The organism is Pseudomonas sp. Colony2, assembly GCF_019382755.1.
GTDB lineage: Bacteria > Pseudomonadota > Gammaproteobacteria > Pseudomonadales > Pseudomonadaceae > Aquipseudomonas.
The window spans coordinates 5,768,349-5,824,191 of sequence record NZ_CP080030.1; the positions used below are offsets into that span (position 1 = coordinate 5,768,349).

A 55,843-nucleotide genomic window follows, 5' to 3' on the forward strand; every position below is an offset into this window, starting at 1 on the left:
TGATCGCCGGCTACAGCGGCGAGCCGGCCAAAGTCGGCAAAAACCTGGTGGACACCCTCGGTGCCGAAGGCAAAGAGATCGTGCAACTGCTGGCCAGCGATACCCGCAAGATCCGCGAGGAAGACGGCACGATTCGCGCCGTGTACCCGGTCAAACCGATTGCCGACGCCAAATCCTGGGGCGTGGTGATCAAACTGCCCAAACAAGTGCTGCTGGCAGACTCGCTCAAACTCCAGGCGGTGCTCGACAAGGCCCAGGCCAGTGGCACCGTCAAGGCGTTGCTGGTAGGCGCAGCCGCCGGGCTGCTGGGCCTGTTGCTGATCTGGCTGACCGCCACCGGCGTGACCCGGCCGATCAACAGCGTGGCCGCCATGCTCAAGGAAATCGCCAGCGGCGACGGCGACCTCACCCAGCGCCTGGCCTACGGTAAAAAAGATGAACTGGGGGAACTGGTGAACTGGTTCAACCGCTTCCTCGACAAGCTGCAGCCGACCATCGCGCAGATCAAGCAAAGCATCACCGAAGCCCGTGGCACCGCCGACCAGTCCTCGGCAATCGCGCGCCAGACCAGCGAAGGCATGCAGGTGCAGTTCCGCGAGATCGACCAGGTGGCCACCGCCTCGAATGAAATGAGCGCCACCGCCCACGACGTGGCCAACAGCGCCTCCAACGCCGCCAGCGCGGCCCGCGGCGCCGACCAGTCAGCCCGCGAAGGCATGCAGATCATTGAACGCAGCACCCGCGACATCACCACCCTGGCCGAAGAAGTCAGCAAGGCCGTGACCGAAGTCGAAGCCCTGGCAGTGAACAGCGAGCAGATCGGCTCGGTACTGGAAGTGATCCGCAGCATTGCCGAACAGACCAACCTGCTGGCCCTGAACGCTGCGATTGAAGCGGCGCGAGCCGGGGAAAGCGGGCGCGGTTTTGCGGTGGTGGCCGACGAGGTGCGCAACCTGGCCAAGCGTACCCAGGACTCGGTGGAGGAGATTCGCCTGGTGATCGAGCGCATCCAGACCGGCACCCGTGGAGTGGTAGCGACCATGCATTCGAGCCAGACCCAGGCGCAGAACAACGCCGGGCAGATTCATCAGGCGGTGCAGGCCCTGGGCAAGATCAGCGATGCGGTAACGGTGATCAGCGACATGAACCTGCAAATCGCCAGCGCCGCCGAGCAGCAAAGTGCGGTGGCCGAGGAGGTCAACCGCAACGTCTCGGCAATCCGCACAGTGACCGAAACCCTGACTGGCCAGGCCACCGAATCGGCGGCCATCAGCAGCCAGCTCAATGCCCTGGCCAGCCAGCAGATGAAGCTGATGGATCAGTTTCGGGTTTGACCCGGGCTTGAAGCCAGTAAGCACCCAATGTGGGAGCGGGCTTGCCCGCGAATGCGGTGGATCAGTCGGTACATGTATTGACTGACACACCGCATTCGCGAGCAAGCCCGCTCCCACACCAGCCCGTCCACATTTAGAGTCGCGGTGCCTTATTGACCCGTCCAGGCCGCCACAAACGGCGCCAGGTCTTCTTTCGGGGCCGTACGCGGCGGGTTTTGTGGGGTGCCCAGGTAGAGGAAGCCAATCACTTCCTCATCCGCCTTCAGCCCGAGGCCTTTGGCGACATGGGCCGAGTACGACAACTCACCGGTGCGCCACACCGCGCCGATCCCCTGGGCGTACGCCGCCAGCAGAATCCCGTGAGCCGCACAGGCCGCCGCCAGCAGCTGCTCGGATTTTGGCACTTTGAAATGTTCTTGCAGGCGGGCAATCACCACCACCACCAACGGCGCCCGCAGCGGGCCGTTCTGCGCCTTGTCGATCACGGCCTGGGGCGCGTCGGCGTCCTGCAGGCGGGCGGCTTCGGCCAGCAGGGTGCCCATGCGCTCACGTGCCCCACCTTCCACCGTCAGGAAGCGCCAGGGGCGCAGTTGGCCGTGGTCGGGCGCGCGCATGGCAGCGGCGAACAGCAGGTCGCGCTGCTCCTGGGTCGGTGCCGGGTCCAGCAGTCGCGGCACGGAAACACGGTTGAGCAAAGCGTCGAGAGCCTGCATTGGCCACCTCCAGAGAAAAATGTGCGGTCATTCTAGCGGGAATGAATCGGATACCACCAAACGATAATTGCTCTTATTCAATCCGCCCTGCCCTGTTAGACTTTGCGGCCTTATTTTCAGCCTACGTTCAGGAAGACTGATGTCCCGTTCGCCCCTTCGCCTGTCTGCACTGTTGATGGCCTTGAGCCTGAGTGCCTGCGATGACGCCCCGCGATTCACCAAGGCCGAGCCTGGTGAAGCGCGTGCCGGTGGCGCGACCACGGTGAGGAAGACCGACCAGAACGCCTTCTCCCTGCCCTCGGCCAACCTGTCGCCCACCCGGCGCCTGGACTTCAGCGTCGGCAACAGTTTCTTTCGCAGCCCCTGGGTGATTGCCCCGTCCACCACCACTGCCCGCGACGGGCTGGGGCCGCTGTTCAATACCAATGCCTGCCAGAACTGCCATATCAAGGATGGCCGTGGGCATCCGCCATTGCCCGATGCGCCCAACGCGGTGTCGATGCTGGTACGCCTGTCGATTCCCGATGCGCCGCCCTATGCGAAGGTCATCGAGCAACTGGGTGTAGTCCCCGAACCGGTCTACGGTGGGCAATTGCAGGACATGGCCGTGCCCGGCGTCGCCCCGGAGGGCAAGGTGCGGGTCGACTACACGCCGGTCAACGTCCGCTTCAAGGACGGCACCGTGGTCGAATTGCGCAAGCCTGCCCTGCAAATCACCCAGCTCGGTTATGGGCCGATGCACCCCGACACGCGCTTCTCGGCGCGGGTTGCTCCGCCGATGATCGGCCTGGGGCTGCTCGAAGCGATCCCCGACGCCGACATCCTGCGCAACACCGACCCGAAAACCGCCGACAAGGAAGCCATTGTCGGGCGGGCGAATTGGGTCTGGGACGACGCGCAACACAAGACCGTACTCGGTCGATTTGGCTGGAAAGCCGGGCAACCGAACCTCAATCAACAAAATGTTCACGCGTTCTCTGGTGATATGGGCCTGACCACCTCCCTGAGACCGTTCGATGACTGCACCGATGCACAAGTGGCCTGCAAACAGGCGCCCAACGGCAATGGCCCGGATGGCGAGCCTGAGGTCAGCGACAACATCCTGCGCCTGGTGCTGTTCTACACCCGCAACCTGGCCGTCCCCGCCCGCCGCGACGTCAACGCACCGCAAGTGCTGGCCGGGAAAAACCTGTTCTACCAGGCCGGTTGCCAGGGCTGCCACACCCCGCAATTCACCACGGCGCCAACGGCGGCCGAACCTGAATTGGCCAATCAGGTGATTCGCCCCTACAGCGACTTGCTGCTGCACGACATGGGCGACGGCCTCGCCGACAACCGCAGCGAATTCAAGGCCAGTGGCCGCGACTGGCGCACGCCGCCGTTGTGGGGCATTGGCCTGACGCAAGCCGTCAGTGGCCACACCCAGTTCTTGCATGACGGCCGCGCCCGCAACCTGATGGAGGCCGTGCTGTGGCACGGCGGTGAAGCCCAGGCGGCGCAGCACCATGTGTTGTCGTTCAATGCCGAGCAGCGCGCCGCGTTGCTGGCATTTCTGAATTCTTTATAAGCTTTGTCCTAATTACAGAAGGGAGCTCGACATGTTCCGTCCCAAGTTGTTGTTCACCAGCCTGGCCGCCCTCGCCCTCGGTGCGTGCTCGCCCCAGGACCCGCAAGCGGTGACCTCGGCGGCCATCGCCAAGCAAGTGATCCTGCCGACCTACAGCCGCTGGGTTGAAGCCGACCGCCAACTGGCCGTCAGCGCCCTGGCCTACTGCCAGGGCAAGGAAAGCCTGGAGACCGCCCGCGCCGACTTCCTGCACGCGCAAAAGGCCTGGGCCGAGTTGCAACCGCTGCTGATCGGCCCGCTGGCCGAGGGCAACCGCTCGTGGCAGGTGCAGTTCTGGCCGGACAAGAAAAACCTGGTGGGTCGTCAAGTCGAGCAACTGGTGACCGCCCAACCACAGATCGACGCCGCCACCCTGGCCAAATCCAGCGTCGTGGTGCAGGGCCTGTCGGCCTACGAATACATCCTCTACGACGCCAAGACCGATCTGGCGGACGAGACGCAAAAAGCCCGCTACTGCCCGTTGCTGGTAGCCATCGGCGAGCGCCAGAAACTGCTGGCCGAAGAGATCCTGTCGAGCTGGAACAGCACCGACGGCATGCTGGCGCAGATGACCAAGTTTCCTAACCAGCGCTACGCCGATTCCCACGAAGCCATCGCCGACCTGCTGCGGGTTCAAGTGACTGCGCTGGACACCCTGAAGAAAAAACTCGGCACCCCGATGGGCCGCCAGACCAAGGGCATCCCGCAACCGTTCCAGGCCGATGCGTGGCGCAGCCAGTCGTCCCTGCAAAGCCTGGAAGCCAGCCTGGCTGCCGCCCAGACCGTCTGGGTCGGCGTCGACAACAAAGGCCTGCGCGGCCTGTTGCCTGCCGATCAAAAGCCCCTGGCTGACAAGATCGACGCCGCGTATGCCGCCTCCCTGAAACTCTTCGCCAGCAACCAGCGTACGCTGAATGAAATGCTGGCCGACGATGCCGGGCGCCAGCAACTCAACGATATCTACGACAGCCTCAACGTCGTCCACCGCCTGCACGAAGGCGAGCTGGCCAAGGCGCTGGGCATCCAACTGGGCTTTAACGCCAACGACGGTGACTGATGATGCTCAGGCGACAGGCTTTGGCCCTCGGCAGCGTGCTGCTCAGTGCGATCACTTTGGGCGGCTGGACGCTGTTCAAGCAGAAGGGCAAAAGCCCGCTGCTGCTCTCGGCGCGGGATGACAGTGATGGCAGGCACTACGCCGTCGGCTTTCGCCTGGACGGCAAGCAGGTATTTGCCACCGAGGTCGGCCAGCGCTGCCACGACATCATCAACCACCCGACGCTGCCGATTGCGCTGTTTGTCGCCCGCCGGCCGGGCACCGAGAGTTACCTGATCGACCTGCGGGACGGGGCGCTGCTGCAAACCATCACCTCCAAGGCCAATCGCCACTTTTACGGGCATGCGGTGGTGCACAAGGATGGCGAGTGGTTGTATGCCACAGAGAACGACACGTCTGACCCGGGTCGCGGGTTGCTGGGTGTGTACCGGTTCGAGGGTGAGCGGCTGGTGCACACCGGGGAGATTTCAACCCATGGCATCGGGCCGCACCAGGTGTCGTGGATGCCTGATGGCGAGACGCTGGTGGTGGCTAACGGCGGGATTCGCACTGAGGCTGAGAGCCGGGTGGAGATGAACCTGAATGCCATGGAGCCGAGCCTGGTCCTGATGAAGCGCGACGGGACGCTGTTGAGCAAGGAGACCCTGGGCCAGCAGATGAACAGTGTGCGGCATATGGGGATTGCCAGCGACGGGACGATCCTCGCGGGGCAGCAGTTCATGGGTGCGTCACATGAGCGTTCGGAGTTGCTGGCGATCAAGCGGCCGGGGCAGGCGTTTATGGCGTTTCCGGTGGCGGATGAGCAGCTGCAGGCCATGGGGAATTACACGGCCAGTGTGGCGGTGCACAGCGAGTTGCGGCTGGTGGCGTTGACGGCGCCACGGGGGAATCGATTCTTTATCTGGAACATGGACAGCGCGCAGTTGCTGCTGGACGGGCCGTTGCCGGATTGTGCCGGGGTGGGTGCGGTGGCTGATGGGTTTGTGGTGACTTCCGGGCAGGGCCGTTGCCGGTTTTATGATTGCCGGCAGGTGCCGTTGGTGGGCAAGCCGCTGGAATTGCCGGCGGGGCTTTGGGATAACCATCTGCATCTGGTTTGATCGGGGGCTGATTGGGGGCATATCCGTTGCTGCGGTTATGGCCGCTATTGGTTCCGCTCTTACAGCGGCTCACTTTTGAAMAGCGCAAAAGTAAGCAAAACGCTCWTGCCCCACCACTCGGCTCCTCGCYTAGGCTCGGAGTGCCCTCACTCCGGCATTACTCCGCGGGCCGCCGCGACGGGGCGTCCCTGCCCCGTCGCGGCTAAACCGGCGTCCTGCCGGTTTACCCGCTCCGTAATACCTGCGTTCGGCCAGCGTGGTTTAACGGGGCGCCCAAGATCAAGATCAAAAGCAGATCAACAGCACAGCGGCCTACCGGCCGGCTTGAGTGTTGAAGAGCAMAATCAAAAGCTAAAGCGGGCACGGTSCACTGTAGGAGCTGGCTTGCCTGCGATGGCATCAACTGGGTGTACCTGATGCACCGAGGTGTCTGCATCGCAGGCAAGCCAGCTCCCACAGAAAAGCAGATCTGCATTCGCTCTGGCTTTTGATCTGGCTGTTAAACACTCAAGCCGGCCGGTAGGCCGCTGTGCTCTGCTTTTGATCTGCTTTTGATTTTGATCTGCGGGCCCCGTCAACCACGATGGCCGCAAGCAGGCACGGTGGAGCGGGTAAATCGGCAAGGATGCCGATTTAGCCGCGCCGGGCCATGGATGGCCCGTCGCGGCGGCCCGCGGAGCCGTGCCGGAGTGCGGGCATGCCGAGCCTAGGCGAGGCACCGAGTGGTGGGGCAAAGACCTTTTGGTTACTTTTGGGGCGTTTGCCAAAAGTGACCCGCTGTAAGAGCGGAACCATAAGCCGCCGTTACCGCAGCAACGGATATGTACTCGATCAACCAACCAACCAACCAACCCAAAACCCAAGCCCAAATAAAAGGCCTCGAACTAGCGAGGCCTTTTATTTGGGCTTCAATCTCTTCAACTCTGTGGCCTCATCCCTTGGGACATCCCAAACATGAACAACAACAACTCATGATCAGGCTTGGCCGCGACACCGACCTTGGCGATCCGCGGCATCGGGCATTGCTGCCCGACACCCTGCACCGCACTGAGGACTTGTGTCCGGGGCTGCTCCCAGGCAGCCAGGGCGAGGGCAGCTATGCCCAACGCCCCCAACAGAAACAAACCTCGTGCAATTTCTAGCTTCATTACGTTAAACCCTTGATAGCGCTGCCAAACGCCGTCTCGTAAAAGTAGCTCAGTTTTTGCCAGTCCGTAGCATTCCACGACGAATGGCGACGCAACTGCAACATGTCATGCCGGGCCGCCCGCATAGCCGTCAAGCGCTGCCGGCACTTCTCGAAATCCAGCAACGCCACCTCAACCTTCGCCGCGTCACCCTCACCCGTCACCCGCACAAAGATATGCTTGATATACAGGCAACCATGCTGCCAACGCCCCTTGTGCATCCGCGCCAACGTACCAGCCAGTTCCTTGAGCAAACGCTCATGCACCAACTCGCCATACTGCTCACGACCACCCGCGGCGTACCAGTTTTCGATCTCGTCGAAACCGTCCAGCGACGCCGTCACCAACAACGCCTTCCATTGGTGCTCAGGATCGCGACGGGCCTCGCAGAACACCAACTCCGGCACGCGTACATCCAGTAAACGCAGGCCCTTCAGGGCATCACGCTCACGCAACACAGTGGGGCGTCCAAAAGGATGGAGCCAACTGCGGTAGATATGGCCCGTCTGGCGCTTGCTATAGAGCAAACGCCCATGGGTGCCCGTTACCCGTTGCACACCACTTTCACCGCCACGACGACGATTGGGCTCTTCGACCCACTCGCCCTGCTGGCGCCAGAAATAATCAAATCGCTCCTCGGGAGCTACTTCACTACCTGGTAAACACTCGACAGCCATCCTGTTACCTCTTGCGCAATACATACACTCGCCACATGGCGTAGAGCGGTATGAAGTCCAGGGATTCCTGAACACGGAAACCGGCTTGCTCAAACTCTGCCTCAACAGTAGCAGCCGGTAACACGAACCGATTTTGGTAACCTTCCTGCTCACCTTTTTTGCGACGGCGCACTTCGGCACGCTTGCGTTTCCAGGCCTTGAAATTGCCGTCTACCCACAACGAAATAATCACGCTGTCGCGGGTAACACGCTGAAATTCGCGCAGTATTGCCAGCCTGTGCTCGGGGTCACCAATGTGGTGCATCAAGCGCATGCAGAAAATACTGTCGACCGCGTTATCTGGCAAATCGATATCAAAGGCAGACGTCTGCAAGGGGCGTACCCGTTTCACCACATCCGCCGGTTGGGCGACGGTGGCAATCTTCAACATCGACGCGGAGTTGTCGGCACCGATGATCACGCGGTTGGGCTTTTCGGCCAGCAACGGCCAGAAACGCCCGGCACCACATGGCAGGTCCAGCACCAGGCCAGGCTCACCGGCCATGGCCAGCGCACCACGGGCCAATTGCTCGTCGCGTTTGTGGGACAACCGGCGAGCCAGATTGTCCTGATGTTTGAGTAAATAATTCTGCGCGTGCTGATCGTCGTACTTTTCGGAAAATTCGAGCTTGATCGGGGTAGGCATCACCGGGTCTCCAGTTACTGATGCCTACAACCTTAAAAAGAATCCTGTGATCAACAGGTCAACACGTTGTGAAAAACTTGTCCTGTCGAATCGTATACATTACAAAACTTTGCAGACACAAGTCGTGGCATGGTGCCATCTTCGGCGAAAATCAGGAAGTCTGTCGCAGCTTAGCGGCAGGGCAGGCATCAAGCTTTGACCTGACTCAATTCGACGTGAAAGCGGCAGCCGTTGGGCTCCATGGTGCTGAGGCTGACGCTCCAACCCTGGTTCTCGCAGATGCGCTGAACCAAGGACAAACCCAGGCCAAGGCCTTCACCGCGCTTTTCACTGCCACGCACAAACGGTTCGAACATCGCTTCGCGCTTGTCCTCGGGAATGCCCACGCCAGTGTCTTCCACCACAAAACCGCTCGGTTCCAGGGTAAGGCGGATCAAGCCATGCTCGGTGTAGTGCAGGGCATTACGCAACAGGTTGCCCATGACCGCGTGCAGGAAGGTCGCGTTGTAGCGGGTATCCAGTGGATTGCCCGGTTGATAGATCAGCTCCAGGCCTTTGCGCTCGATCGGCTCACGCCAGATCCCCAGCAAGTCCTCGGCCACCTGGGCCAGGTTGGCCTGGGGCGACATGCCGGCCTCCTCGCGCTCGGCACGGGCCAGCATCAGGAAGGTCTGCACCAGTTCGCGCATTTCTTCACAGGCCCGCGCAATGCGCTCGACCTGCTTGCGGCCGCGCTGGTCAATCGCGGGGTTCTCCAGCAACAGTTCGCAGGAGCTGGCGAGCACCATCAGCGGGGTGCGCAATTCGTGGCTCACGTCACTGGTAAACAGCTGCTCCCGGGACAATGCCTGGCGCAAACGGCCCAGGGTGGCATCGAAGGCCACAGCCAATTCGCCGACTTCATCCGCGGCGTAATCCGGCGCCAGCGGTGGTGCCAGGCCAAGTAACTGGTCGCGGTGCCGCACCTGGCGGGCCAGGCGTACGACCGGCGCCATTACCTTGCGCGCCAGCACCCAGCCGAGGAATACCGCCAGCGCCAGGCTGAGTACAAACCCCACCAGCACCACGGCAAACAGCACGCGCTCGCGCTCTTCGAAATCGCTCTGGTCTTGCAGCAGGACATAACGGCGACCGTCAACGATTTCGACCATTGCGTGGTAGGAGAGTTGTTCGCGGAACACCTCGTGAAAACCGGCGTCGAGGTGGCGCAAGTCCTTGGGCAGTTCAAAATCGCCGGGGCCGCCGCTGAAGTAGAACAACTGGTCGGGCTCGGGGCGATGGCTCCAGTCCTCGACGCTGTCCATCAGCAGCAGCCGTTGCAAGTCACCGCCCAGGCCTGCCGATATGAGTTTTTCTTCCACCAGGTGCACCGTAGCGACGATACCCATGGCGAAGGCCCCCGCCACCAGCGCGCTCATCAAGGCGAAGGCGATGATGATCCGTTGGGCAAGGCTTTGCTTAAACTCCATCACGACCCTCGGCCAGGCGATAACCCACACCGTGCACCGTTTGCAGCAACGGCTTGGCGAAGGGTTTATCAATCACCTGACGCAGTTGATGGACATGGCTGCGCAGGCTGTCGCTGTCCGGGCAGTCATCGCCCCACAGGGCTTCTTCGAGAATCTCACGGCGCAATACATGCGGGCTTTTCTGCATCAGCACTGCCAGCAGCTTCAGGCCGACCGGGTTGAGCTTGAGCAGGCGCCCTTCGCGGGTGACTTCCAGGGTGTCGAGGTCGTAGTTCAGGTCACCCACCTGCAAGGCACGGCGCCCGCCGCCCTGGGCACGACGCAGCACTGCTTCGATACGTGCGGCCAGCTCCGACAGCGCAAACGGCTTGAGCAGGTAGTCATCGGCGCCGGACTTGAAGCCCTGCAGCCGGTCATCCAGCTGGTCGCGGGCGGTGAGCATGATCACCGGCGTGTCGCGGCGCGCGTCTTCACGCAGGCGTTTGCACAGGGTGTAGCCATCAATGCCAGGCAGCATGATGTCGAGCACGATCAGGTCGTAATGTTCGGTGGCAGCCAGGTGCAGGCCCGACAAACCGTCCTGCGCACAGTCTACGGTGTAGCCCTTCAGCCCCAGGTAATCGGCCAGGTTGGCCAGAATATCGCGGTTGTCTTCAACCAATAAAATTCGCATGGGCAGTGTCTCCGTACGCGGTAACGGCCGTGTTGGCTCGCGCAGCTTAAGGCCAAGTATGGCTCACGGCTAGGCCTGAAGGCCGCGCCGATTACTGTTTTCAACCGATTACGAGACTTAACGAGTTTTTCACTATAGGTTCACAACCTGACTACAGTGTCAGCGCGAAGATCGCGCCCATCGAAAATAAGGAACATTGACATGGGTTTTCCCAAAACAGCGCCAATGCGCTATTTGCTGTTGGTAACCGGTGCCTGGCTGGTGGTTTTTCTACTGACCCGCAGCGTGCTGCTGGTAACCCATCTGGATGAAGTGAGCGGTAACCTGCTGCCGGTATTCGGCGTGGGCCTGCTCTATGACCTCGGCTTCCTCGCCTATGCCGCCCTGCCCCTGGGCCTGTATTTGCTGCTGTGCCCGCCAGGCTTGTGGCGCCGTCGCGGCCATCGCTGGTTCCTGCAGGCGGTACTCACCGTCAGCCTGTTCGCCATGCTTTTCACCAGCGTGGCCGAATGGCTGTTCTGGGACGAGTTCGGCGTGCGCTTCAACTTCATTGCCGTGGATTACCTGGTCTACTCCAAGGAAGTGCTGAACAACCTGCTGGAGTCGTATCCGATCGGCAAGCTGCTGAGCCTGCTGGCCGTGATGGCGATCGTCTTGAGCGTGGTCTTGCGTAAACCGTTCAACGCGGCCATGGACGCGCCGTTGCCTGCGATGCGCAAGCGTCTGCTCAGTGCCCTTGGCCTGTTGCTGGTGGCCGGCCTGAGCCTGCAACTGATCAACCAGGACAGCCCGCGCAGCCAGGGCGGTAACGCCTACAACAACGAACTGGCCAGCAACGGCCCCTATCAGTTCTTCGCCGCCTTCCGTAACAACGAACTGGACTACACCCAGTTCTACAAGAGCCTGCCGGCGGATGTAGTCGCCAAGCAGTTGCGCGCCGAACTCAGCGAGCCCAACGCACGGTTTATCGGCACGGATCCGCTGGATATCCGTCGCGCCATTACCAACCCGGGCACGCTGCGCAAACCCAACATCGTGCTGGTGACCATCGAAAGCTTCAGTGCCAAGTACATGGGCAGCAACGGCGACCCGAATAACCTCACGCCCAACCTCGATGCGCTGCGCAAACAGAGCCTGTACTTCAATAACTTCTACGCCACCGGCACTCGCACCGACCGCGGCCTGGAAGCCATCACCCTGGCCATCCCGCCGACGCCCGGGCGTTCCATCGTCAAGCGTATCGGCCGGGAAAGCGGTTTCGGCAGCCTGGGCCAGCAGCTCAACGCCATCGGCTACGACAGCGTGTTTGTCTACGGCGGCCGGGGCTACTTCGACAACATGAACGCGTTTTTCAGCGGCAACGGTTACCGCGTGGTCGACCAGAGCAGCGTGCCCGAATCCGAAATCAGCTTTAAAAACGCCTGGGGCATGGCCGACGAAGACCTCTATAAACAGACGCTGAAACTGGCGGACGCCGACTACGCCAAGCAGCAACCATTCCTGCTGCAACTGATGACCACCTCCAACCACCGTCCATATACCTATCCGGCTGGCCGCATTGATATCAAATCCGGTGACGGTCGCGACGGCGCGGTGAAGTACACCGACCATGCCATCGGCCAGTTCCTGGAGGCGGCGCGCCAGAAACCCTGGTTCGACAACACGATCTTTATTTTCGTCGCCGACCACACGGCGGGCAGCGCCGGCAAGGAAGACCTGCCGATGGTCAATTACCAGATCCCGCTGTTCATCTACGCACCCAAGCTGGTAGACGCCGGCGAGAACGCGAAGCTGGCCAGCCAGATCGACCTCGCCCCGACCCTGCTGGGCTTGCTGAACCTGAGCTACGAGTCGACGTTCTTTGGCCGCAACCTGCTGCAAGACAACCCGCTGCCGCCACGGGTAGTGGTCGGCAATTACCAGTACCTGGGGTTGTTCGACGGCAAGGACCTGGCGATTCTCAGCCCGCGCCAAGGCTTGCGTCGGCATGACCAGGCCCTGGGCGACAGCCACGAAATCCGCGTTGGCAGCGATGACCCGTTGATCCAGCGGGCCATCACCTACTACCAGGGCGCCAGTTATGGCTACAAGCAACAGTTGCTGAGCTGGAGGGTGCCCAAGGACGAGGTTCCCCAAGTGAGTACACGCTAACCAAAATGCCCCGGCCAGGTCTGACCGGGGCTTTTTTTAGAGTCTGAGTTCGCCATGCACGCAATCGCTGTTCGTCCGTTATCCCAACCCCTCAACTTCTGGCTGTGCCTCGGTGTGCCTGCCGTTCTGGCGGTGGCCATGTTGCTGCTGGAGCTGACGTCGCTGGACATGGACATCGCCAGGCTGTTTTACGACGCGTCCGAAGGCGGCTTCGTGGGCCGGCACAGTTTTTTTCTGGAGGACATTCTTCACGATCGCGCCAAGCAGATGGTGATCGTGTTTTCGGTGCTGGCAATCGCCGGGTTTGCCGGGGCCTTTGTCTTTGAGCGACTCAAACCCTATCGCCGGGAACTGGGCTGCCTGGTGCTGTCGCTGGCACTGGCCACCTCGTTCGTTTCACCGCTGAAGACGGTGACCGGGGTGCAATGCCCGTGGAGCGTCAAGGAGTTTGGCGGCCAGGAGACGTACAGCGAACTGCTGAGCCCCAGGCCGCCGACCGACAAGCCTGGCCGTTGCTGGCCGGGCGGACATGCGGCGACCGGGTTTGCGCTGTTTGCGTTGTTTTTTGCCCTGAGGGATCGCCGACCGCGGATGGCGCGCTCGGCGTTCCTGTTTGCGCTGGGCCTGGGCACGGTGCTTTCGGTGAGCCGCACGATGCAAGGGGCGCACTTTCTTTCCCACAACGTGTGGACGGCAATTTTCAGCTGGCTGATTTGTTTGGGCGCCTATTACTTCCTGCTGTACCGGCCGGTGAAAACACCGCAGCCCGCCTTCCGCAAGCAGCCCGTGACGCCGTGATGAACAGCCCTTGCCTAGCCGGGGGCAAGGGCGCAACACTCTGCGCACTTTTTGGCAACGATCCTGCTGAGCCATGTCCGATACCCTGTTGCTGATCGAAGACGACCTGCCCCTGGCGGCACTGACGGCCGAGTTCCTGCGCGCCGAAGGCTTTAGCGTTGCAGTGGAACACCGTGGCGACCGCGCCGCCCAGCGTATCCAGGATGAACAGCCGGCACTGTTGATCCTCGATGTGATGCTGCCGGGCATCGACGGTTTTACCCTGTGCCGACAGATTCGCGACCACTACCCCGGGCTGATCCTGATGATGACGGCCCTGGACGAGAACGCCGAACAATTGGTGGGGTTTGCCGCCGGGGCCGACGACTACGTGGTCAAGCCGATCGACCCGCAACTGTTGCTGGCAAGGATCCGCTCGCTGCTGCGCCGCCATCCCCAGGCCCCCCGCAGTTACTACCAGTGGGGCGCTTTTCGGCTGGACCTGAACAACCACTTCGCCTGGCTTGGCGAGGCGCCCTTGCAGTTTTCGGTGGCCGAATTCGAGTTGCTCGCCATCTTTGCCCGCCATTGCGGCGTATTGCTGACCCGGGAAAAACTGCTCCAGCGCCTGCGCGGCCTGGAGTACGACGGGCTGAACCGGTCGATTGATATGCGGGTGTCGCGCTTGCGCAAAAAACTGATGAGCCTTGAGTGCCCCGTGACCATCCAGACCATCACGGCGCAGGGATACCTGTTCGTCGAAATCCCGACGGGGAGCCAGCATGCTGTCTAAAGTTCGCCCGTGGATGGCCATCGCGGCCGGCACCAGCTGGGCCGCCCTCACTTTTTACCTGTTGTGGTTGTGCACGAACGCTGCGGTGTTTATCGGCGACTACAGTTTCCTGCGGCTGATGGCCGGGCCGGGTTATCTGGTTGCCGAGCAACTCAAGGCCTTGCCCGCCGAACAAAGGGAGGCGCGCATCGAGTCACTGCAAGCACGCTTTCAGTACCCGGTGAGCCTGGTGAAAAAGGATGATATCGAGCTGCCGCCTGAAGCTATTGTGATGCTCGACCACCATCAGCCGGCGCAGAACAGTGATGAGGACGTCACCTACTTCCCGCTGGACGATGACACGGTGATTCAATTCGGCCCCTTGTGGGGAACCGCCGAAGTGAAGGACCTGCTGCAATATCCGGTGTACTGGGTGACCGCCTGTGTCGCCGGCCTGCCGGTACTGCTGTTTCTCTGGATTGCCCTGCGTGCCCGGCGCAAATACATCCATGACCTCGATGCCCTTAATGCCTGCATTGCTACCCTCGCCCGCTCGCCCAACACGCTGCTGCCCGCGATGAGCCAGGAGTGGGCGCCGCTGCTGCTGACCTTGCAACGGCATGCGCTGGATATCAGCTCGATGGGCGAACGCCACCGGGAGGTTTCCCAGGCGGTGTCCCACGAACTGCGCACACCCCTGGCGCGGATGCGTTTTGCCCTGGCACTGCTGAGTAAAAGCGCCGACCTCGACACCCGCACCCGCCTGCAAGAGCGCCTGCACACCGATATCGAAGAGCTGGAGTCGCTGGTTCGCGCCAGCCTCGCCTTTGCCCGGCTGGCCGATGCACCCAGCGACCTGCAGCATGAGCCAATCAATCTCCATGCCTGGCTGCAGCAGGAGTTTGCCCTGCTGGACGGGCACCATCGCTTGCTGACCCTGGACACCGACCCGGCCGACCTGGAACTGATCGGCGACCGCGCCTTGCTGCATCTGATCGTGCGCAACCTGTTAAGCAACGCCATTAACTACGCCCGCGAACGGGTGAACGTCAGCGCTGCGTGCCAGGGCCAGCACCTGGTGCTGCATGTGGATGATGACGGCCCGGGCGTACTGCCGGAAAACCGCGAAAAGATCTTCGAACCCTTCGTGCGCCTGGCCATGGGCGGCGACGAGCCCAGCGGATTTGGCCTCGGCCTGGCATTGGCCAAGCGCGCCACCCACTGGCACGGTGGTGAGCTGTCGATCACCCGCAGCCCGTTGGGCGGCGCACGCCTGACCCTGACCCTCGCACTGCGCCCGGCCTAGGCTGTTACAGCCTGTGACAGTGGAACATCCGCGCTGCCGCTAACCTCGCGACCTTGCCCTTTGGATCAGGTTGGAGAGTCAGCTCATGCGTCACCCTAGACGGCATCTGCCCACGCTGCTGTTATCACTGTGCATGGCCGCCGGTTCATGGTCAGGCGGCGTTGCGGCCCAGAATGTCCACGCGCCCTACTACCCCGGCACCATCCTGCCCAATCGCCAGCCCCAGGCGACCATGGATCAACAACTGGTCACATTCTACAAGGACTGGAAGGCGGTTTACCTGTCGGGGGAATGCGGCAGCGGCCGGTATTTCATCAAGGTCAACGCCGACCACAAACCCGTGGGTGGTGGTGCCGCGCCCAACACCATCACCGTGTCCGAGGCCCATGGCTACGGCATGCTGCTCACTGTAATGATGGCCGACTACGATGACGAGGCCCAACGGACTTTCGACGGCATGGTGCGCTACTTCCAGGATCACCCGGCAGCGTCCGATCCCGGCCTGATGGCCTGGAACCAGACCGAGGGATGCGGCGACTCCACCGACCCTTTCCGTGGTGACGTCAGTGCCACCGATGGCGACCTGGACATCGCCTACGCCCTGCTGCTGGCCGATCAGAAATGGGGCAGCGAGGGCACCATTGACTATCGCAGCGAGGCCAACACGGTGATGGCGGCGATCATGAAACACGAGGTGCACCCCAGGACTCAGCACCTGATGCTCGGCGACTGGGCCGGTACCGACGGTGACGCAGAGCTTGAGTACACCACCCGCAGCTCGGACTTCATGCAGTCGCACCTCTACAGCTTTTTCACCATGACCGGGGACAAGCGCTGGCAGGCGGTGCGCGACAAGACCTATTCGATCATCAGTGACTTTACCCAACGGTACAGCGCCAACAGCGGGCTGGTGCCGGACTTCATCAGCCACCTGGACACCTCGATCACCCCGGCGCGGCCCGATCTGGTGGAAGGCCCATACGACGGCAGCTATTCGTGGAACGCGGCCCGCTACCCGTGGCGCATCGGCCTGGATTACCTGATGTACGGTGACCCGCGTGCGCTGTACACCTTGACCACCTTCAACCGCTGGGCACGCGCCACCACCCACGATGAGCCGGGCAACTTCAACAGTGGCTACCGAATCGACGGCAGTGCGATCGAGGAAGCGCAGAATGAGCCAGCCTTTGTGGCGGCGCTCGGGGTCAGCGCAATGATCAGCCCCGACAATCAGCTGTGGCTCAATAACCTTTGGGACAACCTGCAACGCCGGTCCATCCGTGACCATGACTACTACGGCAACACCCTCAAACTGCTGGGCATGGTGGTCATGTCCGGCCATTGGGAGCGGCCCCAACCGGCGCCCCTCAAAAAAACCGCACACGTGCCTGTCCATCCGTCATCCGGCTCTGCGGCACCGGGACCCGTGGCATCTTTGCCGCCCGCCTCGCACCTGATGCTGGCTCGCGGCTTCATGTTCAAGAAACTGCTGGGGCGTCGCGGCGTCAGCTGAGGCGTGCGCGTAAAGAGAGACGCGGAGCGTCCCTGGCGGCATTCCCACGCAGAGCGTGGGAACGATCAGCATAAAAAAACCCCGCCTGCATCGCTGCAGGCGGGGTTTTTCAGTATCGGGGTAAGGCTGGCTTACATCATGCCGCCCATGCCGCCCATACCGCCCATGTCTGGCATACCGCCGCCAGCTGGAGCATCTTCTTTGATCTCGGCGATCATTGCTTCAGTGGTGATCATCAAGCTGGCAATCGACGAAGCCGCTTGCAGAGCCGAACGAGTCACTTTAGCCGGGTCCAGGATGCCCATTTCGATCATGTCGCCGTATTCGCCGGTAGCAGCGTTGTAACCGAAGTTACCCGAACCCTGCTTGACCTTGTCGACCACTACGCTTGGCTCGTCGCCGGAGTTGGCAACGATCTGGCGCAGAGGTGCTTCAACAGCACGACGCAGCAGAGCGATACCGACGTCTTGGTCAGCGTTGTCGCCTTTCAGCTCGGAGATAGCCTGCAGAGCGCGAACCAGCGCCACGCCACCGCCAGGTACCACGCCTTCTTCAACGGCTGCACGGGTAGCGTGCAGGGCGTCTTCAACGCGGGCTTTCTTCTCTTTCATTTCAACTTCGGAACCCGCGCCAACCTTGATCACTGCAACGCCGCCGGACAGCTTGGCCAGACGCTCTTGCAGTTTTTCACGGTCGTAGTCGGAAGTGGTATCAGCCACTTGAGCGCGGATCTGGGTAACACGTGCCTGGATGTCAGCTTCAACACCAGCACCGTCGATCACGGTGGTGTTTTCCTTGGTCACGGTGACGCGCTTGGCATTACCCAGGTGTTCCAGGGTAGCGCTTTCCAGGCTCAGGCCGATCTCTTCGGAGATAACGGTACCGCCAGTCAAAACAGCGATGTCCTGCAGCATTGCCTTGCGACGATCGCCGAAACCAGGTGCCTTGACAGCAACCACTTTCACGATACCGCGCATGTTGTTCACAACCAGAGTCGCCAGGGCTTCGCCTTCAACGTCTTCGGAAACGATCAGCAGTGGGCGGCCGGCCTTGGCAACAGCTTCCAGAACTGGCAGCAGTTCACGGATGTTGGAGATCTTCTTGTCAACCAGCAGGATCAGCGGGCCGTCGAGCTCGGCGGTCATGGTGTCTGGCTTGTTGACGAAGTACGGGGACAGGTAGCCACGGTCGAACTGCATGCCTTCAACAACCGACAGTTCGTTTTCCAGGCCCGAGCCTTCTTCAACGGTGATCACGCCTTCTTTACCGACTTTTTCCATGGCTTCGGCAATGATGTCGCCGATGGAGCTGTCGGAGTTGGCCGAGATAGTGCCGACCTGAGCGATTGCCTTGGTGTCAGCGCATGGCTTGGACAGGGACTTCAGCTCTTTGACAATGGCGATGGTCGCCTTGTCGATGCCGCGTTTCAGGTCCATCGGGTTCATGCCGGCAGCGACGGCTTTCAGGCCTTCGTTGACGATCGACTGAGCCAGGACGGTCGCGGTGGTGGTGCCGTCGCCTGCGTCATCGTTGGCACGGGAGGCAACGTCTTTGACCAGCTGCGCGCCCATGTTTTCGAAGCGATCTTTCAGCTCGATTTCTTTGGCGACGGAAACGCCGTCCTTGGTGATGGTCGGAGCGCCGAAGCTCTTCTCGATGATCACGTTACGGCCTTTAGGGCCCAGGGTCGCTTTTACTGCGTCAGCCAGGACGTTCACACCGGCGAGCATTTTCTTACGGGCGGAATCGCCGAATTTAACTTCTTTAGCAGCCATGATCGATATTCCTTAAATACTTTGTAGTAACGGGAAGATGAGCGGGGAAATCAGCCTTCCAGAACAGCGAGAATCTCGTTCTCAGCCATTACCAGCAGGTCTTCGCCGTCGATTTTCACAGTGTTGCTGCCGGAGTAAGGGCCGAAAACAACCTTGTCACCCACTTTCACAGCCAGCGCACGTACTTCACCGTTTTCCAGGGTCTTGCCTGGGCCAGCAGCGAGAATCACACCGTGGTTGGCTTTCTCAGCAGCCGAACCTGGCAGCACGATACCGCCAGCGGTTTTCTTTTCTTCTTCACTGCGACGGATGACGACGCGGTCATGCAGAGGACGAAGCTTGCTCATTGTCGATCTCTCCTAATTGTGTTTTTCATCGGCCGGTGTCAATTCCGGCTAGTTAAATTCCGGCGGTGCCGGTCGCGGTTCGCGGCGCGAAACGCGGAAGTCTGTCTGGTGTCTCCACCAGAAACCTTGCGGTGACCGTTACATAAGGGCGCATAAGCTTATTACAAGGGTACCGAGATGAAAATTTTTGTGTCGGGGGGGCGTCTTCAAAAGCCGCACGGCACCCGCGGGTGCCGTGCCAGTGAGGAGATTACTTGGGGTCGCGGTGTTCGAACTCACCTTCGATCACGTCACCTTCGCGCCCCAGGGGCTGGCGCGGGGCCGGGCCACCACGGGGTTGCAGGTCATCGGCAAAGGCGCGCTGGCGAATGGCAGCCTCTTCGGCACGCTGGCGCATCTTGCCCGCCAGCACTTTGCGAGTGAATGGCAGCAACATCACCAGGCCAACCACATCGCTGATAAAGCCCGGCAGGATCAGCAGGCCACCGGCCAATGCCATCATCAGGCCTTCGAGCATGGTCTGGGCCGGCAGCTCGCCGCGATTCAGGCTTTCACGGGCACGCAGCGCCGTGGCCAGGCCGGCGACGCGCAGCACCAGTACGCCGAGCATCGAGCCGAGAATGATCAGCAGCAGCGCCGGGAAAAACCCGATTGCCCCGCTGACTTGTACGAATACGAACAGCTCAAGCACCGGAAACAACAAAAAGAGCAACAAAAAAGGGCGCATCAAATGGTTCCTCAACGCAAGAATGCCTTGCTACTCCACCTTAGATGACGTCGCCGTTTCGTGAATTCAAGCTTCAGCGGCTGCTTTTTTCGGCCAGACCTCGGCGTGAGCCAGGAAAACCAAGGCTTCGCGTACTTGTGTCGGCGTGTTGCAAGGCTCGGCAAAGGGCAGCCAGTAGAGGGCCTGGCCAATGCGCAAGTGCATGCCTTCGCTGTCGATACCGGCCAGTTGCGCAGGCTCGGAGGTCGGCAGGCCGGCCAGTTCGACATAGTGGGCAATCGCCTTGGTGTGGTCGCTGTTCATGTGCTCGACCATGCTCAGCTCGGCCTTGCCGGCAAACGGATTGGCCAGGGTCAGTTGGTCGACCCAGTGGATCGCGCCGAACCCGCCGATATAACGATGGCGCACCGGCTTGAGCACCCAGAAGTCAAAATCATGGGCCTTGTGGTAGTTCGCCGAGTCCGGGAAATAGCGGTAATAACGCTCGGCGGCGGCTTCAATCGCAGCGCCGTCTTCGAGCTTTTCGGCCTCGGCGAGGTAGGTCAGGCGCCCTACCGCTTGCACGTCGTCCGCCTCACGCTCACCGACCAGCAACGAGCACTTGGGGTCTTTCTGCAGGTTGTGGGTGTGCTGGGCGATACGGCTGATCAGGATCAGCGGCCGACCCTCGGCGTCCAGGCAATACGGCACCACCGAGCCAAAAGGGAAACCGGGCATGGCCTTGGACAAGGTGGCGAGTGCCCCACGGTATTCCTTGAGCAGTAGTTCTCGGGCATTCTTGGCAACGTGCGCGCTCAACTTATGACTCCTTCGATAAATTTCGTCAAAAAACAAACCTGGATAGCCGCTTAATTCTGCCCACAGGACTTGCGAATGCATCTCAACGACAAAGTAATCATTATCACCGGCGGTTGCCAGGGTTTGGGCCGCTCCATGGCCGAGTATTTTGCCGCCAAAGGTGCCAACCTGGCGCTGGTGGACCTCAATCAGGAAAAACTCGACCAGGCGGTGGCCGCCTGCCAGGCCCATGGAGTGAAGGCCTGCGCCTATCTGTGCAACGTGGCGAATGAAGAGCAGGTGACCCACACCGTGGCACAGATCGCCGAAGACTTCGGTGCGATCAACGGCTTGATCAACAACGCCGGAATCTTGCGCGACGGCTTGCTGCTCAAGGTCAAGGACGGCGAGATGACCAAGATGAGCCTGGCCCAGTGGCAGGCGGTGATCGATGTCAACCTTACCGGGGTGTTCCTGTGCACCCGTGAGGTGGCGGCAAAAATGGTGGAGCTGAAGAACCAGGGCACCATTATCAATATCTCGTCGATCTCGCGGGCCGGCAATGTCGGGCAGACCAACTACTCCGCCGCCAAGGCCGGTGTAGCGGCCGCCACTGTGACCTGGGCCAAGGAGCTGGCGCGCTACGGCATCCGCGTGGCGGGCATCGCACCGGGGTTTATCGAGACCGAGATGACCCTGGGCATGAAGCCCGAGGCCTTGGAGAAGATGACCGCCGGCATTCCCCTCAAGCGCATGGGGCGGCCCGAGGAGATTGCCCATTCAGCGGCGTATATCTTCGAGAACGACTACTACACCGGGCGGATTCTGGAAATGGACGGCGGGTTACGCCTTTAATTACCAAGCGACGCCGAACCCTGCGGTGTAGCGGGTCTTGCTCAACGCGCTTTCCGAGTCGCCACTAATAATGTCGCGCTCGGCCTTGAGGTTGAGGGAGGCCCACTCGGTGACTTTGTAGCGCAAGCCCATTTCCGCATCCAGGGAGTACTCGGACGGCCCGGCCAGCGGCTTGCCCACTTCGCCATTGGTGAAGAATTCAACGGTCTTGCCCACCAGGTAGCGGTTGTAGTTCCACTTCATGGCCAGCGAATAGAAGTTGTCCTTGCCGCCGTCCTGGTATTCATAGTCGGTGCGGTTGACCAGCGAACCGAGGGAGAACGCGCCCAGTTCGTCATCCCAGAATTGGTAGCCCGGGCCGGTACCCACGGTGCGCTGGCGGGACAGGTCCTCGACCTTGTCGCGCTTGTAGGTCAAGCGGCCCTGCCAGAACCAGTGTTCGGTAATAAACCGGTCCAGGTCGTACTCCAGCGCCCAGTTGTCGGTGGTGGTCACGTCGTCCTGGAATTCGCGGTTGTATTCGCCCTCGGCGGTATGGCGCCACTGGCCATGGCGGGCAGTGGTCTTGAAGTCGATGTCGTAGTCGTTGGTGTCGTTTTCCGCGCGCTTGTAGTCCAGCGCCATATCGACATTGCCCTTCCACACCAGGTCCTCGATCACCGGCTTGGGCTTGATAATCTGCTGGATGCTCGCCAGGTCGACAGTCTTGGGCGCCTCGCCGTTGGCCAGGATGACCTTGCCATCGTCGGCCGGCTGCAGGGACTTGGCCTTCTCACCGCTGTAGGCATCCTGCTTGACCAGCAATTCCTGATCGCTCTCCAGGGTCTTGACCTGCTTCCAGTCCACCGGGATCGCGCCGGCATAGTCGGTCTGGATCAGCAGTTTGCCACCGTCGAAAACCTTGATCTTGCCGGTCAGGCGGTCACCGTTCTTCAACCAGACGGTGTCGGCGAGCAACGGGGTGGAGGCGCTGAAGACAGCGAGGCACAGCAGGGTTCTGGACAACATAAGCGGATATGGGGCTCGAGTTTGACGAAAAAACGGGCATTATCGGGGTGGATAACTTCTTAGCAAGGACTGACTCGGGTATTCGTATCGAGTTCCGCTCTCAGCCCCCCATTTTTCAGAAATTTCTTACAAATAGACGGATATTTTCATCGGATATGCCACCGTGAACGAACTGACCGACGCTCCGCAAAGCCCCGCTGAAATGCGCCGCACTGTGCTGTACCTGACCCTCGCCCAAGTGCCCGAAGGCTGCGTGATCAGCTACGGGGAGCTGGCACACCTCGCCGGTTTGGGTCGCGCCGCACGTTGGGTGGGTCGCACCCTGAGCCAACTGCCCGAGGACACCAAACTGCCCTGGCATCGCGTGCTGGGTGCCGGTGGTCGGATAAGTCTGCCGGTGGGCAGTGCCTCGGGTGACGAGCAACGTGCGCGTTTGCGCGGCGAAGGCGTCAGCATCCTGAACAATCGTGTTGATATTCAGCGTCATGGCTGGCGCCCGGTAGAGCACAGCGGTTAGAGTGCGCGCTTTATTTGCGTAATTCTGAGGCAGACTCCAGCCCATGCCCCGTAAAACCTGGCGCGCCGCGCTCGCCGCCTATGCCAGCCCCTCGACGTTAGTGCTGTTGCTGCTCGGCTTTGCTGCCGGCTTGCCTTACATGTTGGTGTTCTCGACGCTCTCGGTATGGTTGCGCGAGGCCGGCGTGGCCCGCGAAACCATCGGTTATGCGAGCCTGATCGGCCTGGCCTATGCCTTCAAGTGGGTCTGGTCGCCCCTGCTCGACCAATGGCGCCTGCCACTGCTCGGCAAGCTCGGACGTCGTCGCTCCTGGCTGGTACTGTCCCAGACGCTGGTGATCCTCGGATTGATCGGCATGGGTTTCTGTGATCCGCAAAAGCATCTGTCCTGGCTGATCGCCATTGCCGTGATCGTGGCCTTCGCTTCCGCCACGCAAGACATCGCCGTAGACGCCTACCGCCTGGAAATCGCCAGCGACAGCCAGCAGGCCGCGCTTGCCGCCAGCTATATGTCCGGTTATCGCGTGGCCGCACTGCTTGCGACCGCAGGTGCACTGTTTTTTGCCGAAGGCTTCGGTTCCACCGGCTTCAATTACAAGCACTCGGCATGGACCGGCACCTACGTGCTGTTTGGTGTGCTGATGGTGCCCGCGCTGCTGACCACGCTGTTCATGCGCGAACCCAATGTGCCGCTGCGTACCCAATTGCAGGCCGGGCGCTACAGCTTTGCTCACCAGCTGGTCTCGGTGTTCGTGTTGATCGTGCTGCTGGTCTCGGTACCGGCGATGTTCACCCAGCTGTACAACACTGACTTCGCCAGCGTGCTGTTCCATGGGGTCAGCCTGCTGGACCTGCTGCTGGAAGATCGCGCGTTCCTGCGGGCCATCCTCTACATCATCCTGACCACGCTGTGCCTGTCGACCATGGGCCGCCGGGGCCTGGCGCCGGTGCTCACGCCGGTCAACGACTTTATCCTGCGCTACCGCTGGCAGGCCTTCCTGCTGTTGGGACTGATTGCCACCTACCGCATGTCGGACACGGTAATGGGCGTAATGGCCAACGTGTTCTATATCGACCAGGGCTTTACCAAGGACCAGATCGCCGGTGTCAGCAAAGTCTTCGGCCTGATCATGACCCTGCTGGGCGCCGGCATGGGTGGCCTGTTGATCGTGCGCTTCGGGATTCTGCCGATCCTGTTCATCGGCGGCATTGCATCGGCCGGCACCAACCTGCTGTTCGTGATGCTCGCCGACATGGGCCCGGATCTGCAGATGCTGATTTTCACCATTTCCCTGGATAACTTCAGTTCAGGCATGGCGACCTCGGCGTTTGTCGCGTACCTGTCGAGCCTGACCAACCTGAAGTTCTCCGCCACCCAATACGCCCTGCTCAGTTCGATCATGTTGCTGCTGCCGCGCTTGATCGGCGGGTATTCGGGGGTGATGGTCGAGAAGTTCGGTTACCACAACTTCTTCATGATCACCTGCCTGCTGGGTGTGCCGACGCTGGTCCTGATCGCCTTGCACTGGTTTCAGGAAAGCCGGCGGATTCGCTTGAATCCTCCCGAGGAAAACGAATCACTGTAGGAGCTGGCTTGCCTGCGATTGCATCACCGCGGTGTAACTGACACACCGTGTTGCCTGCATCGCAGGCATGCCAGCTCCCACAGAAGCCCTGCTCCAGCAACCAGATGCCTGTACGTCGGCAGCAAGCGCCCGTACAATCCCAAGTCATTTCAAGTCCAAGCAACCGACAACGGCCTACCATGCGCACCAGTCAATATTTGCTCGCCACACAGAAAGAAACGCCTTCCGACGCGGTCGTGATCAGCCATCAGCTGATGCTGCGCGCCGGCATGATCCGCAAACTGGCCTCGGGCCTGTACACCTGGCTGCCCATGGGCTTGAAGGTGATGCGCAAGGTCGAAGCCATCGTTCGTGAAGAAATGAACGCTGCCGGCTCTCTGGAAGTGTTGATGCCGAGCACCCAACCGGCTGAGCTGTGGCAGGAATCCGGGCGCTGGGAAGAGTACGGCCCTGAATTGCTGCGCTTCAAGGATCGTCATGGCCGGGACTTCTGCGCCGGCCCGACCCACGAAGAAGTGATCACCGACCTGATGCGCAACGAGTTGAGCAGCTACAAGCAACTGCCCCTCAACCTGTATCAGATCCAGACCAAGTTCCGTGACGAAATCCGCCCACGCTTCGGTTTGATGCGCGGCCGCGAATTCATCATGAAGGACGCCTATTCGTTCCACGCTGACCAGGCGTCCCTTCAGGTCACTTACGACCGCATGCACACCGCCTACTGCAACGTGTTCACGCGCCTGGGCCTGAAATTCCGTCCGGTTGAAGCGGACAACGGCTCCATCGGCGGTGCCGGCTCCCACGAGTTCCACGTGCTGGCCGAGTCCGGTGAAGACGACATCGTGTTCAGCAACGGTTCCGACTACGCGGCAAACATCGAGAAAGCCGAAGCCGTGCCACGGGAAACTTCCCGCCCTGCGCCAAGCGAAGAGCTGCGCCTGGTGGACACACCCGAGACCAAGACCATCGCGGCCCTGGTGGAGAAATTCAATCTGCCGATTGAAAAGACCATCAAGACCCTGATCGTGCGCGCCGAGGAAGAAGGCAAGCTGATCGCCCTGGTAATCCGTGGCGACCACGAGCTCAACGAAATCAAGGCCGCTCAGCAGCCAGGCGTTGCCAGCCCGCTGGTCATGGCCACCGACGCCGAACTGCGCGACGCCATTGGTGCCGGTGCCGGCTCCCTGGGCCCGCTGAACCTGCCATTGCCGATCATCATCGACCGTTCGGTCGAGCTGATGAGCGACTTCGGCATCGGTGCCAACATCGATGACAAGCACTACTTTGGCGTGAACTGGGAACGTGACCTGCCGGTTCCGACCGTGGCCGACCTGCGCAACGTGGTGGCCGGCGACCCAAGCCCGGACGGCAAGGGCACCCTGGAAATCAAGCGCGGCATCGAAGTCGGGCACATCTTCCAGCTGGGCAACAAGTACAGCAAGGCGATGAAGTGCGAAGTGCTGGGCGAGAACGGCAAGCCGATCACCCTGGAAATGGGCTGCTACGGCATTGGCGTATCCCGCGTGGTTGCGGCTGCCATCGAGCAGAACAACGACGAGAAAGGCATCATCTGGAGCGACGCCCTGGCGCCATTCCAGGTTGCCCTGGTACCGCTGCGCTACGAAACCGAGCAAGTACGCGAAGCCACCGACAAACTGTATGCCGAACTCACGGCTGCCGGTTTTGAAGTGCTGCTGGATGATCGGGACAAGAAAACCAGCCCGGGCATCAAGTTCGCCGACATGGAACTGATTGGCATCCCGCACCGGATCGTGGTCAGTGACCGCGGCCTGGCCGATGGCAATCTGGAATACAAGAGCCGGACCGAAGCCGAGGCCCAACCGTTGCCGGTGGCTGACGTGCTGTCTTTCCTTCAGGCGCGTATTCGTCGCTGAAAACCAGATCAAGAGTCGTCATGTTCAAGCGAAACACCATAGCCCTGGGGGGCGCCACGTTATGTGGCGCCCTGCTGGTCAGCGGCTGCGCCAACCAAATGTCGCAACGCAGCGAGCACGAGGAACGCATCGAGCGCAAATTGCTCGATCACAGCCTGCAGATCGACGTGGGCGAGCCGAAGGTGCTGGAGCTGCCGCAACGCCGGGTGCGCATTCACGAGCAAAAGACCTTTGAGGTCACCGAGTTCGAAGTTACCCGTCGCTACGACCGCTACACGCCCTACCAGCCCTGGCGCAAACTCTATGAGATGCCCCTGGGCGCGGTCGCGCTCGTGGCGGGCGTCGGCGCCAACGTGGCGAATGTGTTTGCCCTGGGCAACCTGCCTGCCAGCATGACCCGGGATTGGCTCAGCTATGGCGTGGACGGGCTCAACCCGTTCATGAACGTGCAATCCAACGGCCGTGCGCAACAGAACCTGGCGGGTATCGATGAAGTCCAGCGCGACAAGCGCGTGGAGTATTCGAGCCTGCCCTGGAGCGAGCGCCCGGTACAGGTGACTGCCGGCAAGCAAACCCATGAGCTGACCACCGACCGCGATGGCGTGCTGCGCCTGAACCTGTTGGACAGCCCGTTTGCCGAGCAGGACCTGAACCGCATCAGCACCCTGAAGATCAGTGTTGAAGATGCCCAGGATGACGTGCACTCGGACTCATCCCTGGCCATCAGCGGCACCCTGCGGGGCAAATTGCTCGAAGCTCACGGTTTGATCTATGACGACCTGGAAGACGACGAGGTCAACGAGTGGGTGCACCGGGTCAAGCGCCTGTCGGAGCTGGGCCTGGAAGAAGAAGCCAGCGAGCTGGAACAGAGCCTGATCGAACTGACCCGCAATGATCCGGAGTTGCAGCAGGAATTCCTGCAGGCCTTGACCAAGGATGCCGGACGCCTGGTGGCGGATCCCGGAGCACGCTGAAGCCTTTAAATGTGGGAGCGGGCTTGCTCGCGAATGCGGCGTGTCAGCCAGCACATGCGTCAACTGACACACCGCATTCGCGAGCAAGCCCGCTCCCACATTTGGCTTTCGGTTTCTACCAGGGAAATTGGAGCTGCTCGTTGCCGTTGCTCAAATCCAGCAAACGCACGCCTATTCCCAGCAATCGCACCGGCTTGTCGCCGCGATTGAACGCCTGGGTCAGCAACTGCCGGTAACTCTCCAGGTCCCGCCCTGCCCCCGCCTGCTCCAGGGTCGTCTGGGTAAAGTCGTGAAACTTCACTTTGACGAACGGCTTGCCCGCCCGATAACTGCTGTCGATGCGCGCCATGCGCCCGGCCAGGGTGTCCATCAGCTCCGGCAGTTTTTCCAGGCAACTGGGCAAGTCCGGCAGGTCGACATCGTAGGTATTTTCCACGCTGATGGATTGCCGGCGACTGTCGTTCTGCACCACACGGTCATCAATCCCACGCGCCAGGCTCCAAAGCCGCTCGCCAAAACTGCCGAACTCTCGCACCAGCGCCAACTTGTTCCACTCCCGCAGTTGCAGGCAGTCCTCGATCCCCAGCCGCGCCAGCTTGTCGGCCGTCACCTTGCCCACGCCGTGGAGCTTTTTCACCGGCAGCGCCGAGACAAAGTCTTCCACCTGGTCGGGGGTGATCACAAACAGTCCGTTGGGCTTTTTCCAGTCGCTGGCGATCTTGGCGAGAAACTTGTTCGGCGCCACGCCCGCGGAAACGGTGATGTGCAACTGGTTGGAGACCCGCCGGCGAATGTCCTGGGCAATGCGCGTGGCACTGCCGCCGAAATGCGGGCTGTCGGAGACGTCCAGGTAGGCTTCGTCCAGGGACAACGGTTCGATCAGGTCGGTGTAGTCGCGAAAGATCGCCTGGATTTCCTTTGATGCTTCTTTATAAGCATCCATGCGCGGCTTGACGATGGTCAGGTCCGGGCACAGCTTCAGGGCATGGCGGGACGACATGGCCGAACGCACACCATAGGCCCGTGCTTCATAGTTGCAGGTGGCGATCACCCCGCGACGGTCTGCCGAGCCACCGACAGCCAGGGGCTTTTGCGCCAGGGTCGGGTCGTCGCGCATCTCGATGGCGGCGTAGAAGCAATCACAGTCGACGTGGATGATTTTGCGCTGCGTCATATATAAGGCAGTGGTTCTGGGCAGAAAACGGACAGGCCGGCAGTATCTCACTCACACCTGTATATAGCACCAGTAGTTTGAATCTTCCGCTTAAGCGGTAGGAAAATTCGCAGGTGAATTCATTTTCTCAATCGAAACACACCCCCCAATAGAGCTGAAAGCCTCGGCCAGACTGGCCCCGCGACCTATCAAGGGGCCACCTTGGAGAGCTAACCGATTGAACCACAAGCGCTTTTCTTTGAATCAGCGGTTGACACACTCGCGTTCCTCTGTAGAATGCCGACACACAGACGCGGGATGGAGCAGTCTGGTAGCTCGTCGGGCTCATAACCCGAAGGTCGTCGGTTCAAATCCGGCTCCCGCAACCAAACATCAAAAAAGGCTACTCGAAAGAGTGGCCTTTTTTGTGCTTGTCTGTTTTAGCCCTCGCGTCGATTGTCTGACAAAAAACCTTTCCCAATCGTGCACTTACCGCACCCGCGTGACAATCCGACGCTAAATTGCACTTATTTGACCCATCGTTCGATTAACGGTTGACACCCCGCCGTTGCTCTGTAGAATGCCGCCACACAGACGCGGGATGGAGCAGTCTGGTAGCTCGTCGGGCTCATAACCCGAAGGTCGTCGGTTCAAATCCGGCTCCCGCAACCAAACATCAAAAAAGGCTGCTCGAAAGAGTGGCCTTTTTTGTATCTGACGAAAAAGTCCTTTTGAAACAATGGCATGGCATCTTTCATGAAACCGTACACGGTTTGTAGAGTCCATCTCATTGCAAGCTATGCTAAGTCTTCAAGCACTGTCCTTCTACGACCAATGGGCGCTGTCGCCGCACTTCGCGATACGCGTTAATATTTGTAATTATTTTGTCCATAGGGATTGGTAACTTGGCTGGATACCTCCATCCTGTCGCGCACAATCCACGAGGTGATTGATGCGCGCCAACTCGTCTGAACCACATGACTCTGTCACAGCGACACAACCGATCACTCCCACCCGTTTGCGCTGGCTGGATCTGTTGAGCAAATACCGCCAACCCATCGGGCTGGCCGTCACCTTGTTGCTGTTCGCAATCGCCCTTATCGCCTGTCGCCACCTGCTGCTTGAACTGGATCTGTACGCGCTCCACGATTCGATCCTTGAAGTACCCAAGCCTGCACTGCTGGGTGCGTTCGGTGCTGCTGTCGCCGGCTTTATCATTTTGTTGGGCTATGAATTTTCCGGTGCCCGTTATGCCGGCGTGAAGCTGCCTGCCAAGACTCTGGCCTACGGCGGCTTTACCGCATTCGCCATCGGTAACGCGATTGGTCTGTCGATGCTCTCGGGCGGCTCGGTACGCTACCGTTTATATGCACGGTATGGCATCGGCGCTTCGGAAGTGGCGCGCATGACCGTGTTTGCCAGCCTGGCCCTGGGTTGCGCCCTGCCGCCGCTCGCTGCTCTGGCCACCCTGAGCAACCTGCCTGCCGCGTCCAATGCCCTGCATCTACCCGCCAGCCTGCTCGGCGGTATCGCCGGCGCTGTGTTGCTGTTAACAGCCGCACTGTGCATCGGCATCTACCGCCGCCGCCTGCCGGAACAACCGTATCCGGACAACCTGCTGGTCAAGGCCGGGCGTCGCACCTTGCGCCTGCCGGGCCGTCGCCTGACCTTCCTGCAACTGATCATCACTGCCCTCGACGTGGCTGCGGCCGCTACCGTGCTGTATATGCTGCTGCCGGAAGCGCCGCCCTTTGGCCCGTTCCTGCTGGTGTACCTGCTGGCCCTGGCCGCCGGTGTGCTCAGCCATGTACCCGGTGGCGTCGGGGTGTTCGAAGCAATCCTGCTGGCTGCCTTCGCCGACAAGCTCGGTGCCGCGCCACTGGCGGCCGCACTGCTGCTGTACCGGATGATCTATGTGGTGCTGCCGCTGTTGATCGCTTGTGTGTTCCTGCTGGTCAATGAAGCCCAGCGCCTGTTCCATACGCAACAAAGCCTGCGCGCGGCCTCGGGCCTTGCTGCACCGATCCTGGCCGTACTGGTTTTTTTGTCAGGCGTGGTCCTGCTGTTTTCCGGCGCAACCCCGGAAATCGACTCACGACTGGAAAACATCGGCTTCCTGATTCCTCATCGCCTGATTGACGCTTCGCACTTTGGTGCCAGCCTGATCGGCGTGCTCTGCCTTCTGTTGGCCCAGGGCCTGCGTCGACGGTTGTCCGCGGCGTGGATGCTGACCATGGTGCTGCTGCTGACCGGCGCCCTGCTCTCCCTGCTCAAGGGTTTCGACTGGGAAGAAGCCAGCCTGATGACCATGACGGCGGTGCTGCTGGCGATCTTCCGGCGCTCGTTCTATCGCGCCAGCCGCCTGACCGAACTGCCGTTCTCGCCGCTGTACCTGGTGGCCAGCGTGTGCGTACTCGGTGCGTCAATCTGGCTGCTGTTGTTCGCCTACCAGGACGTGCCCTATAGCCATCAGTTGTGGTGGCAGTTCACCCTCGACGCCAACGCCCCGCGGGGCCTGCGTTCGCTGCTGGGCGCGGCCGTGGTGCTGGTGGTGGTGTCGCTGACCTGGCTGCTGCGTACCGCGCGCCCGATCATCCACTTGCCGACACCGGATGAGCTGGAGCGCGCCACCAAGATCCTGATGAACTCTGCACAACCCGACGGCGGCCTGGCGCTGACCGGCGACAAGGCCCTGCTGTTTCATCCAAACGACGAAGCGTTCCTGATGTACGCTCGTCGCGGTCGCAGCCTGGTGGCCTTGTACGATCCGATTGGCCCGACCCTGCAACGGGCCGAGATGATCTGGCAGTTCCGCGACCTGTGCGACATTCACCACGCCCGCCCGGTGTTCTACCAGGTGCGCGCGGAGAACCTGCCGTACTACATGGACATCGGCCTCACCGCGATCAAACTGGGTGAAGAAGCCCGGGTCGACCTCAAACGCTTTGACCTGGAAGCCAAGGGCAAAGAGATGAAGGACCTGCGCTACACCTGGAACCGCGGGACCCGTGATGGCTTGTCCCTGGAGATCCACGAACCCGGCCAGGCCCCGATGGAGGAGTTGAAAGTCATCTCCGACGCATGGCTGACCGGTAAGAACGTGCGGGAAAAAGGCTTTTCCCTTGGACGATTCAGCGACGACTACCTCAAGCACTTTCGTATTGCGATCATTCGCTTCGAAGGGCGCCCGGTAGCGTTTGCGAACCTGCTTGAGACCTACAGCCACGACCTGGCCAGTCTCGACCTGATGCGTGCGCACCCGGACGCGCCGAAACTGACCATGGAATTCATGATGGTCGGCCTGATTCAACATTATAAGAACCATGGCTACGCCCGCTTCAGCCTCGGCATGGTGCCGTTGTCGGGCCTGCAACCACGACGTGGCGCCCCGCTGACCCAACGCCTGGGCTCGATGGTGTTCCGCCGTGGCGAGCAACTGTATAACTTCCAAGGCTTGCGCCGCTTCAAAGACAAGTTCCAGCCTGACTGGGAACCCCGTTATATGGCCGTGCCCGCAGGACTTGATCCGCTGGTGGCACTGGCCGACACCGCCGCCCTGATTGCGGGCGGCTTGACTGGATTGGTGAAACGCTGATGATTCGACGCTCCTGGCGGTATGTATTGGCATTTTTGGTGGTACTGGCACTGATCCTCGGTGGCGGCTACTGGTACTGGAACCGCCCTGCACCGCAACCTACTCTGGAACAACTGCCCCAGGCCGATGGCACGGTCCTGACCCGCGTCACCCCGGGTACCGCGCCCAAGGCCCGCGTGGCCGTGGCCGTGCTGGCCGACGAAATCCTGACCGACAGCCAACTGATCGCCCTGAGCCAGGGCGGCGCAGCGCAGATCGTCCAGGTGATCCTGCCCAAGGACGACTGCAAGCTGCAGGAACAAGCCCTGCAAACCGCCCTCGGCCAGCTCGCCGGCCCAGCGACCCTGGTCAGCGGCATCGGCCCTGGCGCATCCCTCGCCTGGCGCTGGCTGGCCGCACAGAACGACGACAAGGCCAATGCCATCTCCGTCGGCTTCGCGCTGGCGCAGCCAGGCTGCAACGACCCGCTGCCGAAGACTTCGGCCCACGGTAGCTGGCTGGTGGCCTGGAACGATAACCCTGACGATGATGCTGCCAGTTTCGTACGCGACACACCGCGTGCCACCACCAGCATCAGCGACTACGACGTTCACTACCCGCAAGTGCTGAACAACGAGCTGCGCAAGCAACTGGTGGGCTCGGACAACGGCGGCCTGGCGATCCCGGTGGTCGAAGTGCCGGCTGGCCAGGCCAAGGACACCGTCACCCTGTTCCTCTCCGGTGACGGCGGCTGGCGTGACCTGGACCGCGACGTGGCCGGTGAAATGGCCAAGATCGGCTACCCGGTGGTCGGCATCGACACCCTGCGCTACTACTGGCAGCACAAGACCCCGGAACAAAGCGCCAAGGACCTCGCCGAGCTGATGCAGCACTACCGGCAGAAATGGGGTACCAAGCGCTTCGTGCTGACCGGCTACTCGTTCGGCGCCGATGTGCTGCCGGCCATCTACAACCGCCTGCCGGAAAGCGAGCAGCAGCGTGTAGACGCGATCATCCTGCTGGCCTTCGCCCGCACCGGCAGCTTCGAGATCGAAGTGGAAGGCTGGCTGGGCAACGCCGGCAAGGAAGCTGCGACCGGCCCGGAAATGGCCAAGCTGCCGGCCGACAAGGTGGTGTGCATCTACGGTGCCGAAGAAGTCGACGAGAGTGGCTGCACCGACAAGACCGCTGTCGGCGAAGCCGTGAAGCTGCCTGGCGGCCATCACTTCGACGAGAACTACCCAGCGCTGGCCAAGCGTCTGGTAGACATCATCGAGAAGCGCCAGGGCAAGACCCCGGCCGAATAAGCGCCCACAAAAAAGCCCCCGCTGCCGCAAGGCACCGGGGGCTTTTTGTTGGGCTTACATTTCTACTTGAGTGCCGAGCTCGATCACCCGGTTAACCGGCAACTTGAAGAAGCGCAGGTTGCCGTTGGCGTTCTTCAGCATGAACGCGAACAACCCTTCGCGCCAACGCGCCATGCCCTTGATGCGGGACGCGATCACGGTTTCGCGGCTGAGGAAGTAGGTGGTGCGCATCGGGCTGAAATCCAGGTCATCCAGATGGCACAGCTTCAGCGCTTCGGGCACGTCCGGTTCATCGACGAAACCAAAGTGCAGGATCACCCGGAAGAAGCCCTCGCCATAGGAATCGACCTCGAAACGACGCTGGGCCGGTACACGCGGGATGTCTTCGTAGACCACCGTCAGCAGCACCACCTGCTCATGCAGCACCTGGTTATGCAGCAAGTTATGCAGCAAGGCGTGGGGCACGGCATCCGGGCGTGCGGTCAGGAACACCGCCGTGCCTTGCACGCGATGAGGCGGCTGCACACGGATACTGCTGATAAAGATCGGCAGCGGCAGCCCACCTTCGTCCAGCCGGTCCACCAGCAGCTCCTTGCCGCGCTTCCAGGTGGTCATGAGGATAAACAACACAATCCCCGCCAATACCGGAAACGCACCACCCTGCACGATCTTCGGCACGTTGGCGGCAAAGAACAGCCCATCCACCAATAGGAAACCGATCAACACCGGGATAGCCAGTACCGGCGGCCATTTCCACAGCAACAGCATCACCGCCGACACCAGAATGCTGGTGATCAACATGGTGCCCGTCACCGCCACACCGTAGGCCGAAGCCAGGGCGTTGGAGGACTCGAAGCCCAGCACCAGCAGGATCACGCCCACCATCAGTGACCAGTTCACCGCGCCGATGTAGATCTGGCCTTGCTCGGCGCTGGAAGTGTGCTGGATATGCATGCGCGGGATGTAACCGAGCTGGATCGCCTGACGGGTCAGGGAGAACGCCCCGGAGATCACCGCCTGGGAAGCAATCACGGTGGCCAAAGTGGACAACGCCACCAGCGGGACCAGAGCCCACTCCGGTGCCAGCAGGTAGAACGGGTTGCGGGCTGCCTCTGGATTTTCCAGCAGCAGCGCGCCCTGGCCAAAGTAGTTGAGCACCAACGCCGGCAGCACCAGGGCGAACCAGGCACGGGCAATCGGCTTGCGTCCGAAGTGGCCCATGTCGGCGTACAGCGCTTCGGCGCCGGTCAATGCCAGTACCACCGCACCGAGAATCGCCACGCCCATGCCAGGGTGAACGATGAAGAAGCGCACGCCCCACACAGGGTTGAGGGCGTTGAGCACCTCTGGGTGCTGGATGATTCCATGGATGCCCAGGCCGGCCAACACCAGGAACCACAGCACCATCACCGGGCCGAACAGCTTGCCGATGCGGTCCGTGCCATGTTTCTGGATCAGGAACAGCCCCACCAGCACCACCAGCGAAAGCGGCACCACCCAGCGCTCAAGGCCATCAAACGCCAGTTCCAGGCCTTCGACCGCCGACAATACCGAGATCGCCGGGGTGATCATGCTGTCGCCGTAAAACAGCGCCGCACCGATCAGGCCGAGAATCACCAGCACCGAACGCAACTTGGGGTAAGGTGCCGCCGCCCGCCGGGCCAAAGCCGTCAGGGCCATGATGCCGCCCTCGCCCTGGTTATCCGCGCGCAGGATAAACAGCACGTACTTGATCGAAACGACCCAGACCAGCGACCAGAAAATCAGCGCCAGGATCCCGAAGACCCCGTCGTGATTGACCTGAACCCCATAACCGCCAGCAAACACCTCTTTAAGGGTGTAGAGCGGGCTGGTGCCGATATCGCCGTAAACCACCCCCACTGCCGCCACCAGCATGCCGATCGGCTTTGCGTTGGACTGCTCGGCACCTGCTGCCTGACTACTTGCCTGACCCATCAACCACTCCTGCCCTTTGACCTGCGGTCTTTTATAAACAGCGCGCCTGCTGCGGGCGCCTATGCTGTCCACAGCATGCGCTGTTTTACTTCTCGTTACAGACGATTTATTGACCGAGGAAATTCACTCAGGTGCAACGGCGCGAAGCATAGCGCAGCACTCGTCGTATTTCCCTGCATAAAGCTGGTCAAGAGCGATTCCCGTCGCTAGAATTGCGCACTTTTTGATCAGAGGCACACCAAGTGCCCATCCGCCACCTTTCGTGCACGACGGGCGGCGTCATTCAATACCGAGGTTAGACATGTCCACCACCATCGCAAAAGCCAACCCCAAGGTCGGCTTTGTATCCCTGGGTTGCCCAAAGGCTCTGGTCGACTCCGAACGCATCCTTACGCAACTGCGCATGGAAGGCTATGACGTCGTGTCCACCTACCAGGACGCGGACGTGGTGGTGGTCAACACTTGCGGCTTCATTGACTCGGCCAAGGCCGAGTCCCTGGAAGTGATCGGCGAAGCCATCAAGGAAAACGGCAAGGTGATCGTCACCGGCTGCATGGGTGTGGAAGAAGGCGCCATCCGCAACGTGCACCCGAGCGTGCTGGCCGTGACTGGCCCGCAGCAGTACGAGCAAGTGGTCAACGCCGTGCACGACGTAGTGCCGCCGCGCCAGGACCACAACCCGTTGATCGACCTGGTGCCGCCGCAAGGCATCAAGCTGACGCCGCGCCACTACGCCTACCTGAAGATTTCCGAAGGCTGCAACCACAGCTGCAGCTTCTGCATCATCCCGTCGATGCGCGGCAAGCTGGTGAGCCGCCCGGTGGGCGACGTACTGGACGAGGCCCAGCGCCTGGTGAAATCCGGCGTGAAAGAGCTGCTGGTGATCTCCCAGGACACCAGCGCCTACGGCGTCGACGTCAAATACCGCACTGGCTTCTGGAACGGCGCGCCGGTGAAAACCCGCATGACCGAACTCTGCGAAGCCCTGAGCAGCCTCGGCGTATGGGTGCGCCTGCACTACGTTTACCCGTACCCGCACGTTGACGAGTTGATCCCGCTGATGGCCGCCGGCAAGATCCTGCCGTACCTGGACATCCCGTTCCAGCACGCCAGCCCGAAAATCCTCAAGGCCATGAAACGCCCGGCCTTCGAAGACAAGACCCTGGCGCGCATCAAGAACTGGCGCGAGATCTGCCCGGACCTGATCATCCGCTCCACCTTCATCGTCGGCTTCCCCGGCGAAACCGAAGAAGACTTCCAGTACCTGCTGGACTGGCTGACCGAGGCCCAGCTGGACCGCGTCGGCTGCTTCCAGTACTCGCCGGTGGAAGGTGCTCCGGCCAACCTGCTGGACGCTGCCATCGTGCCGGACGACGTCAAGCAGGACCGTTGGGAGCGCTTCATGGCGCACCAGCAGGCCATCAGCTCGGCGCGCCTGCAACTGCGCATCGGCCGTGAGATCGAAGTACTGATCGACGAAGTCGACGAGCAAGGCGCTGTAGGCCGCTGCTTCTTCGATGCGCCGGAAATCGACGGTAACGTGTTCATCGACGATGCCAGCGGCCTGAAGCCGGGCGACAAGGTCTGGTGCACCGTGACCGACGCCGACGAGTACGACCTGTGGGCTGAAAAACGCGCATAAGGTGTAAAGAATTGAAAAAGCCCTGCCTCTGGACAAGATGCGGGGCTTTTTTAGGTCTATCGTTTTGCCCATCGGCGCCAATCATCGGCAAGGGGCAGCGGGCATGCGTCAGCATTCGGTTATCCATACACCCAAATCCAGCGACTATCAGGAACTGACCCGCATCTGGGAGGCTTCGGTGCGGGCCACCCATGACTTCCTGCCGGACAGTTACATCGAGTTGCTGAAAAACCTGGTGCTGACCCGCTACCTCGACGCGGTGATGCTGATCTGCACCAAGGACTCGCGCCAGCGCATCACCGGGTTTGCCGGGGTGGCCGCGGGCAAGGTCGAGATGCTGTTTATCGACCCCGAGCACCGTGGCCAGGGCCTGGGCCGGCAATTGCTGCGCTATGCCATCGAGTCGATGAATGCCGATCAACTGGACGTCAACGAACAGAACCCGCAGGCCCTGGGCTTTTACTTCAAGCAGGGCTTTGAGGTGATCGGACGCACGGACCATGACGGCATGGGCCAGCCTTATCCGTTGCTGCACATGCGTTTGCGCCAGGCCCAGCCACAGGCACGTCGCGGCTAAATGAAATGGAGCCGGGATTAACCGGCGCCACACAGGTACAATAGCCGCCCCCTTTTGTTTCGGCCCTTGTCATGACTGAACCCCTACGCCTCTCCAAACGCCTCATCGAACTGGTCGGTTGCTCCCGTCGGGAGGCTGAGCTGTTCATCGAAGGCGGCTGGGTCACGGTGGACGGCGAAGTGATCGACGAGCCGCAGTTCAAGGTCACCACCCAGAAGGTCGAGCTTGACCCTGAGGCCAAGGCCACAGCGCCGGAGCCGGTGACCATCCTGTTCCACGCCCCCGCCGGCGTGGATGCCGAGACAGCCATGGCGTCGATCAACGCCGAGACCCTGTCGGAAGAACACCGCTTCAGCAAGCGCCCGCTCAAGGGCCACTTCCTGCGCCTGACCGCCAGCAGTGACCTGCAAGCCAAGGCCAGCGGCCTGCTGGTGTTCACCCAGGACTGGAAGATTTTGCGCAAGCTGACCGCTGACGCGAACAAGATCGAACAGGAATACGTGGTGGAGGTGTCCGGCGACATGGTCGCCCACGGCCTGAACCGCCTCAACCATGGCCTGACCTACAAAGGTAAGGAATTGCCGGCGGTGAAAGCCAGCTGGCAGAACGAGAACCGCCTGCGCTTTGCGCTGAAAAACCCGCAACCGGGTGTGATTGCCTTGTTCTGCGAAGCCGTCGGCCTGAAAGTCGTCGCCATTCGACGCATCCGCATTGGCGGAGTCTCCATCGGCAAAGTGCCGGTAGGCCAATGGCGCTATCTGTCCGGCAAAGAAAAGTTCTAAGACTTTTTTCGCCGCCGAATCTCTCGATACCGCCTGCCTGGGCGGTGTCCACAGTTGAATGACCAGGATTGCCCACCATGATTCACAACGACGTACTGCGCAGCGTGCGCTACATGCTCGACATCAGCGACAACAAGATGGTCGAGATCATCAAGCTCGGCGGCATGGAAGTCACCAAGGACGACCTGCTGACCTACCTCAAGAAAGACGAGGAAGAAGGCTTCGTGTTCTGCCCGGACGAAGTCATGGCGCATTTCCTCGATGGCCTGGTGATCTTCAAGCGCGGCAAGGACGAGAGCCGTCCACCGCAGCCGATCGAACTGCCGGTGACCAACAACATCGTCCTGAAGAAACTGCGCGTGGCCTTCGAACTGAAGGAAGACGACATGCACGCAATCCTCAAGGCCTCCGAGTTCCCGGTGTCCAAGCCTGAGCTGAGCGCACTGTTCCGCAAGTTCGGCCACACCAACTACCGCACCTGTGGTGACCAGCTGTTGCGCAACTTCCTCAAGGGCCTGACCCTGCGCGTTCGCGCCTAAACCCGTGAACTACAGCGTCTCGCCCATCGGCTTTGTCCGCTCCTGCTTCAAGGAGAAGTTCGCCATCCCGCGCCAGCCACAACTGGCGCCTGCCGCCCGGGGCGTGCTGGAGTTGGTGGCGCCATTCGACCAGGGTGAGGCGGTGCAGGGTTTGGAACAGGTCAGCCATGTGTGGCTGCTGTTCCTGTTCCACCAGGCGCTGGAAGACAAGCCCCGCCTGAAAGTGCGCCCGCCTCGCCTGGGTGGCAACACGTCCATGGGCGTGTTCGCCACCCGCGCGACGCACCGGCCCAACGGCATCGGCCAGTCAGTGGTCAAGCTGGACAAGGTGGAAGATGGGCGCCTGTGGATATCCGGGATCGACCTGCTGGATGGCACACCGATTCTCGACATCAAGCCGTACGTGCCGTACGCAGACATAGTTGACACTGCGACCAACAGCATCGCCAGCGCTGCGCCACAGCTGATTCCCGTGCAGTGGCTGAAGACTGCGCTGCAACAGGCAGAAGGCCACGCTCAGCGCCTTGGCGAGCCATTGGTGGCGTTGATCGAGCAGTGCCTGGCGCAGGATCCACGGCCGGCGTACCAGACGCCGGGGCCGGAGCGGGAATACGGGGCGCAGTTCTGGGATGTTGATGTGCGCTGGCACTATCCCGAAGCCGGGATGATTTGTGTGCTGGAAGTCGTGTCGGCCGGGTAAACCGGAAACAAATGTGGGAGCGGGCTTGCTCGCGAAAGCGGTGGATCAGTCAATACATCTGGTGACTGTTACACCGCTTTCGCGAGCAAGCCCGCTCCCACATTTTTTTGCGTCGCGCTTATTTCTCGACGAACGCACGCTCGATCAGGTAGTCGCCCGGCTCACGCATACGCGGGGAAACCTTCAAACCGAAGCTGTTGAGCACTTCGCTGGTTTCATCCAGCATGCTTGGGCTGCCGCACAGCATGGCGCGGTCGTCTTCAGGGTTGATCGGCGGCAGCCCGATATCGCTGAACAGCTTGCCGCTGCGCATCAGGTCGGTCAGGCGGCCTTCGTTTTCGAACGGCTCACGGGTCACGGTCGGGTAGTAGATCAACTTGTCACGCAGGGCCTCGCCGAAGAACTCGTTCTGCGGCAGGTGCTCGGTGATGAATTCGCGGTAGGCGACTTCGTTGACGTAACGCACGCCGTGGCACAGGATCACTTTTTCGAAACGCTCGTAGGTTTCCGGGTCCTGGATCACGCTCATGAACGGCGCCAGGCCAGTGCCGGTGCTGAGCAGGTACAGGTGTTTGCCCGGCTTCAAATCGTCAAGCACCAGGGTGCCCGTCGGTTTTTTGCTGATGATGATCTCGTCGCCTTCCTTCAAGTGCTGCAATTGGGAAGTCAGCGGGCCATCAGGCACCTTGATGCTGAAGAACTCCAGATGCTCTTCCCAGTTCGGGCTGGCAATCGAGTAAGCGCGCATGAGCGGGCGGCCGTTGGGCTGTTGCAGGCCGATCATCACGAACTGACCGTTCTCGAAGCGCAGGCCCGGATCGCGGGTGCACTTGAAGCTGAACAGAGTGTCGTTCCAGTGATGAACACTGAGGACACGCTCGTGGTTCATGTTGCTCATGTACGGGGGACTCCTGGAAATGGGTCTGCGCCAAATGATGGATGCGCAATTGCACAGCATTCTAATGGCGGCGACAATATCTGTTAACTGGATTATTAAGATAAGGGTTATCGGTTATATCGATATGCGATTTACTCTACGTCAACTGCAAGTCTTCGTCGCCGTCGCCCAGCAGGAAAGCGTCTCGCGCGCTGCTGGCCTTCTGGCCTTATCTCAATCCGCCGCCAGCACGTCGATTACCGAGTTGGAGCGTCAATCCAGCTGCCAATTGTTCGACCGCGCGGGCAAACGCCTGAGCCTCAACGCCCTCGGTCACCAGCTATTGCCCCAGGCGGTGGCACTGCTGGACCAGGCCAAGGAGATCGAGGACCTGCTCAACGGCAAGTCGGGCTTCGGCTCCCTGGCGGTCGGGGCCACGCTGACCATCGGCAACTACCTGGCCACGCTGCTGATCGGCAGCTTCATGCAGCAGCATCCCGAGAGCCAGGTGAAGCTGCATGTGCAGAACACTGCGCATATCGTGCATCAGGTGGCGCACTACGAAATTGATCTGGGTCTAATCGAAGGCGACTGCAGCCACCCGGACATCGAGGTGCAAACCTGGGTGGAAGATGAACTGGTGGTGTTCTGCGCCCCCCAGCATCACTTGGCCAAGCGCGGCCAGGCGACCATGGAAGAGCTGACCCATGAAGCCTGGATCCTGCGGGAACAAGGCTCTGGAACACGCCTGACCTTTGACCAGGCCATGCGGCATCACCGCAGCGCGCTGAATATCCGCCTGGAGCTGGAACACACCGAGGCAATCAAACGCGCGGTGGAATCAGGCTTGGGGATTGGCTGCATTTCCCGGCTGGCGCTGCGCGACGCCTTCCGGCGTGGCAGCCTGGTACCGGTGGAAACCCCGGACCTGGACCTGGCCCGGCAGTTCTACTTCATCTGGCACAAGCAGAAGTACCAGACCTCGGCGATGCGCGAATTCCTCGAGCTGTGCCGGTCGTTCACCGCCGGGGTGCAGCGCAGCGACGAGATTGTACTGCCGACCATTGCCTAGATCAGGATCACGGCCCACACCAGGGTAATCATGGTCAGCGCTACGAACTGCGCGGCGCTGCCCATGTCCTTGGCGTTTTTCGACAAGGGGTGCAGGTCCAGGGAAATCCGGTCGATCGCCGCTTCGACGGCGGAGTTGAGCAACTCGACGATCAATGCCAGCAGGCACACGGCGATCAGCAGCGCCCGCTCTACCCGGCTGACGTTAAGGAAGAAACTCAGCGGGATCAGGATGACATTGAGCAACACCAGCTGACGAAACGCCGCCTCGCCGGTGAAAGCCGCACGCAGGCCATCCAGGGAATATCCGCCTGCGTTGAAGATACGTTTGATACCGGTTTGACCCTTGAAAGGCGACATAGAGTAGGCAACTGAGCAAAAAGGTGTGGGGAAACTAGAGTAAGCAAAGTCAAAAAAACGTGAATGAACAGCGTCTTAATGCTGCGAAATTGACTCAAGTTGTTGCAAGAGCAGCGCCGCCTGGGTTCGCGTACGTACGCCGAGCTTGCGGAAGATCGCCGTGACGTGAGCCTTGATGGTCGCTTCCGACACGCTCAGCTCGTAGGCAATCTGTTTGTTCAATAGACCTTCGCAGACCATGGTCAATACGCGGAACTGCTGGGGCGTGAGGCTGGCCAGGCCATCACGTGCGGCCTTGGCTTCGTCGGAGACGTTGATCTCTTCAAAGGCCTGCGGCGGCCAGGAGACATCGCCATCCAGCACCGTGCGCACGGCTTTCTGGATGTCTTCCATGGAGCTGGACTTGGGAATGAAACCACTGGCACCGAACTCCTTGGAGCGCACCACCACCGACGCCTCTTCCTGGGCCGATACCATCACCACCGGTATCTGCGGGTATTGCCCACGCAGCAGCACCAGCCCGGAAAAACCGTAGGCACCCGGCATGTTCAGGTCCAGCAGGACCAGGTCCCAGTCGGACTTTTCGGTAAGGCGGGTTTCGAGCTCGGCAATGCTGGCGACTTCGACGAGGCGTACATCCGGCCCCAGGCCCAACGTGACCGCCTGGTGCAGCGCACTGCGAAACAGCGGGTGGTCATCGGCAATCAGGATTTCGTATGTGGCCATTTATTAAATGATCCTGTTTTTTAGGGCGGCACTGATGGGTTCAGTGCTCGCCAACGCGCAAGGTGGCTGCCAGGCCAGCAGTCACCAAAGGGCGCGCTCAACGTCAAAAAGCGACGTATCCAATCTGTGACAGCGCCCCAATCGGCGCCAAGCATGCCCAGCGTAGCCTGGGTGGTCAAGCGCTACGCCCGTGGCTATTTTAGCGGGCTGCGCGTTTGCGCGGCCATCATGCAAAGGTCGGCTGGCCATGACACCTATAGATAAGGTGCAAGGCGAGTATGGACGACATCGGCCGGGTCCAGCGCCAGTTGAAACTTGGCGGCCAGGTAGTGAGTGCTGAATACGTCCAGATAGGCATCCAGGACTTCACTGGCTGCGGCATCTTCAGCCAGCTCCAGGCACAGCGCGGCGACTTCGGCGGTGCAGAAGTGGTCATCACGCTTGGAGCGACGCAGCTTGTAGCGCGACAGTTGCTCGGGCGCCAGGCTCAGCACCGGCAAGTGCTCCAGGTACGGGCTCTTGCGGAACATCTTGCGCGCCTCGCTCCAGGTGCCGTCCAGCAAAATGAACAGCGGGCGCTTGCCCTCCTCCAGCTTGACCTGATGGACCACCCGCTCCGGGGCCACGAATTCGCCGGGAAAGACGATGTATGGCTGCCATTGCGGGTCGGCCAGCAAGGTCAGCAACTCCGGCTCAACCTCAGTGCGCGACCAGGGGAACGCGGTCGTGTCGTTGATCACATCGGCAATCAGCCAGCCGGTGTTGCTGGGTTTCATCGGCTCTACGTCGTGCATCAGCAGGCACATGCCGGATCTGGCCTGGACCTTGGGCCGCCAGGCGCACAGGCAGTACTCGGGAATCACCCGGCAGCCGGGGCAGCGTTCGGCCCGCGAGCCTCGCGCTACAAACGGTTTTACGGCACGGGCCAGGCGCTGCGTGCGCAAACGGGAGACGGCATGGCTCATCGGGTGCGCCGCAGGGAAGTGGAAATCGACACGGATAGAACTCGGAAGGCAAAAGTTACCGCAGTTTACCAGAGCCGCCCCCGGCCACCTGCACTTCCCGGCAATAGGCTGGCCCTAGGGGCAAGCGGTCACCTATAATCCCGCGCCACTGAACGCACAGCGCAGTGGCTGGTCTATGCACCAGTAACCGAATCAGGAGAGTTTCATGCTGCGTCTTATGCCACGCCTTGTAGTTCCGTCCGTCGCCCTCGCGCTGGTGTTGCCTCTGGGTGCCCAAGCGGCCTCGTTGCTGGAGGCTCAACTGAACAGGAAGCTGCAAAGCGTCGCGGAGGAAACCAACAAAGAACTGCCACGGGAAATTGACGAAAAGACCCTGGAAGTTGCCTACACCGTTGAAGGCTTGCAGCTGATTGACCATTTGAGCGTACTGCCCGACCGCGCCGAGCAAATGCGCGCCAACCCCAAGGCTGTGTACTTCCAGCTCGGCCAAAGTGTGTGCCTGAACAAGGGTTACCGCGAGCTGATGGCCAAGGGCGCGATCATGCGCTATGAAATCACCGAGAACAAAACCAACCGCCCGGTAGCTTCGGTGAAGTTCCAGGAAGCAGATTGCCCGGCTCCGGCTGCCGCGAAGAAGAAAAAGTAAGCGACATCTCCTGTCGCGCGCCGCTGACCAGCGGCGCGCAATATCCCCCTCTGCACTCTCCGCCATTGCCCGCCCGCGGCAGCGTCTAAACTCCCTCAGAAGTGATCAATAAGCGGTTGCCAGCCAAGACTTTATAGGCTCATGATCAATTCATCCTGAACGCCTGGAACATCGGGTTTTCACACCGTCCTGTAACATTTTCAGGGCAAAAGAGGGTTGCCCTCCTGAGCGTGCAATGCAAAGGTTTTTAATCATAAGGAATATACAGAACCGGTTTCGCCCACCTCGTTAATCAGAGGCAACGACACATGCAGTGTCGTGGTCCCGACGAATTTCTCGCCGGCACCCAGGGTTCTGTGAAGAAGGAGAAGTTGAATGCCTTACGAACCGAATGAACTCCTGATCCGTCAATTTGAAAAAAACGGCACCGACCTCACGCAGCAGGTCGACGCGCAACTCCACTTGATTGCGCCCAACAGTCCAAATATCCCCCTTTATCGCGACATGATCTTCACCGTGTTGCGCATGGCCCAGGACGACCGCAGCCGCTGGAATGCCAAGATCACCTTGCAGGCGATACGGGAACTGGACCACGCCTTCCGCGTGCTCGAACAGTTCAAGGGGCGGCGCAAAGTCACGGTGTTCGGCTCGGCGCGCACGCCGGTGGAAAGCCCGTTGTACGCACTGGCCCGGGAAGTGGGCGCGGTCCTGGCCCGTTCGGACCTGATGGTGATCACCGGCGGTGGCGGCGGCATCATGGCGGCGGCCCACGAGGGTGCCGGCCTGGAGCACAGCCTGGGGTTCAACATCACCCTGCCCTTTGAACAGCACGCCAACCCGACCATTGATGGCACCGAGAACCTGCTGTCCTTCCACTTCTTCTTTACCCGCAAGCTGTTCTTCGTCAAGGAAGCCGACGCCTTGATCCTGTGCCCGGGCGGTTTCGGTACCCTGGATGAAGCGCTGGAGGTGCTGACCCTGATCCAGACCGGCAAAAGCCCGCTGGTACCGGTGGTACTGCTGGATGCACCGGGCGGTAGCTTCTGGCAAGGCGCACTGGACTTTATCCGCAGCCAGCTTGAGGCCAATCGCTACATCCTGCCCACCGACCTCAAGCTGGTCCGCCTGGTGTACAGCGCCGAAGAGGCGGTGGACGAAATCAACCAGTTCTACGCCAACTTCCACTCCACCCGCTGGCTGAAGCGCCAGTTTGTTATTCGCATGAATCATCCGTTGAGTGACCGCGCACTGGCCCACCTGCAGGAGGCGTTCGCCAGCCTTCGCCTCAGTGGCGACTTCCAACAAGTCGCGTACACCGGCGAAGAGCATGACGAGCCAAGCTTCAGCCATCTGACGCGGCTGGTGTTCAACTTCAACGGGCGTGATCAGGGACGGTTGCGGGAATTGGTGGATTACATCAACTTGCCGGAAAACTGGGCCCAGGCTCAGGGAAAACCGCAGCAGCGGGTGACGGAGACGGCGTGACGTGACACTGAAACGAAAAAAGGCCCGCTATTTTCATAGCGGGCCTTTTGGGTTGTGTCAGGTAGAACGATGCGCAGGTTAGGGCCGCTGCGCAGCCCAGCGGGAGCAAGCTCCCTCGCCACACCAAGCCCCGCAATGATCAGAGCAACCTTTACCAGGCGCAGCCTTCAGTCATCCATATCCCGACCGCTCAACAGGCGACTGATCATCTCCATCGAAAACCCGCGATAACTCAGGAAGCGACCTTGCTTAGCCCGCTCACGCGCATCAATGGGCAGATGACCGGCAAACTTGCGCCGCCAGGTTTCTTCCAGTTGTGCCTGCCAACTGATGCCGCACTCACGCAACGCGAGTTCGATATCAGCCCGCTGCAGGCCACGCTGGCTCAGCTCTTCACGAATTCGTGCAGGGCCATAGCCGGATCGGGCTCGGTAGGAGACGAAACTTTCGAGGTAACGGGACTCCGACAACAGCCCTTCTTCCGTCAAACGGTCAAGGGCTGCGTCGATCATCTCGGGATCTGCGCCACGCTGACGCAGCTTACGCGTCAGCTCGACTCGACCATGCTCGCGACGTGCGAGCAGGTCCATTGCAGTGCGCCTTACGGCGACGGGTGTATCCAGGACAACGCTCATCGTTTGCTTCAGATGTCAGTGTCGACTTCTTCTACTTCTTCAACCGGCTCGCGGTTGGCGGCAGCCTTGACGTCAGGTGCCGGGGTCAGCAACTTGTCGCGGATCTGCTTCTCGAGCGTAGCGGCAACATCCGGGTTATCCGCAAGGAACTTGGCCGAGTTGGCCTTGCCCTGGCCGATCTTGCTGCCGTTGTAGGCATACCAGGCACCGGATTTCTCGACGAAACCGTGCAGCACGCCCAGGTCGATCATCTCGCCGTTCAGGTAGATACCCTTGCCGTAGAGAATCTGGAACTCGGCCTGACGGAACGGCGGGGCCACCTTGTTCTTCACGACTTTAACGCGGGTTTCGCTACCGACAACCTCGTCACCTTCCTTCACCGCGCCAGTACGACGGATGTCCAGACGGACCGAAGCGTAGAACTTCAGCGCGTTACCACCGGTGGTGGTTTCCGGGCTGCCGAACATCACGCCGATCTTCATCCGGATCTGGTTGATGAAGATCACCAAGCAGTTGGCGTTCTTGATGTTACCGGTGATTTTACGCAAGGCCTGGGACATCAAGCGGGCTTGAAGGCCCACGTGCATGTCGCCCATTTCGCCTTCGATTTCAGCCTTGGGTACCAGGGCTGCCACGGAGTCGACCACGATCACGTCGATGGCGTTGGAGCGCACCAGCATGTCGGTGATTTCCAGCGCTTGCTCACCGGTGTCCGGTTGCGAAACCAGCAGGTCATCAACGTTGACGCCCAGCTTGCCGGCGTATTCAGGATCCAGGGCGTGCTCGGCATCGACGAACGCACAGGTGGCGCCCATTTTTTGTGCCTGGGCAATCACCGACAGGGTCAGGGTGGTTTTACCGGAAGATTCAGGACCGTAGATCTCAACGATACGGCCTTTTGGCAGGCCGCCAATGCCGAGCGCGATGTCCAGACCCAGAGAGCCAGTGGAGATAGCCGGGATCGCCTGACGGTCGTGATCGCCCATACGCATTACGGCACCCTTGCCGAATTGACGTTCGATCTGACCCAGGGCCGCAGCCAAGGCTTTCTTCTTGTTGTCGTCCATTAAAGTCCTCACGTAATCAATAAGGCCTGGCGGCCAACACCTGTATAAGTAGACAGTATTGTTCCACAAAGATCCGTGATCGCCTACCCCTGATTTTCTATTTCTGCTGCAGCTCGTCGCAACAAGCCCTCTAGCGCGGCCTTTACCGTTTGTCGGCGGACCTCGTCGCGGTTGCCGGGGAAGTGTTCGAGCTCGGCGGTAACCTCATCGCCCACGCCCCAGGCGAGCCATACGGTGCCCACCGGCTTGTCCGGCGAACCGCCATCGGGCCCGGCCACGCCGCTGACTGCCACGGCAAAACGCGCCAGGCTTTTCTCCTGGGCACCCCGCACCATCGCCTCCACCACTTCGCGACTGACGGCACCGACCTTGGGGAACAGGGCCTCCGGCACATTCAGCTGCCGGGTCTTCTGGCGATTGGAATACGTGACATAGCCCGCCTCGAACCAGGCCGAACTCCCGGGAATCCGCGTGATTGCCTCGGCGATACCGCCGCCGGTGCACGACTCGGCCGTCGTGACGTGGGCATTGAGAACCTGCAAGCGTCGGCCAAGTTCAGCGGCGAGTTGAGTAATTTCCTTCACGGTCATCTCCTGGAGTGGACGGGCATTCGCCTACCCTACAGGAGCCCATGGGCCATGCAAGTTACAAGAGACTAACGCGCGACAGCCCGGACATACGCCTGGCAGGCGCGCAAGGCGATCATTGCGTTATCGCCTTCGTCGGTGATGCCGATAATTCGTTGAGCATGCGCCGGGTCAAGTTGGGCTCGCGGGGCGCCATGAACCAGGCTGCCGGGGGTGGCGGTGGCTGGCATTGGGCAGCCGTTGCCTGAATCGCCGGCGTCGAGAAGGACTGACAACCGCACATCAGCAGTGGCCAGGCGATCCCGCAGGTGAGCCTGATCGCGTTGTGCATCGGAAAGCTCCCGAGTGTGTTGTTGGTCGCTGGCGCTGAGTTGTTGCTCCAGTGCCAGCCGTTTGTCCTGTTCGGCCTGTTGTTGCTGGCTGAGTGCTGCGGCATGCAGAGCCTGCAGGTGCTCGAGTTGTGCGCCATATCGCCAAGCCTGTACCTGCCAGGCAACACCCGCCGAAACTGCGAACAACAGGCAAATGCCAAGCAGGCGATATGACGTCAGGAAGCCCATGACACCGCCTTCGCCCGCGCCCACAGTTGCATACGGTTCTCCAGACCGTTGAGGCCACCATTGATGCGCCGGGTGATCGTGGTGAACTGGTCCTGGTCAGCCAGCTCGTTCAAGCCATTGCTCTGCCAGTACCACGCGGCAGATTCGCACGCCCATTGCGGCGTCTCCAGCAACTCCGGTTGGTGCAACAAACGCTCATCGCCGAACAGTGCCTGACTGCACGCCAGGTAGTTGCGCCGGCCGGTGATCTGGATCAGGCCGCGGCCGCGATACTTCTGGCCGTCGCCATCGGCTTCAGGGGAGTTGCCCAGACGGGCGGCCAAGGTACCGGTGTCGTATTTGCTCAGGTATTGATCGCTGCCCAGTTCACGTACATAGCGCAGTTCGCCGGATTCGTGGCCGATTTGGGCGAGGAAGGCGGCGATGCGTTTGGGTGTGGTGATTTGGTGACGTGCAGTAGCCTCGTTTAAAGGAGCTAAAAAAATGCCCGCTCTAAGGCGGGCTCCAGGCATTACCTGGATAAGTTGAGGGAGTGTTATCAGCATCGTTTTTTACTCTCACACGCCCAGATATTTACTGAGCAACAGCGTCCAACCAAGGCCATCCAGCGGGCCGTTTGGCTATCGAGGGGATAGGGTAGAAGGAATCGATCGAGCACGTCATTGCGGTGACGACAATCCGTTCGCCTTGATCGTGCATCGGTAGCTTTCCTTGCGTTTGCCGACGGCCGTCAGCGTGTCGATGGACCAGCGCCCCTGCATGAAGCCGGGCCAGGTTTCATCCAGCACCAGCAGCCCTTCGGCCTGGAACGCCGGGTTGCCGGGGCATATCACATTGATCTGCAGGCCTTCACGGCTAACCCGGCGCATCTCGCCTTCGGCCGCCGTCCTGGCTTCGTCTTCGCTCTGGTAGCGCTGGGCAAGGACTTTGAACGGCGCACCACCCACCTCCACCTCACGTTTCTTGCAGGTAGCGGCATCCCACCAGGACGCCTTGGCCCCTTCGAACTTGGCCCGGCTGGTCTCGGTAAAACTGGCGCTGATAAACGCGCGGTCGCCCGGACGGTTATCACGGGTGACCGACAGCCGCACTTCTTGCAGCGGCTTGCCCGACAGCGAGGTGATCTGGCCTTTACGGCCCAGCACATACAGCTCGTCGACAGGCTTGGCCACCGCATCAAAACGCTTGGCAAGCCGGGTCAGAAAGCTCATGTCGCTTTCGTTGGTCTGGTCGATGTGAGCGATCTTTTCAGCGTCCAGATCCGGCGCGACCCTGGGTGAGAATCCATAACGTATGGTCAGTTGGCGGAACAGTGCGCCCAGGGTGGTTGGCCCATGGCTGGCTGTGCGGCGCTGTTTGAATTCGTCCTGGTCGAACGGCGCCGCCGTGGCCACCAGCACCAGGCGCAGGGGGAACAGGTACGGGGTGCGCTGGGTAATCTTGAAGAGCCCCTTGTCCTCCAGGCCGGTCTCCAGGTAACCGACCCGCAGGCCGATCCTCCCACCCAGGCTGGGCAATCCCTCAAGCCCTTCGATGTCGAGGGTCAGCTTGAGCTGGTCGGAGACGAAGCCTGCGGCATCGGTGTGTTCCCACTCCAGTAATCGCTCGTTGAGCAGCGCGGCATTGGTCCCGTAAATTTCCACCGCCGGTGTGAATCCAAGTGCCATGGTTCCTCCTTAATCCCAAACCGAAACCGGTTTTTTTGCGGCGGGCCGCGCGTCCAGCTCCGGTACGATTACACCGATGCCGGCCGGCAATACCGCCCCGTGTTCCGCGAGGTCCGGGTTGAGATGCCACAGTGCTTCCTCGGCAGCGTCGTCGCTGCGACCCAGTTCGCGGTAGAGCAGCAGGTTGACGGAGTCACCGGCAATACTTCGGACTCTACGCATTGACGAATTCCTCCAGTATCAACGTCCAATTGATCAGCATGGCGGTGCCGTCGTCGATCACGTTGGCTTGTTTCTCGTCCACCGATTTGATCGTCCACAGCCCCCAGTTACGGCCAATCCCGTCCACCAACGGCAGCGGTGTACGCAAGGCCTGCAAGTCGCGCAGTTCGTCGAGCCTGGCCATGCCAATGCCACGCGCCGCCTTGCCGGCAAAGGTCAATGTTTCGAGGGCCTGGCCGGTCTGGCTGGATTTGGGTTTGCCGGCAATGATGTCCAGCGCGACCCAGCCACCGCTACTGTTACGGTCGAGGGTCGCGTAGGCAAACCCGCGCGACAGCCCGAAAATAAAGCTGCCCAACACCATTTGTTGTCGCATTAAACCGCTCCATCGGTGAGTGCCGCGTCGCGTCGCGTCGCCAGCAGGTTGTCCATCGACAGCGGCGTGAACTGCGCCTCGATCTGTTGCACGACGAGCGCCGCCAGCGCCTGGTAACTGGTCTGCTCGGGTGCGGTAATGTTGATCTGCGGGGCGAAGTTGATTTGCCGGTTGTCTGTTTGAGCGTTGGGAAGGCTTTGGCTGACCTGTTCAGGTGGCGGGAGACGGTCGTCGCTGCTCATGACTTTCTCGCCCAGGCTCGCCCCGACGTCGCTGCCGACGAACGTGCCGACGACGCCGCCCACCACCTTACCGATTGCACCGCCGGCAAAGCCGCCGATCACACCGCCCAACACTGTGCCGGCGCCCGGAATAATCGAACCCAGCGCCGCCCCGGCGAGCGTGCCAACGGCTCGCCCAATGGCCAGCCCTGCAACCTCGCCGGCCACACCACCCGCGACGCCACCGCCTATCGACCCCACACTGGCGCCAACGGACTCTTTCAGGGTGCCATTGCTCGCGCCCTTGATGAGATTGACACCCGCGTCTGCCACCACCAACGCCAACGAACCGCGCTTCGCGATTCGGCTGGCTCTGTTGGTTTTCGTGGGCGCATCAGGGCCTGATTTTTTGCCTGGCGTGCGCTCGCCCTGGCGTGTGTCGTTGCCTTGTGACTTCCCTTTGCTGCCGGACGGGTCGGGCTTGTTGCCACCGGCATCGCGGGGCGCGTCACCCTCGCCCAGGACTTTCCCGGCGACCTTGTCGAAGACTTTGTCCACGACAGTGCCGCCGAGCTTCTTCGCCAGCGGCACCATCACCACCGCGGCCAATGTGAGGGCGGCCGTGGCTTTGGGCAGCGATTCAGCCAGCCAGCCCAAGCCATTGACCACTGAGGTCAGCACCGTCAGTGCGCCGTTTTTCAGGGGGGCAATCGCCGTATCGGAAGCTGTCTCCAGGCGTGTGGTACTGGCCTGGAAGGCTTGTTCATGAGCTTGTGTGGAGTCTGCCCGCCCGGTCGCCGAACGCATGACCGAGCCCTGGTCTCCCAGGACCGAAGTCGCGTAAGTCGACTTGTCGGCCACCGCCGTAAAGGCCTGCTTCAGCGTGTCGATCACCGGCACCAGGCTCAGAATCGAGCGGTTGCCGTCGAACAACTGCGTGGCCAGTGCCGCCTGCCTTTCCTGGGGCTGCGCCTTGAGCGCCTCGAGGACCGTCAGCACTGTTTGCGGTGCATCCTGCTTCATGCCTGCCGCAAGCACCTTCGGGTCAAGGTTGAGCTCTGCCCAGGCAGCACGCTGCCCCTCGGACGCACCGTCACCCTTGGCCAGCGCGGCGCCGACTTTTTCCACCGCAAGCCCGGCAGACGCCCGGTTGTTACCAACCGTCAGCAACGCCGCCGAAAACGCCGCTACCTGCTCGGGGCTCATGCCCGACGTTCTCGCCGCAGTGCTCTGGCGCACAATCGAACCAATATCCACCGCATCGGCCTTGAGCGAAGCGTGGGAACCCAGCACGTTGGTGGCGTCAGCCAGATCCAGCGCCTGCGGGCGATCCAGCTTCATCGACCCACGCCAGCCGCCCATCATCTCGCCGGCCGTCTTGATATCGGTCTGAAAGGCCGCGGCGATGAGCGCGCTATCGCGGGCGAACTGCAGCAAATCAGCCTGGCGAGTTTCAAGGTCCTTGCCTACGCCGGACCGGGCCCCCACCTGCTCCACCCTTGCCAGGTCGACAGCATCTGCGCCACTTGCGGCAACCATCGGGTCTGACGCCAAGGCCAGGTTGGCTTCGCGCAGTTGTGTGCGCTCATGCCCGGCAAACCCCACCACTTCATGCAGGTCGGTCATCGCCGTTTCCAGCGCCTGCGAGGGTTTGACGGTATCGGATGAGGCGCCGCCCTTGCTATTGCCCTTGCCGGTTTTCAGGGCACCCATCACATCGAGCAATGAGCCGTTGAACCTCTCCAGCGTGTCGATGAGCCGGGTCTGCCCCGTGACCAGTTGCGTCAGTTGCGCACCGACATTCGCCAGTTCCTGGCCCGGCACGGCCTTGGGTACGGTATCAAGCAAGTACGGGCCGGCAAGCATCGGCGCAATCGGCTGGATGCTGGCGCCTGCCCCGGCCGTTTCAAGCGAGCCGTAAATCGCCTCGCCGTCCCTGGCGATGAGCGACCTCAATCCAAATTTACTGTCTGCCATCCGCTCTACTCCTGTTTGACGCCAAGGCGAGTGATCGCGATGTCGTAGCGGCGCAATGCTTTTCCGGCGTCCCAGTCCAGGATTTCCGCTTCATTTACCGAGTAAATGAGCGGCACGATGTCGAGAATTACTTCGATGTCGCGCTCCGAAAGAAGTCCGCCGGTTTGTTTAAAAAATCGTCGATGCGCCCCTGCAGTTCGGTCCAGTCGGGCACGCTGAGGTCGGCGAGATCCGGGATCATCAGGCCGGTGCAGTGGGCAGTGATGAACTCGGCGCGCTCTTTGTTGGTGGCGAGTTTTTTCATCGCCTTGGTGGCACGCAGGGCGGGCATTTCCAGGATCAGGCTGGTGAGACGGCGGCCGCCGGTGTCAAGCGGCAACAGCAGCGAGACGTGCTCACTGGTCGCCGATTCGCGGGGCTGCTCGTCGGCGTCGAGGAAGTACGAGGCAGGCCGGGTCGACATGTCGTGCACGTACTGGGCGATGCTCACATAGTCCGGACGCTTGAGTTGGTCGAGTTCTTTTTCCGACAGGCCGGTGGCGAGTTTGGCCAGTTCGAAGAACTGATCGTCCTCGTCATCACCGGCCCGGGCCAGCGCGTCTTTTTGCGCGGCGTAGAACAACGGCTTGAGTTGAATCTGCTCGATCAGCGCGCCGGTATCAGCGGTGATCGGCGACAGCAGGATGTGCAGCGGAGGCATCCAGGCCATGAATCAATTCCTTGGTGAAGTATGGGAGCGGGAAAACCCGCTCCCGGGGCCTTAAGGCATCAGTACCGCGCGGCGGGCATCGCCGAGGATGTCGACGCCGTTAAGCACGAACTTCTGGGTACGCACGTCGATGTCGATCACCGGGATGCCGTTTTCCAGGCGGTTGTAGGTGCGGCAGGAGAACTCCAGGGTGATGGCGGGTTTATCGCCCATCTTCAGGGTTGTCTCGGTCAGGGTTTTCAGCTTGCCGCCGATGGTGTGGTAGGTGAAGTAAGTCTTGCCGTCCTGGTCCTGGCCGGCTTCACGCACGTTCAGCAAAATGTCGTCGCCCAGGCGCACCCCCAGGGCAAGCATGATTTCCGGACCCGCACCTTGCAGCTCCAATGTAGCGTTGAGCACTTTGGCGCTCTTGGCCATTTCTTCGGCGATGAAACGTCCGCCGGTCATCTGTTCCATGTCGAAGTCGATCTTCGGCGGTGCGAACGAGGTGACCGTCGCCGACAACGGCAGGCCTTGAAGGGTGGCCGCCATGGCCTGTCTGATTCGGTTGGTAAACATTAGAGAACGTCCTCCAGGAACTGCTCGATGATTTCATCGCGGGCGTTGAGTTGATAAATCATGTGTTCGTTCGGCGCGTAGCGGCCGTAGTCGATGACGATGAACCAGGTGCCGTTCTTGTACTTCTCGACACTGTTCAGTTCAGGGTGCAGGTACACGCTGCCGCCTGGAATGGTCTCGTCGGCCACCAGGGTTTGCAGCCAGTCGTTGATGCGCTTGACCTCCTGGTCCATGAACGACTTGGTGAGGTTCTTGGCCATGGCTTTCTGGCCGGCCTTGACCAGCTTGCGGCTGATCGCATCTTCCAGGCCCACGTAGCTGATGAACTTGCCGGTGATGGAGCGGTTACCCAGCAGCGAGAAACCGCCGAGGATGGTGCGGGCGTAGTAGCTCACGCCGTAGCGGTTGAGCAGGTCGCCTTCGGTGGAGGTGTCGAGGATGTTGTACTCAACCACGCGGGACACGTCTTCGGCGAAAGTCACCTGGTTGCCCGGGCTTTCCCATTGCTTGACCTTGGCCAGCGCGGCGATGGCCAGGGACGACGGCGCCAGGAACACGTTTTTCTTCGCGGCCTTGGAGTACACCGACGGCATGTTGTGCACCAGCAGGCAACGGTCGAAACCGAGATCGGCACCGCCCAGTTCGCCGCTGTAGGTCACCTGGTCGGCGACGGTTGCGTCCTTGCCGTCCAGCACCACACGGGCCTTGATGCGCTTGCCGAAGGAGGCGAATTCGCCGGCCACGGCCTTGGTGCCGGTGAAGCCCGGGGCGCCGATGATGGTCAGGTCTTCGGGGACGCTGGCCAGGGCGGCGAGGCCCAGTTTGCGGCCGGTGACCGGCTCTTCACCGCCGATTACGTTATTGATGGTGTCGGCCGGGGTGGTGCCCTCGTCGACGATCACAACGTAGACCGGCACCTTGACCACTTTGAGGATCTGGTAAACGGCGTGGAACAGCGTGCCGGTTTCAGCGCCGGTAGGGTCCAGCAGCGCCTGGGTGGTGAAGCTGTTGATGCGGAACGGGGCGTTTTTCGGAATCGACGCATGGGCGTTGGGGGCAGTGCCCACCAGGCCGATGACGTTATCGCCCAGGCCACCCATGGCCTCGGGGGATTCAGTGGCATTCACGGTGATGCCGTTATGTTCGAAGTTCAAAACCTCAGCCATGATCAGTCAGCCTTCTTCGGGGTGGAGTTGAGGACGCTGGTGAGTTCCAGGCGGCCAGCGGTGCGCAGGGCGGATGCTTCGACGTCCAGCAGTTCCAGTTCCTCGCCGGCGGTAGACCAGTGGCCGTTGCCGGTGGGGAATGGAATGAGGACGGTGTAGGTTTGGCGGTTAAACATGAGTGGAATTCTCCGGGTGGAAAACGCCAAAGCCCCTGCGAGAGGGGCTTTGCCGGGCGAAAAAAAACCGCTTTCGCGGTGG

General features: G+C 61.0%; 54 protein-coding genes and 2 tRNA genes. 26 read left to right on the forward strand and 30 right to left on the reverse strand.

Annotation, left to right across the window (positions count from 1 at the left end):
* Positions 1-1,334 (forward strand): methyl-accepting chemotaxis protein (locus tag JV201_RS29965; protein WP_257903259.1); only part of this gene is annotated, 1,334 nt, incomplete at its 5' end.
* Positions 1,335-1,483: 149 nt separating this feature from the next.
* Here the strand turns inward: JV201_RS29965 and JV201_RS23255 are convergent.
* Entirely contained in the window at positions 1,484-2,047 is a 564-nt protein-coding gene (locus JV201_RS23255) for an NAD(P)H nitroreductase (RefSeq protein WP_219406089.1), read from the reverse strand.
* A 139-nt stretch (positions 2,048-2,186) separates the two neighbouring features.
* Between JV201_RS23255 and JV201_RS23260 the strand changes: the two genes are divergently transcribed.
* From JV201_RS23260 to JV201_RS23270, 3 genes are read left to right on the forward strand one after another with little or no spacing between them, the layout of a single operon-like run.
* Positions 2,187-3,614, forward strand: coding sequence for a di-heme oxidoredictase family protein (locus JV201_RS23260; protein WP_219406090.1), 1,428 nt, complete (start codon positions 2,187-2,189; stop codon positions 3,612-3,614).
* A gap of 31 nt (positions 3,615-3,645) precedes the next feature.
* On the forward strand, positions 3,646-4,710 hold the full coding sequence (locus tag JV201_RS23265; RefSeq protein ID WP_102369806.1) for an imelysin family protein: 1,065 nt from the start codon (positions 3,646-3,648) through the stop codon (positions 4,708-4,710).
* Between the two features lie 2 nt (positions 4,711-4,712).
* Positions 4,713-5,810, forward strand: coding sequence for a DUF1513 domain-containing protein (locus JV201_RS23270; RefSeq protein WP_219407218.1), 1,098 nt, complete (start codon positions 4,713-4,715; stop codon positions 5,808-5,810).
* A gap of 917 nt (positions 5,811-6,727) precedes the next feature.
* On the opposite strand, the gene JV201_RS23275 is transcribed toward JV201_RS23270, so the two are convergent.
* The 5 genes from JV201_RS23275 to colR all read right to left on the reverse strand — a co-directional run bounded on the left by JV201_RS23275 (position 6,728) and on the right by colR (position 10,501).
* A complete protein-coding gene (locus tag JV201_RS23275; RefSeq protein ID WP_008433604.1) occupies positions 6,728-6,958 on the reverse strand; it encodes a hypothetical protein in 231 nt (76 codons plus the stop codon).
* Positions 6,958-7,674: a lipopolysaccharide kinase InaA family protein gene (locus JV201_RS23280; protein ID WP_134327248.1), complete on the reverse strand. Its 717-nt coding sequence runs from the start codon at positions 7,672-7,674 to the stop codon at positions 6,958-6,960. Before JV201_RS23280 ends, JV201_RS23275 begins: the two co-directional genes overlap by 1 nt.
* 4 nt (positions 7,675-7,678) lie before the next feature.
* A complete protein-coding gene (locus tag JV201_RS23285; RefSeq protein ID WP_003208584.1) occupies positions 7,679-8,359 on the reverse strand; it encodes a class I SAM-dependent methyltransferase in 681 nt (226 codons plus the stop codon).
* Between the two features lie 188 nt (positions 8,360-8,547).
* Complete coding sequence (locus JV201_RS23290; protein ID WP_219406091.1) at positions 8,548-9,828, reverse strand: HAMP domain-containing sensor histidine kinase; 1,281 nt, start codon at positions 9,826-9,828, stop codon at positions 8,548-8,550.
* Complete coding sequence (colR, locus tag JV201_RS23295) at positions 9,818-10,501, reverse strand: two-component system response regulator ColR (protein WP_003208587.1); 684 nt, start codon at positions 10,499-10,501, stop codon at positions 9,818-9,820. The genes JV201_RS23290 and colR overlap by 11 nt, the downstream gene beginning before the upstream one ends.
* 201 nt (positions 10,502-10,702) lie before the next feature.
* Between colR and JV201_RS23300 the strand changes: the two genes are divergently transcribed.
* The 5 genes from JV201_RS23300 to JV201_RS23320 all read left to right on the forward strand — a co-directional run bounded on the left by JV201_RS23300 (position 10,703) and on the right by JV201_RS23320 (position 17,020).
* Entirely contained in the window at positions 10,703-12,652 is a 1,950-nt protein-coding gene (locus JV201_RS23300; protein ID WP_003208588.1) for an LTA synthase family protein, read from the forward strand.
* A gap of 54 nt (positions 12,653-12,706) precedes the next feature.
* Positions 12,707-13,450: a phosphatase PAP2 family protein gene (locus JV201_RS23305; protein WP_003208590.1), complete on the forward strand. Its 744-nt coding sequence runs from the start codon at positions 12,707-12,709 to the stop codon at positions 13,448-13,450.
* Positions 13,451-13,523: 73 nt separating this feature from the next.
* Positions 13,524-14,222: a response regulator transcription factor gene (locus JV201_RS23310; protein ID WP_003208592.1), complete on the forward strand. Its 699-nt coding sequence runs from the start codon at positions 13,524-13,526 to the stop codon at positions 14,220-14,222.
* Positions 14,212-15,507, forward strand: a complete 1,296-nt coding sequence (locus tag JV201_RS23315) for a sensor histidine kinase KdpD (RefSeq protein ID WP_219406092.1) — start codon at positions 14,212-14,214, stop codon at positions 15,505-15,507. Before JV201_RS23310 ends, JV201_RS23315 begins: the two co-directional genes overlap by 11 nt.
* A gap of 85 nt (positions 15,508-15,592) precedes the next feature.
* Positions 15,593-17,020: a glycosyl hydrolase family 8 gene (locus JV201_RS23320; RefSeq protein WP_219406093.1), complete on the forward strand. Its 1,428-nt coding sequence runs from the start codon at positions 15,593-15,595 to the stop codon at positions 17,018-17,020.
* 131 nt (positions 17,021-17,151) lie between these two features.
* Here the strand turns inward: JV201_RS23320 and groL are convergent, their stop codons facing one another.
* The 4 genes from groL to JV201_RS23340 all read right to left on the reverse strand — a co-directional run bounded on the left by groL (position 17,152) and on the right by JV201_RS23340 (position 20,667).
* Positions 17,152-18,795, reverse strand: coding sequence for a chaperonin GroEL (gene groL, locus JV201_RS23325; RefSeq protein WP_003208597.1), 1,644 nt, complete (start codon positions 18,793-18,795; stop codon positions 17,152-17,154).
* A gap of 50 nt (positions 18,796-18,845) precedes the next feature.
* Positions 18,846-19,142, reverse strand: coding sequence for a co-chaperone GroES (gene groES / locus JV201_RS23330; protein WP_003208599.1), 297 nt, complete (start codon positions 19,140-19,142; stop codon positions 18,846-18,848).
* A 250-nt stretch (positions 19,143-19,392) separates the two neighbouring features.
* Positions 19,393-19,869: an FxsA family protein gene (locus tag JV201_RS23335; protein WP_003208601.1), complete on the reverse strand. Its 477-nt coding sequence runs from the start codon at positions 19,867-19,869 to the stop codon at positions 19,393-19,395.
* Positions 19,870-19,935: 66 nt separating this feature from the next.
* Complete coding sequence (locus JV201_RS23340; RefSeq protein WP_003208603.1) at positions 19,936-20,667, reverse strand: HugZ family protein; 732 nt, start codon at positions 20,665-20,667, stop codon at positions 19,936-19,938.
* 75 nt (positions 20,668-20,742) lie between these two features.
* Between JV201_RS23340 and JV201_RS23345 the strand changes: the two genes are divergently transcribed.
* Complete coding sequence (locus JV201_RS23345; protein WP_219406094.1) at positions 20,743-21,501, forward strand: SDR family oxidoreductase; 759 nt, start codon at positions 20,743-20,745, stop codon at positions 21,499-21,501.
* Here JV201_RS23345 and JV201_RS23350 read toward each other — a convergent pair whose 3' ends face one another.
* A complete protein-coding gene (locus tag JV201_RS23350; protein WP_177009843.1) occupies positions 21,502-22,509 on the reverse strand; it encodes a DUF481 domain-containing protein in 1,008 nt (335 codons plus the stop codon).
* Positions 22,510-22,711: 202 nt separating this feature from the next.
* Here JV201_RS23350 and JV201_RS23355 point away from each other — a divergent pair, with 202 nt between their 5' ends.
* The 4 genes from JV201_RS23355 to JV201_RS23370 all read left to right on the forward strand — a co-directional run bounded on the left by JV201_RS23355 (position 22,712) and on the right by JV201_RS23370 (position 27,480).
* The gene (locus tag JV201_RS23355; RefSeq protein WP_218166212.1) at positions 22,712-23,026 is read left to right on the forward strand and encodes an MGMT family protein; all 315 of its coding nucleotides are present in this window, start codon (positions 22,712-22,714) and stop codon (positions 23,024-23,026) included.
* Positions 23,027-23,069: 43 nt separating this feature from the next.
* A complete protein-coding gene (locus JV201_RS23360; RefSeq protein ID WP_219406095.1) occupies positions 23,070-24,611 on the forward strand; it encodes an AmpG family muropeptide MFS transporter in 1,542 nt (513 codons plus the stop codon).
* Positions 24,612-24,790: 179 nt separating this feature from the next.
* The gene (locus JV201_RS23365; RefSeq protein WP_008433579.1) at positions 24,791-26,506 is read left to right on the forward strand and encodes a proline--tRNA ligase; all 1,716 of its coding nucleotides are present in this window, start codon (positions 24,791-24,793) and stop codon (positions 26,504-26,506) included.
* Between the two features lie 20 nt (positions 26,507-26,526).
* Positions 26,527-27,480 carry a hypothetical protein gene (locus tag JV201_RS23370; RefSeq protein ID WP_003208616.1) on the forward strand — a complete coding sequence of 318 codons (954 nt, stop codon included), beginning with the start codon at positions 26,527-26,529 and terminating at the stop codon, positions 27,478-27,480.
* Between the two features lie 115 nt (positions 27,481-27,595).
* On the opposite strand, the gene dinB is transcribed toward JV201_RS23370, so the two are convergent.
* Positions 27,596-28,654 carry a DNA polymerase IV gene (gene dinB, locus JV201_RS23375; RefSeq protein ID WP_134327257.1) on the reverse strand — a complete coding sequence of 353 codons (1,059 nt, stop codon included), beginning with the start codon at positions 28,652-28,654 and terminating at the stop codon, positions 27,596-27,598.
* Between the two features lie 291 nt (positions 28,655-28,945).
* Here dinB and JV201_RS23380 point away from each other — a divergent pair.
* The 4 genes from JV201_RS23380 (at position 28,946) to JV201_RS23395 (ending at position 33,514) form a co-directional block, all read left to right on the forward strand.
* Positions 28,946-29,022 (forward strand) — tRNA-Met (locus JV201_RS23380).
* 206 nt (positions 29,023-29,228) lie between these two features.
* A tRNA-Met gene (locus tag JV201_RS23385) sits at positions 29,229-29,305 on the forward strand.
* Between the two features lie 280 nt (positions 29,306-29,585).
* Positions 29,586-32,228 (forward strand): bifunctional lysylphosphatidylglycerol flippase/synthetase MprF, encoded by a 2,643-nt coding sequence (mprF, locus tag JV201_RS23390; protein WP_219406096.1) that lies wholly within the window; start codon positions 29,586-29,588, stop codon positions 32,226-32,228.
* The gene (locus JV201_RS23395) at positions 32,228-33,514 is read left to right on the forward strand and encodes a virulence factor family protein (RefSeq protein WP_219406097.1); all 1,287 of its coding nucleotides are present in this window, start codon (positions 32,228-32,230) and stop codon (positions 33,512-33,514) included. The genes mprF and JV201_RS23395 overlap by 1 nt, the downstream gene beginning before the upstream one ends.
* Before the next feature lie 54 nt (positions 33,515-33,568).
* Here JV201_RS23395 and JV201_RS23400 read toward each other — a convergent pair whose 3' ends face one another.
* Positions 33,569-35,470 carry a potassium transporter Kup gene (locus JV201_RS23400; protein ID WP_003208622.1) on the reverse strand — a complete coding sequence of 634 codons (1,902 nt, stop codon included), beginning with the start codon at positions 35,468-35,470 and terminating at the stop codon, positions 33,569-33,571.
* A gap of 301 nt (positions 35,471-35,771) precedes the next feature.
* On the opposite strand from JV201_RS23400, the gene rimO reads away from it, so the two are divergent.
* From rimO to tsaA, 5 genes are all read left to right on the forward strand, one after another.
* Positions 35,772-37,112 carry a 30S ribosomal protein S12 methylthiotransferase RimO gene (gene rimO / locus JV201_RS23405; protein WP_003208624.1) on the forward strand — a complete coding sequence of 447 codons (1,341 nt, stop codon included), beginning with the start codon at positions 35,772-35,774 and terminating at the stop codon, positions 37,110-37,112.
* Between the two features lie 103 nt (positions 37,113-37,215).
* A complete protein-coding gene (locus tag JV201_RS23410; RefSeq protein ID WP_003208626.1) occupies positions 37,216-37,689 on the forward strand; it encodes a GNAT family N-acetyltransferase in 474 nt (157 codons plus the stop codon).
* A gap of 71 nt (positions 37,690-37,760) precedes the next feature.
* A complete protein-coding gene (locus tag JV201_RS23415; RefSeq protein WP_003208627.1) occupies positions 37,761-38,471 on the forward strand; it encodes an rRNA pseudouridine synthase in 711 nt (236 codons plus the stop codon).
* Between the two features lie 77 nt (positions 38,472-38,548).
* Positions 38,549-39,010, forward strand: coding sequence for a DUF1456 family protein (locus JV201_RS23420; RefSeq protein WP_003208629.1), 462 nt, complete (start codon positions 38,549-38,551; stop codon positions 39,008-39,010).
* 4 nt (positions 39,011-39,014) lie between these two features.
* A complete protein-coding gene (tsaA, locus tag JV201_RS23425; protein WP_003208631.1) occupies positions 39,015-39,710 on the forward strand; it encodes a tRNA (N6-threonylcarbamoyladenosine(37)-N6)-methyltransferase TrmO in 696 nt (231 codons plus the stop codon).
* 118 nt (positions 39,711-39,828) lie between these two features.
* Here tsaA and fpr read toward each other — a convergent pair whose 3' ends face one another.
* Positions 39,829-40,608 carry a ferredoxin-NADP reductase gene (gene fpr / locus JV201_RS23430; RefSeq protein ID WP_003189055.1) on the reverse strand — a complete coding sequence of 260 codons (780 nt, stop codon included), beginning with the start codon at positions 40,606-40,608 and terminating at the stop codon, positions 39,829-39,831.
* Positions 40,609-40,732: 124 nt separating this feature from the next.
* Here fpr and JV201_RS23435 point away from each other — a divergent pair, with 124 nt between their 5' ends.
* Entirely contained in the window at positions 40,733-41,659 is a 927-nt protein-coding gene (locus JV201_RS23435) for a LysR family transcriptional regulator (RefSeq protein WP_003208633.1), read from the forward strand.
* Here JV201_RS23435 and JV201_RS23440 read toward each other — a convergent pair.
* From JV201_RS23440 to JV201_RS23450, 3 genes are all read right to left on the reverse strand, one after another.
* A complete protein-coding gene (locus tag JV201_RS23440; protein ID WP_003208635.1) occupies positions 41,656-42,018 on the reverse strand; it encodes a diacylglycerol kinase in 363 nt (120 codons plus the stop codon). The two genes, JV201_RS23435 and JV201_RS23440, sit on opposite strands and share 4 nt — an antisense overlap.
* Before the next feature lie 75 nt (positions 42,019-42,093).
* Complete coding sequence (erdR, locus tag JV201_RS23445) at positions 42,094-42,744, reverse strand: response regulator transcription factor ErdR (RefSeq protein ID WP_003208636.1); 651 nt, start codon at positions 42,742-42,744, stop codon at positions 42,094-42,096.
* Positions 42,745-42,998: 254 nt separating this feature from the next.
* Positions 42,999-43,709, reverse strand: a complete 711-nt coding sequence (locus tag JV201_RS23450; protein ID WP_177019277.1) for a tRNA-uridine aminocarboxypropyltransferase — start codon at positions 43,707-43,709, stop codon at positions 42,999-43,001.
* A 205-nt stretch (positions 43,710-43,914) separates the two neighbouring features.
* Here JV201_RS23450 and JV201_RS23455 point away from each other — a divergent pair, with 205 nt between their 5' ends.
* On the forward strand, positions 43,915-44,355 hold the full coding sequence (locus JV201_RS23455; protein ID WP_003208640.1) for a PA3611 family quorum-sensing-regulated virulence factor: 441 nt from the start codon (positions 43,915-43,917) through the stop codon (positions 44,353-44,355).
* 375 nt (positions 44,356-44,730) lie between these two features.
* Positions 44,731-45,840, forward strand: coding sequence for a TIGR00730 family Rossman fold protein (locus JV201_RS23460; RefSeq protein ID WP_219406098.1), 1,110 nt, complete (start codon positions 44,731-44,733; stop codon positions 45,838-45,840).
* 167 nt (positions 45,841-46,007) lie between these two features.
* Here JV201_RS23460 and recX read toward each other — a convergent pair whose 3' ends face one another.
* From recX to JV201_RS23525, 13 genes are all read right to left on the reverse strand, one after another.
* On the reverse strand, positions 46,008-46,475 hold the full coding sequence (gene recX, locus JV201_RS23465) for a recombination regulator RecX (RefSeq protein ID WP_003208644.1): 468 nt from the start codon (positions 46,473-46,475) through the stop codon (positions 46,008-46,010).
* Positions 46,476-46,483: 8 nt separating this feature from the next.
* Complete coding sequence (gene recA / locus JV201_RS23470; RefSeq protein ID WP_003208645.1) at positions 46,484-47,542, reverse strand: recombinase RecA; 1,059 nt, start codon at positions 47,540-47,542, stop codon at positions 46,484-46,486.
* Between the two features lie 83 nt (positions 47,543-47,625).
* Positions 47,626-48,126, reverse strand: coding sequence for a CinA family protein (locus tag JV201_RS23475; protein ID WP_003208648.1), 501 nt, complete (start codon positions 48,124-48,126; stop codon positions 47,626-47,628).
* 71 nt (positions 48,127-48,197) lie between these two features.
* Complete coding sequence (locus JV201_RS23480; protein ID WP_219406099.1) at positions 48,198-48,689, reverse strand: lysis system i-spanin subunit Rz; 492 nt, start codon at positions 48,687-48,689, stop codon at positions 48,198-48,200.
* Positions 48,677-49,234 (reverse strand): glycoside hydrolase family 19 protein, encoded by a 558-nt coding sequence (locus tag JV201_RS23485; RefSeq protein ID WP_219406100.1) that lies wholly within the window; start codon positions 49,232-49,234, stop codon positions 48,677-48,679. Before JV201_RS23485 ends, JV201_RS23480 begins: the two co-directional genes overlap by 13 nt.
* Before the next feature lie 114 nt (positions 49,235-49,348).
* The gene (locus JV201_RS23490; RefSeq protein ID WP_177041838.1) at positions 49,349-50,356 is read right to left on the reverse strand and encodes a phage late control D family protein; all 1,008 of its coding nucleotides are present in this window, start codon (positions 50,354-50,356) and stop codon (positions 49,349-49,351) included.
* Between the two features lie 9 nt (positions 50,357-50,365).
* On the reverse strand, positions 50,366-50,578 hold the full coding sequence (locus JV201_RS23495; protein WP_003208655.1) for a tail protein X: 213 nt from the start codon (positions 50,576-50,578) through the stop codon (positions 50,366-50,368).
* Positions 50,571-50,954, reverse strand: coding sequence for a phage tail protein (locus JV201_RS23500; RefSeq protein ID WP_003208656.1), 384 nt, complete (start codon positions 50,952-50,954; stop codon positions 50,571-50,573). The genes JV201_RS23495 and JV201_RS23500 overlap by 8 nt, the downstream gene beginning before the upstream one ends.
* Positions 50,954-53,152, reverse strand: a complete 2,199-nt coding sequence (locus tag JV201_RS23505; protein ID WP_219406101.1) for a phage tail tape measure protein — start codon at positions 53,150-53,152, stop codon at positions 50,954-50,956. Before JV201_RS23505 ends, JV201_RS23500 begins: the two co-directional genes overlap by 1 nt.
* 127 nt (positions 53,153-53,279) lie before the next feature.
* Positions 53,280-53,861, reverse strand: a complete 582-nt coding sequence (locus JV201_RS23510; protein WP_003208660.1) for a phage tail assembly protein — start codon at positions 53,859-53,861, stop codon at positions 53,280-53,282.
* Positions 53,862-53,912: 51 nt separating this feature from the next.
* A complete protein-coding gene (locus JV201_RS23515; RefSeq protein ID WP_003208662.1) occupies positions 53,913-54,419 on the reverse strand; it encodes a phage major tail tube protein in 507 nt (168 codons plus the stop codon).
* Positions 54,419-55,585 carry a tail protein gene (locus JV201_RS23520; RefSeq protein WP_003208663.1) on the reverse strand — a complete coding sequence of 389 codons (1,167 nt, stop codon included), beginning with the start codon at positions 55,583-55,585 and terminating at the stop codon, positions 54,419-54,421. The genes JV201_RS23515 and JV201_RS23520 overlap by 1 nt, the downstream gene beginning before the upstream one ends.
* A 2-nt stretch (positions 55,586-55,587) precedes the next feature.
* Positions 55,588-55,761, reverse strand: coding sequence for a hypothetical protein (locus tag JV201_RS23525; RefSeq protein WP_003208665.1), 174 nt, complete (start codon positions 55,759-55,761; stop codon positions 55,588-55,590).
* Positions 55,762-55,843: the final 82 nt, after the last annotated feature.

Bases quoted from the DNA above. Each gene is read 5' to 3' on its own strand.
- groL (WP_003208597.1), bottom strand. From the start codon at position 18,795: ATGGCTGCTAAAGAAGTTAAATTCGGCGATTCCGCCCGTAAGAAAATG.
- colR (WP_003208587.1), bottom strand. From the start codon at position 10,501: ATGCGAATTTTATTGGTTGAAGACAACCGCGATATTCTGGCCAACCTG.
- groES (WP_003208599.1), bottom strand. From the start codon at position 19,142: ATGAGCAAGCTTCGTCCTCTGCATGACCGCGTCGTCATCCGTCGCAGT.
- JV201_RS23300 (WP_003208588.1), top strand. From the start codon at position 10,703: ATGGGTTTTCCCAAAACAGCGCCAATGCGCTATTTGCTGTTGGTAACC.
- JV201_RS23335 (WP_003208601.1), bottom strand. From the start codon at position 19,869: ATGCGCCCTTTTTTGTTGCTCTTTTTGTTGTTTCCGGTGCTTGAGCTG.
- JV201_RS23480 (WP_219406099.1), bottom strand. From the start codon at position 48,689: ATGGGCTTCCTGACGTCATATCGCCTGCTTGGCATTTGCCTGTTGTTC.
- JV201_RS23500 (WP_003208656.1), bottom strand. From the start codon at position 50,954: ATGCGACAACAAATGGTGTTGGGCAGCTTTATTTTCGGGCTGTCGCGC.
- fpr (WP_003189055.1), bottom strand. From the start codon at position 40,608: ATGAGCAACATGAACCACGAGCGTGTCCTCAGTGTTCATCACTGGAAC.
- JV201_RS23360 (WP_219406095.1), top strand. From the start codon at position 23,070: ATGCCCCGTAAAACCTGGCGCGCCGCGCTCGCCGCCTATGCCAGCCCC.
- JV201_RS23370 (WP_003208616.1), top strand. From the start codon at position 26,527: ATGTTCAAGCGAAACACCATAGCCCTGGGGGGCGCCACGTTATGTGGC.
- JV201_RS23420 (WP_003208629.1), top strand. From the start codon at position 38,549: ATGATTCACAACGACGTACTGCGCAGCGTGCGCTACATGCTCGACATC.
- JV201_RS23435 (WP_003208633.1), top strand. From the start codon at position 40,733: ATGCGATTTACTCTACGTCAACTGCAAGTCTTCGTCGCCGTCGCCCAG.
- erdR (WP_003208636.1), bottom strand. From the start codon at position 42,744: ATGGCCACATACGAAATCCTGATTGCCGATGACCACCCGCTGTTTCGC.
- JV201_RS23280 (WP_134327248.1), bottom strand. From the start codon at position 7,674: ATGGCTGTCGAGTGTTTACCAGGTAGTGAAGTAGCTCCCGAGGAGCGA.
- recX (WP_003208644.1), bottom strand. From the start codon at position 46,475: ATGAGCGTTGTCCTGGATACACCCGTCGCCGTAAGGCGCACTGCAATG.
- JV201_RS23255 (WP_219406089.1), bottom strand. From the start codon at position 2,047: ATGCAGGCTCTCGACGCTTTGCTCAACCGTGTTTCCGTGCCGCGACTG.
- mprF (WP_219406096.1), top strand. From the start codon at position 29,586: ATGCGCGCCAACTCGTCTGAACCACATGACTCTGTCACAGCGACACAA.
- JV201_RS23260 (WP_219406090.1), top strand. From the start codon at position 2,187: ATGTCCCGTTCGCCCCTTCGCCTGTCTGCACTGTTGATGGCCTTGAGC.
- JV201_RS23345 (WP_219406094.1), top strand. From the start codon at position 20,743: ATGCATCTCAACGACAAAGTAATCATTATCACCGGCGGTTGCCAGGGT.
- JV201_RS23525 (WP_003208665.1), bottom strand. From the start codon at position 55,761: ATGTTTAACCGCCAAACCTACACCGTCCTCATTCCATTCCCCACCGGC.
- recA (WP_003208645.1), bottom strand. From the start codon at position 47,542: ATGGACGACAACAAGAAGAAAGCCTTGGCTGCGGCCCTGGGTCAGATC.
- JV201_RS23485 (WP_219406100.1), bottom strand. From the start codon at position 49,234: ATGCTGATAACACTCCCTCAACTTATCCAGGTAATGCCTGGAGCCCGC.
- JV201_RS23440 (WP_003208635.1), bottom strand. From the start codon at position 42,018: ATGTCGCCTTTCAAGGGTCAAACCGGTATCAAACGTATCTTCAACGCA.
- JV201_RS23455 (WP_003208640.1), top strand. From the start codon at position 43,915: ATGCTGCGTCTTATGCCACGCCTTGTAGTTCCGTCCGTCGCCCTCGCG.
- JV201_RS23315 (WP_219406092.1), top strand. From the start codon at position 14,212: ATGCTGTCTAAAGTTCGCCCGTGGATGGCCATCGCGGCCGGCACCAGC.
- rimO (WP_003208624.1), top strand. From the start codon at position 35,772: ATGTCCACCACCATCGCAAAAGCCAACCCCAAGGTCGGCTTTGTATCC.
- JV201_RS23320 (WP_219406093.1), top strand. From the start codon at position 15,593: ATGCGTCACCCTAGACGGCATCTGCCCACGCTGCTGTTATCACTGTGC.
- JV201_RS23495 (WP_003208655.1), bottom strand. From the start codon at position 50,578: ATGCGTAGAGTCCGAAGTATTGCCGGTGACTCCGTCAACCTGCTGCTC.
- JV201_RS23400 (WP_003208622.1), bottom strand. From the start codon at position 35,470: ATGGGTCAGGCAAGTAGTCAGGCAGCAGGTGCCGAGCAGTCCAACGCA.
- JV201_RS23365 (WP_008433579.1), top strand. From the start codon at position 24,791: ATGCGCACCAGTCAATATTTGCTCGCCACACAGAAAGAAACGCCTTCC.
- JV201_RS23460 (WP_219406098.1), top strand. From the start codon at position 44,731: ATGCCTTACGAACCGAATGAACTCCTGATCCGTCAATTTGAAAAAAAC.
- JV201_RS23285 (WP_003208584.1), bottom strand. From the start codon at position 8,359: ATGCCTACCCCGATCAAGCTCGAATTTTCCGAAAAGTACGACGATCAG.
- dinB (WP_134327257.1), bottom strand. From the start codon at position 28,654: ATGACGCAGCGCAAAATCATCCACGTCGACTGTGATTGCTTCTACGCC.
- JV201_RS23410 (WP_003208626.1), top strand. From the start codon at position 37,216: ATGCGTCAGCATTCGGTTATCCATACACCCAAATCCAGCGACTATCAG.
- JV201_RS23520 (WP_003208663.1), bottom strand. From the start codon at position 55,585: ATGGCTGAGGTTTTGAACTTCGAACATAACGGCATCACCGTGAATGCC.
- JV201_RS23290 (WP_219406091.1), bottom strand. From the start codon at position 9,828: ATGGAGTTTAAGCAAAGCCTTGCCCAACGGATCATCATCGCCTTCGCC.
- JV201_RS23350 (WP_177009843.1), bottom strand. From the start codon at position 22,509: ATGTTGTCCAGAACCCTGCTGTGCCTCGCTGTCTTCAGCGCCTCCACC.
- JV201_RS23490 (WP_177041838.1), bottom strand. From the start codon at position 50,356: ATGGCACTTGGATTCACACCGGCGGTGGAAATTTACGGGACCAATGCC.
- JV201_RS23415 (WP_003208627.1), top strand. From the start codon at position 37,761: ATGACTGAACCCCTACGCCTCTCCAAACGCCTCATCGAACTGGTCGGT.
- JV201_RS23275 (WP_008433604.1), bottom strand. From the start codon at position 6,958: ATGAAGCTAGAAATTGCACGAGGTTTGTTTCTGTTGGGGGCGTTGGGC.
- JV201_RS23515 (WP_003208662.1), bottom strand. From the start codon at position 54,419: ATGTTTACCAACCGAATCAGACAGGCCATGGCGGCCACCCTTCAAGGC.
- JV201_RS23310 (WP_003208592.1), top strand. From the start codon at position 13,524: ATGTCCGATACCCTGTTGCTGATCGAAGACGACCTGCCCCTGGCGGCA.
- JV201_RS23270 (WP_219407218.1), top strand. From the start codon at position 4,713: ATGCTCAGGCGACAGGCTTTGGCCCTCGGCAGCGTGCTGCTCAGTGCG.
- JV201_RS23265 (WP_102369806.1), top strand. From the start codon at position 3,646: ATGTTCCGTCCCAAGTTGTTGTTCACCAGCCTGGCCGCCCTCGCCCTC.
- JV201_RS23355 (WP_218166212.1), top strand. From the start codon at position 22,712: ATGCGCCGCACTGTGCTGTACCTGACCCTCGCCCAAGTGCCCGAAGGC.
- JV201_RS23505 (WP_219406101.1), bottom strand. From the start codon at position 53,152: ATGGCAGACAGTAAATTTGGATTGAGGTCGCTCATCGCCAGGGACGGC.
- JV201_RS23395 (WP_219406097.1), top strand. From the start codon at position 32,228: ATGATTCGACGCTCCTGGCGGTATGTATTGGCATTTTTGGTGGTACTG.
- JV201_RS23305 (WP_003208590.1), top strand. From the start codon at position 12,707: ATGCACGCAATCGCTGTTCGTCCGTTATCCCAACCCCTCAACTTCTGG.
- JV201_RS23450 (WP_177019277.1), bottom strand. From the start codon at position 43,709: ATGAGCCATGCCGTCTCCCGTTTGCGCACGCAGCGCCTGGCCCGTGCC.
- JV201_RS23510 (WP_003208660.1), bottom strand. From the start codon at position 53,861: ATGGCCTGGATGCCTCCGCTGCACATCCTGCTGTCGCCGATCACCGCT.